Origin of the sequence: Kitasatospora sp. NPDC050543, from assembly GCF_044457565.1 — a bacterium.
In the GTDB taxonomy this organism is placed as follows: Bacteria; Actinomycetota; Actinomycetes; order Streptomycetales; family Streptomycetaceae; genus Kitasatospora.
The window spans coordinates 1-46,721 of record NZ_JBITGZ010000044.1 but is presented as its reverse complement, the minus strand read 5'-3'; the positions used below and the strand labels follow the sequence as shown (position 1 = coordinate 46,721).

Below are 46,721 nucleotides of genomic sequence, written 5' to 3'. Positions count from 1 at the left end.
GGGCCAGATCTTCGTCAAGGGCGAGGTCATCAAGACCGTCCCGGAGTCGAAGATCGTCGAGACGCTGATCGAGGAGGCCCTCAAGCTCGCCGAGCAGATGCAGGCCGACGGCGTCGAGGCCGGCAGCCCCACCGTCGTCGCCGCCGACTGACTCCCGCAGTGTTCCGGTGTGGGGCCGTCCGTCCACGGACGGCCCCGCCGCCGTATCCGGGCGGGGCCACGGAGTAGGGTGCGGCAAGAGTTGTCTCAGTGAGGTGCTGACTCGATGCTCGATCGAGGTGTGATGCTCCCAAGCTCGTTCCAGGCGGCCCGCGCCCTGGCGACCACCCGCGTCCTGGAGGCCGAGGATCTCGCGGACACCCTTGAGGTGCTGCACCGCGATCCCGTCGCCAACGCCTTCGTCGCCACCCGGGTGGAGGCGGTCGGACTGGACCCCTGGCGCCTGGGCGGCGAGATGTGGGGCTGGTACGACGAGAACGGCAGCCTGGAGTCGCTCTGCTACGCCGGCGCCAACCTCGTCCTGGTCAACGCCGGCCCCGAGGCCGTCCGCGCCTTCGCCGAGCGAGCCCGCCGTCAGGGCCGGCGCTGCTCCTCCATCGTCGGCCCGGCCGGGTCCACCGCCGCGCTCTGGGCGCTGCTGGAGCGCAGCTGGGGCCCGGCCCGCGAGGTCCGTGCCCACCAGCCGCTGCTCGCCACCGCCCTGCCGTCCACCGAGGTGGCCCCCGACCCGCTGGTGCGGCGGGTGCGCAGGAACGAGGTCGAGACGCTGATGCCGGCCTGCGTCGCGATGTTCACCGAGGAGGTCGGCGTCTCGCCGCTGGCCGGTGACGGTGGGCTGCTCTACCAGGCCCGGGTGGCCGAACTCATCAGCACCGGCCGCTCGTTCGCCCGGATCACCGAGGCCGGCGAGGTGGTCTTCAAGGCCGAGATCGGTGCCGTCACCCGGGGCGCCTGCCAGATCCAGGGCGTCTGGGTCGCCCCGGAGTACCGCGGGCAGGGGCTGTCGGAGAGCGGCATGGCCGCGGTGCTGGAGGTCGCCCTGCGCGAGGTCGCGCCGGTGGTGTCCCTCTACGTGAACGACTACAACCTGCGCGCCCGCGCCGCCTACCGTCGGGTGGGCTTCCGCGAGGTGGGCGCGTTCATGAGCGTCCTGTTCTGAACTCCCTTGCCCCGGTGCCCGGTTGGGCCCCTGTCGCGGCAGGGCCGGTCGAATCCGGGTGGAGAGGGGCGAAGCAGCCGCTTGGAGCGGCCGCCGGAGTAGTAACGTCCCGGGTCATGGAGCAGCTCACCGAGGTGACGATCGAGGCCATCGACCTTGCGGCCTGGGCGCCGTACGCGCTCGAGGTGCAGGCGGTGGCCTTCGGGCTGACGGCCGAGGAGGTCGCCGTCCGGCTGCAGATCGTCGGGCGCCACGCGCAGCAGCCCGGCGTGCTGGCGCTCGGCGCGATGAGCCGCGGCCGGCTGGTCGGCTTCGGGTACGGGATGCCCAACCGGCGCGAGCACTGGTGGAGCACGGTGATCCAGCCGCATCTGGAGGCGGCCGGGCACGGTGACTGGCTGGACGACGTCTTCGCGATCACCGAACTGCACGTCCTCCCGCAGTTCCAGGGCCGGGGCGTGGGCAGCACCCTGATCAGGACCTTGTGCGAGCGCTCCGGGCAGCCGCGCAGCATCCTGTCCGCCATCGACGCGGAGACTCCGGCGCGCCGGCTCTACCGCGCGCTCGGCTACCGGGATCTGGCGCGTGCGGTGCGCTTCCCCAACACCGACCGCCCGTACGCGGTGATGGGGGCTCGGCTGCCGCTGGCGCAGTGGCGGGCCGGTCAGAGCCAGTCGGCGAACTCCAGGTAGAGCTCCGCGCTCCCGGTGTCCCCGGCCTCCAGGTGGCGCAGGCCGGTGTCCACGCTGCGCAGCAGGGTCCAGCCGCGCAGCCGGTCGTGGTCGACCTCGACGGCCTCGGCGAGCTGCTGGAGCCTGCGGCGGGCGGCGCCGCGGGGCCCGGGGGAGGCGACCAGGGTGTCGATCCGGTCCTGGGCGAGCCGGGCGAGGTCGTAGGCACGCTCGCCGGCCAGCGGTTCGGGGGCGACGGCGAGCCAGGGCGCCCGGTCGGCGGCCAGCACCTTGCCGTGATGGAAGTTGCCGTGCAGCAGGAACTGCTCGGTGGCGGAGGAGAGCAGGACCTCGGCGGCCTCCAGGGCCGCGTCGGCGAGCGGCCGGGCGTCGGCGGCGGCGGGCAGCTCACAGCGGCGGCGCAGGCCCGAGAGGAGCACGGCGGCGTGGTCGGCGAGCGGGGTGAAGCCGTGGCCGTCGGTGAGCGGCACCCACAACCGCCGGAGCAGGCTGGTGGCCTCCAGCATCGCCTTCGCCTCGGCGAGTGAGCGCAGCGGGATCTCCCCGTGCAGGCGCTCCAGCAGCAGGACGCCCTCGGCGGGGTCGGAGTCGAGCAGCAGGACGGCGCCCCGGCCGGCCCAGTGGGCGAGGGCGGCGTGCTCGCGGGAGGGCTCGGGAGCGGGCAGGGTGGCCTTGAGCGCCACGGCGCTGAGGTCGTCGCGGTGGGCGTAGCCGATCAGACTGCGGCGGCCGCCGGGCTCCAGGACGCGCTCCAGGGTGAGGTCCCAGCGGGCCAGGTGCGCGGCCACCCGCTCGGGCAGGCTCGTCAACCAGCTGCGGGCCGCCTCGCCCTCCTCGGCCGTGACGGTGTGCGCCAGGCGTGCCGGGATGCTGATCTGCCCTGGTGCTGGCGACATGCTGGCCTTCCCGTCGAAGCGTGCCCTGGTGCTACCCGTCCATTGTCGGCCATGAACGGGAACCGGCAGGTCAGCGCGGCCGGTCGGGGGAGGGGGCCGGGCAGCGGCCGTGAGGCGTGGTCAGCGGGGTGCGGTGGCCGGGGCGGTGGGGGTGCCCGTGCCGGGGGTTCCCGTGCCGGTGGGGGCGGCGGTGGCCGCCGGGTCGGGCAGGCCGGGGAAGGCGGTCGGGGTGGCACCCCACTGCCTGGCCCGGAGGGCGCACTCGCGCAGCGCGTCGGCGGCGGCCAGCCGCAGCGGGCCGGCGGCCTGCCCGACCAGGGCGGCATAGACGTCGGTGAGCCGGGTCTCCACGTGGGCGGCGAGCTTGCCCGCGGTGGCGGCGTCGGAGACCGCGAACGGCAGCTGGTAGCCGGGGGCCGCCGCGGCGGGGGAGGCGCCCGCGCCGGCCAGCAGGCGCTGCCAGGCGTCGCGCCGGGCCTCGTGGGCGGCGAAGGCACTCCGGGCGTCGGTGCGCTGCTGGTCGTCGGGCAGCCGCGCGCCGATGACGCCGTAGCCGTAGATCGCGGCGTGCTCGGCGGCCAGGGCGCTCTGCAGGGCGGCGGTGCCGTCGGCGGACGGCGCGGACGGCGGGGGCGATGCGGGCGCCGTGGACGCCGACGCGGACGGAGCGGACGGAGCGGACGCGGTGGGCGCGGTGGGCGCGGGGGAGGCGTCGGCGCTCGGCGCGGGCGCCGTCGTGCCGATGACGGGGGTGCGGTCGCCGAGGGCGGCGGCGTGCAGCGCGCCCGAGGCGGAGACGGCGGCCAGCAGCGCGGCGAGCGCGGGCGAGGCGGCCGTGAGGTCGGTGAGCCGGGCCTGGGCGGTCTGCCGCTCGGCCGCCGCCAGCGCGGCCACGCTCGTCGGGAGGGCGGCACTCGCCGTGGCACCGGGGGTGGCCGAGGCGTCGGTGGCCGTCCCGGTGGCGGTGGGGGAGGCCGCCGGGGTGGTCGTCGCGGCGGGCGCCGGCAGGCCCTCGGCGAGCGCGGCCCGGTGCTGGGCGACCTCCGCGCGCAGCGGCTGGAGCCGGCCCGCCTGCCCGGCGCCCGGGCCCGCCAGCACGGCGTCGTACCCGGCGAGCAGGGCGTCGGTGTCCGCGACGGCGCGGGTTCTGAGCGGCTGGTCGGGGTCCGGTCCGTGCTGCTCGCCGGAGTCCTTGTCCTTGTCCGGGTGCGTGTCGGTGCACGCGGCGAGGGCCCCGGCGGTGACGAGCAGCCCTAGGGCCAGGGCGGTCCGTCGGGTGGGGGCCTGCATCGTGTCTCTCCCGGGCTCGGGCGGGGGTCGCGGCGCCCCTGCTGGCGTGAATGATTACAGAATCCACACGGGATGAGGCCACCCCGGGGTTCGGTGGGGTGATGTGAGCTTGCTCGCAGTCGGCGTGTCGCTCCCGGCCGTGTGCCGTCCGGAATCGGTGGTTCGGGGGTTGACCGGATAGGCTTTGGCCCGAGTTGCTGCGACTCGCCCCCGTGCCGCGATCGGCGCCGGGGTCCGCAGCGCGACCTCTGACAACAGCAGACGCGGCCGAGGAGTCACCCGGATGAGCACCACCCAGATCGACCGGCTGCGTGCGCTGCTGGAGCCGCTGGCCGCCAACGCGGGCCTGGACCTGGAGGACGTGAAGGTCGCCCAGGCGGGCAACCGCCGCCAGGTGCAGATCGACGTGGACGCCGACGGCGGCGTGGACCTCGACGCGATCGCGGAGTTCTCCCGCGAGGTCGGCCAGGCGCTGGACGAGTCCGATGTGATGGGCAGCTCCGCGTACGTCCTGGAGGTCGGTTCTCCCGGTGTGGACCGCCCGCTGACCGAGCCCCGCCACTGGCGCCGGGCCGAGGGCCGGCTGGTCAAGGCCCAGCTCGCGGACGGCGGCGAGATCATCGCCCGGGTGCTGGAGGCCGACGAGGACGGCGCGCTGGTCGAGGTGCAGCCCGTCAAGGGCCGCGGCCGGGCCAAGGAGCGCCGTCTGGAGTACACCGAGGTGGCCAAGGCCCGCGTCCAGGTGGAGTTCAGCCGCAAGGACGAGAAGCTTCTCGACGAGGCCCCGGATCTCGCGGACGACGCGGACACCGCGGCCGAGGACGCCTCCGACGAGGGGGACGACACCGCGGAGTGAGGTTCTCCGCACCCATCAGCCCCATCCGGTCCATCCGCACCAACGAACGTGTGAACGTGAAGAAAGACGAGGAGGCGTAGCCGTGGACATCGACATGAGCGCCCTGCGCGCGCTGGTTACCGACAAGAACATCCCCTTCGACCTGCTGGTCGAGTCGATCGAGTCCGCCCTCCTCACCGCGTACCACCGCACCGAGGGATCTCGGCGCCGGGCCCGCGTCGAGCTGGACCGCAAGACCGGGCACGTCACCGTGTGGGCGATGGAGGACCCGGCCGAGCTGGAGGAGGGTGTCGAGCCGAAGGAGTTCGACGACACCCCGAGCGGCTTCGGCCGGATCGCCTCCAGCATCGGCATCCAGGTGATGATGCAGCGCCTGCGCGACGCCGCCGACGACCAGACCTTCGGCGAGTACGCCGGCAAGGAGGGCGACATCGTCACCGGTGTCGTCCAGCAGGGCAACGACCCCAAGAACGTGCTGGTCGACATCGGCAAGCTGGAGGCCATCCTGCCTCCGCAGGAGCAGGTGCCCGGCGAGGACTACCGGCACGGGACCCGGCTGAAGTGCTTCGTGGTGGCCGTCCGCCGCGGCGTGCGCGGCGCGTCGGTGACGCTCTCGCGTACCCACCCCAGCCTGGTGAAGAAGCTCTTCGCGCTGGAGGTCCCGGAGATCGCGGACGGCAGCGTGGAGATCGCCGCCATCGCCCGTGAGGCCGGTCACCGCACCAAGATCGCCGTCTGGTCGCGCCGCCAGGGCCTGAACGCCAAGGGCGCCTGCATCGGCCCGATGGGCAGCCGGGTGCGCAACGTGATGGCCGAGCTGCACGGCGAGAAGATCGACATCGTCGACTGGTCGGAGGACCCGGCGGAGATGGTCGCCGCCGCGCTGTCCCCCGCACGGGTGACGAAGGTCGAGATCGTGGACTACAACCAGCGCTCCGCCCGGGTGATCGTGCCGGACTACCAGCTGTCGCTGGCGATCGGCAAGGAGGGCCAGAACGCCCGCCTGGCCGCCCGCCTGACGGGCTGGCGGATCGACATCCGCCCGGACACCGAGGGCGAGCCGCGCGAATCCGAGGCGCAGTAGCAACGCCCGTACCGTGCCGCCCTGCCGTCCCGCCCGGATCGGTGGGGCGGCGCCATGTCCCTTCGGAGGGGTAGACTTGCCTTCGTCTGGCCGGACGCATGTCCGAGCACGCCCGGAACGCACCTGCGTGGGCTGCCGCAAGCGAGCGGCCAAGCACCAGCTGTTGCGTGTCACGGCGGTGGAGGGCGTCTGCGTCCCCGACCCCCGTGGTGCAATGCCGGGCCGGGGCGCACACCTGCACCCCGATCCGACCTGCCTCGACCTCGCGGTCCGCCGCCGGGCGTTCCCCAGGGCCTTCCGGCTCCAGGGCGTGCTCGGCACCGAGCGGCTCCGCGAGTACATCGAGGAGCGGGCTGGCGGCACCCCGGCGACCTGAGGCTTCCCTCAGGACCGCCTGGAGGGGAACGCCGCCCGTTACGGCCGCCGCCCGCGGCGGAGAACCACCGCAACAAGCACAGCGCGCGTGTATCCGCGCGCCGTGCCACCAGTCAGGTACCTCGCGATGTTGGAAGTAGGTCGAGATTGCGATGAGCACTCGATGAGTACGCGATGAGTACGCGATGGGTACGCCCATGAAGTAGCGACAGTCCGGCGGACGATCACCCCGGACTCATAGACAGGAGTGAAGTGGCTAAGGTCCGGGTTTACGAACTCGCCAAGGAGCTTGGCTTGGAGAGCAAGGCCGTCATGGCCAAGCTCACCGAGCTCGGTGAGTTCGTCCGTTCGGCGTCCTCGACCATCGAGGCGCCGGTCGTACGCAAGTTGACTGACGCGCTGGGAGTGGCCCCCACGGGTGGTTCCGCTGCCAAGCCTGGCCCGCGGAAGCCCGCGGCGCCCCAGCCCGCCGGCGGCCCCGCCGCCGGTGCGGCCGCACCCAAGCCGGGTGCCCCGACCCCGGGTCCGCGCCCTGCCGCGACCCCGGGACCTCGTCCCACCCCGGCCGCCGCGGCTCCCGCCGCCCCGGCCGCCCCCGCCCCGGCGAAGCCGGCCGCCGCTGCTCCGGGCCCGCGCCCGGCGGCGCGTCCCGCCGCCCCGGCGGCCCCGGCCGCTCCCGCGGCCGAGTTCTCCTCGCCGGCTCCCGCCGGTGACGCCCCCGCCGCTGCGCGTCCGGCCGCCCAGGCCCCGCGTCCGGCTGCCGCGGCTCCCGCCGCCGGCAGCGGTGCCCGTCCGGGCCCGCGTCCGGCCGGTCCGCGTCCGGGCAACAACCCGTTCACCTCGGGCAGCGCCACCGGTATGGCCCGCCCCGGCGACCGTCGTCCGGCCGCGCCGGGCGCCGCCCGTCCGGGTGCCGGTGCTCCCGGTGCCGGTGCCCCCCGTCCGGGTGGCGACCGTCCGCGTCCCGCCGGTGCCCCGGGTGCCGACCGTGGCGCCCCGCGTCCCGGTGGCGACCGTCCGCGTCCCGCCGGTGCCCCGGGTGCCGACCGTGGCGCCCCGCGTCCCGGTGGCGACCGTCCCCGTCCCGCCGGCGCCCCCGGCGCCGGTGCGGCCCGCCCCGGTGGCGCCCCGCGTCCCGACGGCATGCCGCGTCCGGCCGGTCCGCGTCCCGGTGGGCCCAGCCCGTCCGGTATGCCGCGTCCGAACCCGGGCATGATGCCCCAGCGTCCGGCCGGTCCCGGCCCGCGTCCGGGCCCCGGTGGCCGTGGCCCGGGTGGCCCCGGTGGCCGTCCGGGTGGTCCCGGCGCCGGTGCCGGTGGCGCTCGCCCCGGCTTCGCCGGCCGTCCGGCCGGTCCGGGCTCGCGTCCGGCCGGTGGCGGCTTCGGCGGCCCGCGCCCGGGTGGCGCTCCCGGCGGTGGCGGCGGCTTCGGCCCGCGTCCCGGCGGCTTCGGCGGCCGTCCCGGCGGCCCGGGTGCCCGTGGCGGCACGCAGGGTGCCTTCGGTCGTGGCCCGGGCGGTCGCCCGGCTCGCGCCCGTAAGTCCAAGCGCGCGCGTCGCCAGGAGTACGAGGCCATGCAGGCCCCGTCCGTCGGCGGTGTGATGCTGCCTCGCGGCAACGGCCAGACCGTTCGCCTGTCGAGCGGCGCCTCGCTGATGGACTTCGCGGAGAAGATCAACGCCAACCCGGCCGCGCTCGTCTCGGTGATGTTCAACCTCGGTGAGATGGTCACCGCGACCCAGTCGGTCTCCGACGCCACGCTTCAGCTGCTGGCGGACGAGATGGGCTTCGTCCTGGAGATCGTCAGCCGTGACGACGAGGACCGCGAGCTGCTGGAGTCGTTCGACATCGACTTCGGTGCGAACGAGGGCGACGAGGACATGCTGGCGGCCCGCCCGCCGGTCGTCACCGTCATGGGTCACGTCGACCACGGTAAGACCCGCCTGCTGGACGCCATCCGCAAGTCCAACGTGGTGGCCGGCGAGGCCGGTGGCATCACCCAGCACATCGGTGCGTACCAGGTCGCGACGACGGTGAACGGCGAAGAGCGTCCGATCACCTTCCTCGACACCCCGGGTCACGAGGCGTTCTCCGCCATGCGTGCCCGTGGTGCCAAGTCGACCGACATCGCGATCCTGGTGGTCGCGGCCAACGACGGTGTCATGCCGCAGACGGTCGAGGCGCTTAACCACGCCAAGGCCGCGGGTGTGCCGATCGTGGTCGCCGTCAACAAGATCGACGTCGAGGGCGCGGACCCGACCAAGGTCCGCGGTCAGCTGACCGAGTTCGGTCTGGTGGCCGAGGAGTACGGCGGCGACACCATGTTCGTCGACATCTCCGCGCGCCAGGGTCTGAACATCGACCAGCTGCTGGAGGCGGTCGTCCTGACCGCTGACGCCTCGCTCGACCTGCGGGCCAACCCGGAGCAGGACGCGCAGGGTATTGCGATCGAGGCCCACCTCGACAAGGGCCGCGGCGCCATGGCGACCGTCCTGGTCCAGCGCGGCACGCTGCGCGTCGGTGACTCGATCGTGGTCGGCGACGCCTACGGCCGCGTCCGCGCCATGCTGGACGAGAACGGCAACAGCCTCGCCGAGGCCGGCCCGTCCCGTCCGGTGCTGCTGCTCGGTCTGACCTCCGTGCCCCGCGCCGGCGACAGCTTCATCGTCGTCGACGAGGACCGCACCGCGCGTCAGATCGCCGAGAAGCGCTCGGCCCGTGACCGCAACGCCGCCTTCGCGCAGCGCCGGGTCCGGGTGTCCCTGGAGGACCTGGACAAGGCCATCGCAGCGGGCGACATCGAGCAGCTCAACCTCATCATCAAGGGTGACGTCTCCGGTTCGGTGGAGGCCCTTGAGGACGCCCTCGTCAAGCTCGACGTGGGCGAGGAGGTCGAGCTCCGGATCCTGCACCGCGGTGTGGGTGCGATCACCGAGTCCGACGTCAACCTGGCGATGGGCTCCGACGCCATCATCATCGGCTTCAACGTGCGCGCCGAAGGCCGTGCCCGTACCGCGGCCGACAAGGAAGGCGTGGACGTCCGGTACTACTCGGTCATCTACCAGGCGATCGAGGAGATCGAGTCGGCCCTCAAGGGCATGCTCAAGCCGGAGTACGAGGAGGTGCGCCTCGGGTCCGCGGAGATCCGCGAGGTGTTCCGTTCCTCCAAGTTCGGCAACATCGCGGGTGTCATCGTCCGCGAGGGCCTGCTGCGCCGCAACGCCAAGGCCCGCCTCATCCGCGACGGCAAGGTCGTGGTGGAGAACCTCACCATCGAGGGTCTGCGCCGCTTCAAGGACGACGCGACCGAGGTCCGCGAGGGCTTCGAGGCCGGTGTGACCCTGGGGTCGTTCAACGACATCAAGGTCGAGGACGTCATCGAGACGTACGAGATGCGCGAGAAGCCGCGCGCGTAAGCGAGTGGCTGCCCGGGGCCGGTCGGCGGGAATTCCCGTCGACCGGCCCCGGTGTCGCTGTGTAGGGTCCTCGTACATCAGCCCGCTCGCGGGCTGCTCTCCGAGGCCTCCAGGTCGGCGTGACCTGTCATACATGTTCGTGGGAACACTCGCTTTCGACCTTCTGCTGGGCGACGTCCACTCGCTCAAGGAGAAGCGCTCGATCGTGCGGCCCATCGTGGCCGAGCTGCAGCGCAAGTACAGCGTGTGCGCGGCGGAAGTAGGGAACCAGGATCTGCACCGCAGGGCCGAGATCGGCGTTGCGGTGGTGTCCGGCGACGCCGGGTTCGTCACCGAGATCCTGGACAGCTGTGAGCGGTTGGTCGCCGGCCGCCCCGAGGTGCAGTTGCTCTCCGCCAGGAGGCGCTACCACGGCGACGATGATTGAGATCCGTGGCGAGGGCGCGAAGTCGCCACTCTCACACAGATCAGGACCGAGAGCGCCCACAAGGCTGGGCGCGGGCCGGTACGTTGGGGCATGGGCCCCCACGGGTGGGTTGTTGACCCGAGTACCGAGCCCACTGCACGAGGAGGCAACGTGACCGACAACGCTAGGGCGCGCAAGCTCGCCGACCGCATCCAGGTGGTGGTCGCCGAGACCCTGCAGCGGCGGGTCAAGGACCCGCGGCTGGGTTTCGTGACCATCACCGACACCCGGGTCACCGGCGACCTGCGCGAGGCCACCGTCTTCTACACGGTCTACGGTGACGACACCGAGCGGCAGGCCGCGGCCGCGGCGCTGGAGAGCGCCAAGGGCATCCTGCGCAGCACGGTCGGCAAGGAGACGGGGGTGCGCTTCACCCCGTCGCTGACCTTCGTCGCCGACGCCCTTCCGGACAACGCCCGGAACATCGACGACCTGCTGGACCGCGCCCGGCAGATCGACGCGGCGGTGCGCACCACCGCGGCGGGCGCGACGTACGCCGGCGAGGCGGACCCGTACAAGGTCCCGGCCTCCGAGCGTGACGACGAGGACGAGTAGTCATGGCGGGTGAGCCGGCGAAGGCCGGTTCGTCGGGGGCATCCTCCACCAGTACGGTGGAGGGTGCCCTCGCGGTGCTTCCGGGCCCGCGCGCCGAGGCGCCGGCCTTCGAGCTGGAGTGGCAGCGCGTCGTGGCGGAGATCGGCCGGGCCGCCTCGATCGACGTGATCTGCCACATCTGTCCGGACGGCGACGCGCTGGGCTCGGCACTGGCGGCCGGCATCGCGCTGCGCTCGCTCGGCCACGAGGTCCGGGTCTCCTTCGGCGACGACCCGCAGATCGTCCCCGAGTCGCTCGCCTTCCTCCCGGGCCAGGAGCTGATCGTCCCGGCGGACCAGGTGCCGGACGTCCCCGAGCTGGTGCTCTGCTTCGACGTGGCCTCGGAGGGGCGGCTCGGGCTGCTCCACGACAAGGCCTTCGCGGCGCCCGCCCTGGTGGTGATCGACCACCACGCCTCCAACCCCGGCTTCGGCACCCACCAGCTGATCGACCCGGGCGCGCCCGCGACCGCCGTCCTGGTGGACGAGCTGCTGCGGCGCCTGGACGTGCCGCTCGACCAGGATCTCGCCACCTGCCTCTACACCGGCGTGGCGACCGACACCGGCTCGTTCAAGTACGCCGCCACGACACCCGCCACCCACGAGCTGGCCGGGCGGCTGCTGGCCACCGGCATCCGGCACGACCTGATCTCCCGGCAGCTGTGGGACACCTCCTCCTTCGGCTACCTCAAGGTGCTCGCCGGCGCGCTGGAGCGGGCCGTCTTCGAGCCGGAGGCGGCCGGGGGCCTCGGGCTGGTGTGGACCTGGGTGCCGTACCAGGACCTGGCGCTGTTCAGCGTCACCGTCGAGGAGATCGAGGGCCTGATCGACATCGTGCGCCGCCCCGCCGAGGCCGAGGTCGCCCTCGTGCTCAAGCAGGACCCGGACGGCACGCTGCGCGGCTCCTCGCGCTCCAAGGGCGCGGTGGACGTCGCCCGCGCCTGCGCCGAGTTCGGCGGCGGCGGGCACATCTTCGCGGCCGGGTTCTCCACCCGGGAGGACGTCGCGGCCACCGTGGCGAGGTTCCGGGCGGCGCTCGGGCCTGTCAGTTGATCATTCTCAGAGAAATGAACCGATGAAGCGCAAGGGAACCGGCCCCGACGGCCTGGTCATCGTCGACAAGCCGGAGGGCATCACCTCGCACGGGGTGGTGGCCAAGATGCGGTGGCTGGCCGGCACACGCAAGGTCGGGCACGCGGGGACGCTGGACCCGATGGCCACCGGCGTCCTGGTGATCGGCGTCGAGCGGGCCACCAGGCTGCTCGGGCACCTGATGCTCACCGCCAAGACGTACGAGGCGACCATCAGGCTCGGCCAGGACACCGTCACCGACGACCGGGAGGGCGAGGTCACCTCCTCGGCCTCGGCGGCCGAGGTGACCAGGGAGGCCATCGACGCCGGGATCGCCCGGCTGACCGGCGAGATCATGCAGGTGCCGTCCAAGGTCAGCGCCATCAAGATCGACGGGAAGCGCTCCTACACCCGGGTGCGCGAGGGCGAGGACTTCGACATCCCGGCCCGTTCCACCACCGTGTACTCCTTCACCGTCCAGGACCGGCGCACCGCCGTCGCCGAGGACGGCACGCCCGTCATCGACCTGGACGTCACCGTGGAGTGCTCCTCCGGTACCTACATCCGGGCGCTGGCCAGGGACCTCGGCGCCGGGCTCGGCGTCGGCGGCCACCTCACCGCGCTGCGCCGCACCAGGGTCGGCCCGTACGGGGTCGAGTCGGCGCGGACGCTGGAGCAGCTGGAGGAGCAGCTGGAGGTGCTGCCGATCGGTGATGCCGCCACGGCCGCCTTCCCGCGCTGGGACATCGACGCCGAGCAGGCCAAGCTGCTCTCCAACGGCATGCGGCTGAAGGCCCCCGGGCTCGGGGTGGACGGGCCGATCGCGGTCTTCGGCCCCGAGGACCGCTTCCTCGCGCTGGTCGAGGAGAAGGACGGCAAGGCCAAGCCGGTCGCCGTGTTCGTCGGCTAGCCCGCCCGCTGCCCGCACTGTGAGCCCCCGTCGATCGGCGGGGGCTCACACCTGTCCGGGGCCACTCTCACCCGCACGAGCGAGCGCGCGAGGTGAAGGACGGTGGTGAGCGGCGCGGGAGGGGTCGTGCGGGCGCAGCGGCGGGCAGGCTCCCGGGCGGCTGGCACGGCGGCCGTGAGCGGCCCCTCCGGGGCCCGCCCGGCCCTGCGGGGAAGGCGGCGCGATGGCGGGTGGCCCGGAGGGCGCGGCGGAACACGGCCGCGCGCTGCTGCGGATCCGCGCACTGGACGGCCGACTGCGCGGGCTCGGCTTCCTGGCCGACCCGCAGGGCACGGTGCTCACCGCACACGAGACGGTGGCCGGGCTCGAACGGCTGGTGTTGCACACACCCGGCGGCCAGACCCGGGTGCTGGGTCCGGACAGCGTGCACCCACTGCCGGAGCAGGGCCTCGCCCTGCTGCGCACCGACGGCGTCGGCGGGCTGCCGGTACCCGCGCTGTCGATCGCCGCGCCCGCCACCGGGCGGCCCGTCCTGCTGCCGCAGCTGCCCGGCGACGACCAGGAGCGGCCGGTCCTGCTGGGCGGCGCCCTGCTCGGCACGGGCACCGGGCTGTACTCCTGGGAGGACGGCTTCCACCTGGTGGAGGGCGTCCTGCTGCTCGATCTGCCGCTGCCCCATGCGTCGCTCACCCCGGGCACGCCGGTGCTGGACGCCGAGAACGGCGCGGTGCTGGGTGTCCTGGCGCCCGGGCTGCGCAGCCCGCAGCGGGCCGGGGCGGTGGCGGTGGCGCCCTGGCTCGCGGCGGCGGGCGGCGGCTCGCCCGTCCTCGCGCAGCTGCTGGGACGCAACGCGGCGGGTGTCCCCGGCCACGGGCGGGCGCTCAACCTCGGGGGCGTACTGCAGCTGGCCTCCGCCCAGCTGGGCGCGGCCGGCGCCGGCCCCGGGCGGATCGCCGACCTGGCGGCCGACCGGGTCGACCGGCCGGACGGCCTGACCGGGGAGGAGCCGCAGGCCCTGGTCACCGCGCTGGTCGGGGCGCCCGGCAGCGGCCGCAGCACCGAGCTGGCCGCGCTGGCCGTCCGGCGGGCGGGTGGGCCCCGGCCGCTGCCGACGCTCTGGCTGCGCGGCGCGGACCTGCGGCCGGCCGACCGCTCGCTGGCGGACGCCGTCGGGCGGGCCCTGGAGCACGCCGCCGGCCTGCTGGCCGGTCAGCTGCCGCCCACCGGGCCCGAACCGCAGGCCGCGCCGGCCGCCCGGCTCTGCGCGGCCGGGCAGCGGCCGCTGCTGGTGGTCCTGGACGGCCCCGAGGAGGCGCCCCTGGCTGCGGGCGGGGCCTGGCTGCCGGCAAGCGTCCAGTGGCTCCAGGAGTGCGGGGCGCGGCTGCTGACGGCCTGCGGCCCCGAGCTCTGGGAGCAGCTGGCCGCCCAGCTCGCCGCCGCGCCGGCGCCCGCGTCGTCGGCCGGCGGTACGGCCCCGGAGCAGCCCGTGGTGCACCGGCTCGGACCGCTGCCGGAGGAGGCCGCCGACCGGGCCCGGCGCCGCTACGGCCTGCCGGTCGGCTGGCTCGCCCCCGCCGACGCCCGCCACCCGCTGGCGCTGCGGCTGGCCGGGGAGCTGTGGGCGGAGGGCGTACGGGGTGGTGCGCCCGGCCGGGCCGAGCTGTTCGAGGCCCGGCTCGACCTGGGCTGCCTGCGGGTCGCCCAGCGGATCGCGCAGGGTGAGCAGCCGCGCCGGCCGGGGGCGCACCGCCGGGGCGGGCAGCGCGGGCCGGGCGCCGACCACGGCCGGGTGCGGCGGCTGGCGGCGGCCGTCGCGGGGCGGCTGCACGAGGCGGCGCGGCGGACGCTGGGGCCGGGCGAGGGCGGGCTGGCCCGGGCCGACTTCGAGGAGCTCTTCCCGGTGGCCGGGGGCTGGGCTGCCGCGGTGCTGGCGGAGCGGCTGTTCGTCCCGGCCGGGGCCGGGTACCGGCCGGCGCACCAGGAGTCGGCCGACTGGTGGCAGGGCCTGCACCTGGACCTGGACGAGGCGCTGCGGCTGCTGCTCGCGGAGGAGCAGGACGCCTGCCCCGCCTGGTGGCCCGGCGCGGGCCCGGAGGCGGCCCGCCGGCCCGCTGCCACGCCGGGCGCTGCCACGGCCGGTGTGGCGCGGCACCGGATCGGTCCGGTGGTGGCCGCGTTGCGCCGGCTGGGCCGGACCTGGGGCGCGCCCGCGCTCGACCCGTGGCTGCACCGGATCTGGCGGGCGCTGGACCTCAGGCCCGCCGGGAGTGAGCCGGCCTGGTGGGCCGGGCGGCTGCTGGCGGCGGGGCTCGCCGCGAGCCCGGATCCGGCGGAGCACCGGGCGCTGCTGGAGCAGCTGGCCGAGCGGATCGCCGAGCGGGCGGGCGTGACCGGCGGGTTCGGCCCGGGCGGCGAGGCGGGCTTCGCCGGGTTCGGGCCCGGGTTCTGGACGGAACTCGGGCTGCCGCCGGCGCTGGAACTGGACCTGCTGCGCCGGCTGGCCCGCGCCGACGGGCCCGGGCAGCCGTTCCTCGGCGCGGTGGCCGGCCGCCTGCGCGTGGACGCGCCCGGCGTCCTGCCGCTGCTCTGCGCCTGGCTCGCCGACTCGCGGAGCCTGCCCGCCCTCCCCGGCCGCAGTGTCGCGGACCTCGCCCACGACCTGCTGTACGCCCATCGCGCGCTCGCCCTGGACGATCTGACGGAGTGCCTGGCCGACGCCGCGCACCCGCGGGCCGACGCGCTGCTCGGCCTGCTGGCCGCCGAGGAGCCCTCGGCCCTGTGCCGGGCGGTCGACCGCTGGAGCCACGACCCCCGCCCCGAGCGCCATGTCGCCGCCGCGGTGCACGCGCAGCACGCGGCTCCGCACGCGCGGGGGCAGGGCCCGGCGCTGCTCAGGTTCACCGCACAGGCGCTGCTCGCCAGGGAGGACGAGCCGGCGCTGCACGGCGCCGCGCTCGCGCTGCTGGTGCTCGACCGGGAGACCCGCGGCCGGTACCTGCCCGACGCACTGGCGGCCTACGGGCGCGCGGACCCCTTCGTCACGGCGGCGGTGCTGGCCCCGGCGCTGGAGAGTGATCCGGAGCCGGTGCTGGCGGCGCTCGGGCAGCGGCCGGCCGGGCCGGGAGCGGAGGTCGCCCAGGTGCTGCGGGTGCTGGCGGGGGCAGTGGCGCCCGCGGCCTGCCGGCGGGGCGTGGTGCTGGTCGGGCGGCTGCTGAGGGAGCGTCCGGAGCTCGCCGCGCTGATCGCCGCCGAGTACCTGGAGCGCCGGCTGGAGCGTGAGCCGCCCGCCGCGGGCACCCGCGCCGAGCTGCGGACGCTGCTGGAGGGCGAGCCGGCCCGCGGCTCGGCCGTCGTGCGACGGGCGTTCGCGCGGGTGCTGGCCACGCCGGGGCAGGCGCTGCGCCGGGAGCTGCTGGAGTCGCTACTGGCGGCCGAGCGCGATCCGCTGGTGCTGACGGCCGTTCTGGAGCGGCTCGCAGACGACGCCGAGCGGCACGAGAGCGGCTGGCTGCGGGCGGTGGTGGCCCGGGTCGGCGCCGTGCTGGCCACGGCGGACGAGGAGCTGCTGCGCTGCGCCGGGCGTTCGGCGGCGTTCGCCGAGCTGCTCGCGTGGTGGCCGCCGGACGCCGGGCTGCCGGCCCCCGGCGGCCCGCTGGTGGCGCGGATGCGGGGTCTGGTGGTGGCCGGGCGCGACCCGCAGGAGGCCGCGGCGCGGGCCCGCCGCCCGGCCCGCGGGCCCGCCCGGGCCGCAGCTGGGATTCCGGTGCCGGAGCAGGGCCGGGCGCATGGCACGCTATAGGGGTTCAGGTTTGAGCCTTTGAGCGTGCTGAGGGTACGCGTCGTACGGAACAAGGAGCGGTCAGGGTGCAGCGCTGGCGTGGCCTGGAGGAGATTCCCGGCGACTGGGGACGCAGCGTCGTCACCATCGGTTCGTTCGACGGGGTGCACCGCGGGCATCAGCTGATCATCAACCGGGCGGTGGCGCGGGCCCGGGAGCTCGGCGCCAAGGCGGTCGTGGTCACCTTCGACCCGCACCCGAGCGAGGTCGTCCGCCCGGGCAGCCACCCGCCGCTGCTCGCCCCGCAGCCGCGGCGCGCGGAGCTGATCGAGGCGCTGGGGGTGGACGCGGTGCTGGTGCTGCCGTTCACGCTGGAGTTCTCCCAGGAGTCGCCCGAGTTCTTCGTGCAGCAGGTCCTGGTGGACGCGCTGCACGCGCGGCTGGTCATCGAGGGCCCCAACTTCCGCTTCGGCCACCGGGCGGCCGGCAACGTCGCGCTGCTGGCCGAGTTGGGCCGGTCCGCGGACTTCGAGGTCGAGGTGCTGGACCTCCAGGTGCGCGGGTCGGCGGGCGACGGCGAGCCGTTCTCCTCCAGCCTGGCCCGTCGGCTGGTCGCGGCCGGTGACCTGACGGGCGCGGCCGAGGTGCTGGGCCGTCCGCACCGGGTGGAGGGCGTGGTGGTGCGCGGCGCACAGCGCGGACGGGAGCTCGGCTACCCGACCGCCAACGTGGAGACCGTCCCGCACAGCGCGATCCCGGCGGACGGGGTGTACGCGGGCTGGTTGACCGCGGGCGGTGAACTGATGCCCGCGGCGATCTCGGTGGGCACCAACCCGACCTTCGACGGCACCACCCGCACGGTGGAGGCGTACGCCATCGACCGGGTGGGCCTGGACCTGTACGGGATGCACGTCGCGGTCGACTTCCTCACGTACCTGCGCGGCATGGAGAAGTTCGACTCGATCGAGGCACTGCTGGAGCGGATGGCGGATGACGTCAAGCAGGCCCGCGAGCTGACCGACGTCGCCGCCGGCTGACGGCGCGGGCGCGGGGAGGCCGGCCCGGCCGGCCTCCCCGGGCACCCGGGCACGAGGACACCACAGCGGAAGGGCCCGCCGACAGCGATGTCGGCGGGCCCTTCCGCTACTTGCTACTGCTGCGGCTGCTGGGGCGGGGCGGGCGGGGGGTAGCCGTAGCCGGCCGGCGGGGGCTGCTGGCCCTCCGGCGGCGCCGGCGGGTAGCCGTAGCCGCCCTGCTGCGGGGGCTGTTGCTGCTGCTGCATCCACTCCTGCGGCAGCGGCTGGGCGCCCGGGGCGGCCTGCTGCTGCGGGTAGCCGTACCCGGCCGGGGGCGGCGGTGCCTGGCCCGGCTGCGGGGCCCAGGGCGCACCCGGGGCGGGCTGGCCCGGCTGCTGCGGCGGGTAGCCGCCTTGGCCGGGCTGCGCGTACGGCTGCTGGGGCTGGCCCGCCCACTCGCCCGGCTGCCCCGGCTGGGGCTGGCCCGGGTACTGCGCGGCGGGGGGCTGCTGCTGCCAGCCGCTCTGCTGGGCGGCACTCTGCTGGGCCCGGATGATGTCCTCGCCGACCAGGGTGGCCAGCTCGAAGTAGGCCTCGCGGACCTTGGGGCGCATCATTTCGAGGTTGACCTCGGCGCCGGCGGCCAGGCTCTCGTCGAAGGGCACCACGACGACGCCGCGGCAGCGGGTCTGGAAGTGCGCGACGATGTCCTCGACCTTGATCATCTTGCTGGTCTCGCGCACCCCGGAGACCACCGTGATGGAGCGCTGCACCAGGTCCGCGTAGCCGTGCGCGGAGAGCCAGTCCAGCGTGGTGGAGGCGCTGCTGGCGCCGTCCACGCTGGGGGTGGAGACGATGATCAGCTGGTCGGCGAGGTCCAGCACACCGCGCATTGCGCTGTACAGCAGGCCGGTGCCCGAGTCGGTCAGGATGATCGGGTACTGCCGGCCGAGGACGTCGATGACCTGGCGGTAGTCCGAGTCGTTGAAGGTGGTCGAGACCGCCGGGTCGACGTCGTTCGCCAGGATCTCCAGGCCCGAGTGCAGGTCCTGCGAGGTGAACTGACGGATGTCCATGTAGCTGCGCAGGTGCGGGATGGCCGTCACCAGGTCGCGGATGGTCGCGCCGGTCTGGCGCTTCACCCGGCGCCCGAGCGTGCCCGCGTCCGGGTTGGCGTCGATCGCGATCACCTTGTCCTGGCGCTCACTGGCCAGGGTGGCCCCGAGCGAGGTGGTGGTCGTGGTCTTGCCGACGCCGCCCTTGAGGCTGATCACGGCGATCCGGTAGCAGCTCATCACCGGGGTACGGATGATCTCCAGCCTGCGGGCGCGCTCGGCGGCCGCCGCCTTGCCGCCGAACTCGAAGCGGGGCTTCTGCCGCTGCTGCTTCGGCTGGCTGCGCAGCAGCCGGTCCGAGGACAGCTCGACGGCGGCCGTGTAGCCGAGCGGCGCGCCGTGCGCGACCTGCTGCGGGGACGCGGCCGGCTGGAAGGCCGCCGGGGCCTGCGGGACGGCCTGCTGCGGGAATCCGCCCTGCTGCTGCGGGGGCTGCTGGTAGGCGGCGGGCTGTGGCCAGCCGCCCTGGCGCGGGTCGACCGGCTGGCCGGGCGCGGGGGCCGGCGCCTGGGCGGGCTGCTGCTGCGGGGCCCACTGGCCGGGCTGCTGCTGGGCCTGCTGCTGGGCCTGCTGGGCCTGCGGCGGGTACGGCTGCTGCTGGAGCGGCGGCTGCGCCTGCTGCGGCGGGACCTGGTACTGCGGCTGCCCCGGCTGGGGCTGGCCCGGGTACGGCACGGCCTGGGCCTGCTGCTGCCCCGGGTACGGCTGTGCGGCGGCGGCCTGCGCAGGGTCGCCCTGGTACGGCGCGGCCTCGGCGGGCGCCCACTGCTGCCCCGGCGCGGGTGCCGGCGCCTGGGCCGGCTGCTGCTGGGCCTGGACGGGGGCGGCCTGGACGGGCGGCGCCTGGGCGGCCTCCGGCATCGGCATGGCCTGCGGCGCGAGCGGCGCCGCGTGCTCCACCGGGGCGACGGGCGCGGGAGCGGGCGCCGGCGCGGGGGCGGACTGAACGGGCGCGGCGGGCGGCGCGGCCACCGGGGCGGCGGCCTGCGGTGGCACCGCGCCGGGCGCCGGCACCGGCTCGGCCGGGGGCGCCGCCGCCGTGGGTGCCACCGGCGCGGCGGCGACCGGAGCCGGGGCCTGCGCGGGTACCTGGACCGGAGCCGGCGCCTGCTGGTAGGCCTGCGGCTGCTGCGCGTGCGCCCCTGCGCCGTCCGGCGAAGGCGCGGCCGCGGTGCCCGTCTCGGTCTGGGTGTACCAGGACGGGGGAGTGTAGTCGGGGGCGTCGGACCAGTCGTCGTCGTCCTCCGCCGCGTTGTCGCCGACGTAGACGCCGTCCCGATCGCTGCTCAACTTGGGCTCCCTCGTATTCGCCGCCGCTGTTCGCGGTGCCGTTGCGCATCAAGACTAGGACGTGATTCGCCGCCCGTTGAAGGCGGAGTCTCATCTTCTCCGGTGCCCACCCCTCTTCGGGGTGAACACCGGGCCGGTCCGACGCGCCAGCGCCGCGTCGGTCAGTCCATCCGGCGGGGGCCGCCAAGGACCTGCTGTTCCGCCTGGCCGGGAACCGTCCTGACGTACTGCCGCCGCACCCGGGTCGCCCAGAGCGTGATGTCCTCCCCGAGCGTGGGCAGCGAGGTCACGTCCTGGTCGCCGAGCGAGAGCACCCGTCCGACGAGTTCGGCCTCCTGCGGGGAGATCCGCTGGATGCCGACCAGGTCGGCCGCGTTGAGCACCCGGGCGGCGTTCGGGCCGAGGTAGGGGAGCAGCGTCAGGGTGGTCTGCCAGGGGGCGGCCGAGAGCCGGCTGCGCGGCGGGCGGGCGCCGAGGTCGCGGACGACCAGGACGGGCGAGGCCACCGAGGCGCCCTGCGGGCCGAGCCGGCCGACCTGGTGGACCGTCACGCAGGGCTGGCCGCCGCCGGCGGCCTGCGCCATCGGGGCCCAGATCTGCGGACGGCCGCTCTCCACCGCGATGCGGGCGCCGGTCGCGGCGGCCCGGAGCGCGATGATCTGGGCCGTCCAGACGCCGCCGACCAGGACGAGGTCGTAGGCGGTGGGCCGGAACAGGCCGAGCACGGCGGGCTGCTGCTGGGGGTCGGCGCCGATGACCACACCGTCGTCGCCGACGGGGAACGCCATCGCGCCGAGGTCCTCGGTGGTCAGTACGTGCTTCTCGCGCTTGGGCCCGCGCAGCCCGAAGCCGGGCAGCAGCCGGGGCCTGGTGCGGGTCTGCTCGGCGCCGGACTGCGGAGCGGGGGCGGGGTAGGTCTGATAGGCCATCAGGAAGTCCCTCCCAGGGGCAGCGTGGCGAGCAGGCCGGGTGCCTGCTCCAGGTCGAGCCGGGACAGGCCCAGGCCGGCGCTCTGTGCGCGGGCCTCCACCAGCCGCCCGACCTGGGCGACCTCGCTCTCGCTCCGGCCGGTCACCCGGACGTGTCCGCTGATCGCCACCGAGCCGCCGGTGCCCCGGCCGGCCGTCAGGCTGAAGGTGCTGGCGAGCGCCGGGGTTCCGGTGACCAGGTTGACCAGGTCGGGCGCGGCGATCCGGCCCGGGGTGCCACCGGGGCGGGTGAGCTGCGGCCACTTGGAGATCCAGTACGTGCTGTGCCAGCGGTCGTCGATCCGCCAGAACTTGGTGCTCTCCTGCGTACGGCGGTTGCTGCCGCCGCCACCGCCGGTGCCCTGACGGCCCGCCACGGCGATCGGGTTGGCGCAGGCGGAGATGGCGAGCGCGGCGATCAGCTCGCGTTCGTCCAGCGCGGTGGCGGTGAAGCCGGCGCCGTTGAGCCGACCGGCCAACTGGTCGGTGACCCGCTGGAGCGCCTTGCGGGCGCCCTCCTCGCCGCCGCCGCGGGCGAGCACGGCGGTCGCGGCGCGCTCCGGGTCGAGCTTCAGCGCGACCCAGGTCAGCCGCAGACCGGGCGTGGCCACGCCGTCCGCGAGCTCCTGGTAGGCGCGGGCGGCGAGCGACTGGTCGGGCAGGTGCGGGGCCGGCGCGGGCTGGGTGTGCTGCACCAACTGCACCGACTCCAGGGCGATGTCGTCCACCTGGAGGGCCGAGCAGATGACGTCCAGCGGCAGCGGCAGGGCGGTGCGCGCCGGGCGCAGCGGCTGGTCCTTTGCCTGGACGAGCAGCACCGAGCTGAGGAAGGTGCCGTCACCCACCATGCCGGTCTCGCGACGCATCGCGCGGCCGCCGATGTCGGTCTCGCTGGCGTGCGTGCAGGTACGCAGCGCGGGCTCCAGCTCCAGCGCGGGCGCCAGGCCCGGGTCGGTGCCGGCCGGCGGGACATTGGCCTGGGCGTTGCGGCGGCGGGCCTTGAGGGCCGCGCGCACCCGCAGGGCCTCGGGGATGGTCCGCCCGCGCAGCGGGATCAGGGCGATCGCGACGAGCACCACGGCGGGCACCGCGAAGGCGCCGGCGACCGGCTTGCTGATGGTCCAGCCGACCGCGACCAGCGCCACGGCGACCTCGATCAGCACCAGTTGCTGGAGCTTCAGCCGGCCGCCGAGCAGGCCGGGCCGGGGGTGGACCCGGACGGGTACGGGCGCGCTGGGCGCGCCGGCGCCGGTGGCGCGGCCCGGTTCGGGCTGCCCTCCGGCGCGTCCGCCCCGGCGGCTGCCGCGGGTCGGGCCCGTGCCGTGCGATGTACTGCGTCGCCCTGGAGCGGTCTGGCTTGGCATCCCCCGAGTGGCCCTCTCTGATCAGATATCGCGGCCCGGTTGGCCGGTCCGCGAACCGTACCCGTACCGTACTCACCGTCTGCTGCCGCATCGTAGATGGTTCGCCGTGGTCCTCGCCCGGCGGGTGGCAGACTGCGGACGGTCCGGGCCTTCCGGGGGCGCACCATGACTGCCGGTCACACCGCGGCCGGGCGGTTCACACAGCACATGTCGGTCATACAGGGGAGACGACGAGAGCATGGCATCACGCCGGGACGAGCTGAACGCCTACACCTTCGCGCGCAAGCGCACGGTAGGCGCCTTCCTGCTGCCCAGTGGCGGCGGCAGCGACGAGGACGCGCCGCGGCCGTTCAAGGCGGTGATGCCGAGCATCGTGGTGGGGGCCCTGATCTGCGGCGGATTCGGCCTCTGGGGCGTCATGAGCCCCAGTGCGCCGGTGGGCTGGGACAGCGGCAAGAACATCATCCAGGGCAAGAAGTCCACCACCCGGTACGTGGTGCTGACGGACCCGGACGGCAAGACCAAGCGGCTGCACCAGGTGCTGAACATGTCCTCGGCCCGGCTGGTACTGCCGGTGGACGCCAAGGTCGTCGTGGTGTCGGACGACGTGCTGGACGCGTACAAGAACCACGGCCCGATCATCGGCATCCCGTACGCGCCGGACAAGTTGCCGGCCCCCGCCAAGGCCAGCCAGCCGATGAAGTGGTCGGTCTGTGACCGCCCGGGTGCGGACACCAAGGGGGACACGGTCAGCGAGGCGGTGTTCGTCGCGGCGGGCGCCGAGGCCAAGAACCTCGCGGCCAAGGACCGGATGCTGGACATCGGCCAGACGCTCTTCGTGCAGGAGAGCGACGGACAGCAGATCACGAGTCAGCAGGGCGGCACCGGCCAGCCCGGCCAGAGCACGCAGCCGCCGAAGGGCAACCAGAGCACGGTGAACCTCTACCTGGTGGACGCGCGTGGGGTGAAGTACCCGGTCGGTGACACCCAGGACTCGATCGACACCAAGACCGACCTGGCCAACGCGCTGTTCGGGACGGGGGCCAAGCCGCAGAAGGTGAGCAAGGAGTGGCTGAAGACGCTGCCGACCAGTAGCAAGCCGATCTCCTTCCCAAACCTGGGCAAGGGCTTCGACCCGAAGGCCACCGCGCCGAACTCCAGCGTCCAGCTCGCGAACCCGGAGGACCGCAGGGTGGGCCGGGTGCTCAAGTCGGACGACAAGTACTTCGTCGTCGGGGCCGACGAACTGATCGCGATCACGCCGTTCCAGGCCGAGCTGATCCGCCGCAACCCCGCCATCGGTCCTCTGTACAAGGGCAACCCGACGCTCACCGATCTGAGCCCGGCCGAGCAGTCCAAGTACGGCCGGGGGACGGTCGAGGAGAACAAGCTGAACCTGCCGACCGACTGGCCGAAGGAGCAGCCCAGCAAGCAGGTCAACGACCTGGGTGCGCCCAAGGGTCCGCGCAACGTGGTCTGCAGCACCTTCGACGGCATGGACGCGGACGGCAAGACCGTCAAGCGCAGCATCTGGGCTTGGTCCGAGTACCCGGCGCAGTTCGGTGTCGGCTCCGGCACCGCGCACGTGACGGCAGGTTATGGCCTGTTCTACCGCGCGATGGACGCGGCGGTGGGCGGCTCCGGCAGCGACTTCCTGATCACCGAGACCGGGCTGCGCTACTCCGTACCGTCCAACGACGACGGCGGGAAGGGCAAGGACGGCAAGACCCAGCCCTCCCAGCAGCCCACCCAGGCAGCCCCGTCGGCGGCCCCGCAGGGCGGGCAGGGCGGGCAGCCGGAGATCGGCGGAGCGCAGGCGAGGCTCGGCTACAAGGACATCCGGCCCACCCTGGTACCGCGCGAGTGGTCCGACCTGGTGACGCCCGGTTCGGTGCTCAACACCAAGAGCGCAGCTCAGGAGCGCACGTCCTGATCGTCGGTCAGGTAACAGATGTAGCGCCGGTGTCATCATCCGGTAACTACCGGGCTCCCGGTGTTGGGTGACGTGCGCTCGCCTACTACAGTGCTGGAAGACATCACGAACCGTGGTGTCCACGGGGGGCCGTGCATGAGGTCGCCCGGACAACATTGTCTGTCTCATGGGGGACGGTAGATCATGGCTGGTCAGTTCACGACGACCGCTGAAGAGATGGTGGCTTTCGCCAAGCACATGGAGGAGGTCAGCAACCAGGTGCAGGGCGAGCTCAAGAAGCTCGACTCCCTGGTCAGCTCGATCGCTTCCGGCTGGAAGGGCCAGGCCGCTACGGCCTACCAGAACCTTCAGAACCGGTTCAACGAGGATGCTCGCGGGCTGAACGAGGCGCTTCAGGCCATCCAGCACGCGATCGAGGCCACCACCAAGGCCTACTCCGCAACCGAGGCTGCGCAGCAGTCCGCGATCAGCGGGATCGCCGGCGCGCTCTGAGCGCCCGTCCGAAGCGCATCCGCTACTCGCACGCAGGCCCCCTGAGGGGCCGCCTCGATTCCTTGACTAGGAGACAGCATGTCCGAAATTCTCGTTAGCTTCGCCACCGTCTCGGGCGCCGGCTCCGAGGTGCGCCAGGTCGCGGCCACCATCCAGGCCCAGCTCGACGAGCTGAAGGCCGGCGTCACCAAGATCGCCGCCAGCTGGCAGGGTGTCGCCCAGGAGGGCTACCAGGCCCACCAGGCCAAGTGGGACTCCAAGGCCGCCGACCTCCAGCAGGTCCTCGGCCAGATCGCGCACTCGCTCGAAGAGGCCGCGAGCAGCTACCAGAGCACCGAGAACAAGAACAAGGCCATCTGGGGCTGATTCGGTGCCCACCCCGTAGGGGGTAGGCCCAACTCCGCTGTACGGGGCGGGCGTCCGACAGGGCGCCCGCCTCTGGCGCGCACGGGAGCCGCGCCCTCCGGCCCGGCCGGAACAGCTCCCGCTGGGACACGGGTGGAAAGCATGAGGGGTGGCAGGGTGTCTGTGGCTTGGTACCGGAGGACGAGCGCCGCGCTGGCCGCGCTCACGGTGGTCGGCACGCTCGCCGTGACACCCGCCCACGCCGAGTCCGACCCGCCCTCGCCCATCGTGCGCTGGTCCCCGCTGAGCATCGCGGCCTCCGGCGAGTGCACCCGGCCCGGTCCGAACGTCCCGGGCACGCCTTGGGCCCTGCAGCGCGTCGTGCTCGACCAGGTCTGGCAGTCCCAGGGCGGGAAGGCCACCGGCGAGGGCGTGCTCGTCGCGGTGATCGACACCGGCGTGGACAAGTCCAACCCGCAGCTGGGCGACAAGGTCGAGGACGGCAAGTCGCTGCTCAAGGACAAGGAGGGGAAGCCGGTCGGCGGCACCGGCTTCGACGACAACGTCGGCCACGGGACGAAGGTCGCCGGCATCATCGCGGCCTCGGCGAGCGATGCGACGGGCTTCGTGGGTCTCGCCCCGAAGGCCCGCATCCTGGCGATCCGCCAGAACGACGCCGAGGGCAACGGCGACGTCACGAGCCTGATCGAGGCCATCGACCTCGCGATCTCGCGCAAGGCACAGGTCATCAACATCTCCCAGGACGTCAGGGGCGGTGGCGAGACCGGCAACTTCAAGGGCTTCGAGCTGTTGCAGGCGGCCCTCGAGCGGGCCGAGGCGGCCGGCGTCGTCGTGGTGGCCTCCACCGGCAACGACGGCAAGGAGGGCAACACCTACCCGGCCGCCTTCGACACCGTGCTGTCCGTCGGCGCCTCCGACCGCAACAACGAGCGGGCGCTGTTCTCGCAGTACGGCGAGTTCGTCAAGGTCGCGGCCCCGGGCGTGGACATGCTCTCCACCGTGCCCGGCGGCGGCCAGTGCGTGGACAACGGCACCAGCTTCGCCGCCCCCTACGCGGCGGGTGTCGCGGCGCTGGTCATCAGCGCCTACCCGGGTCTCAAGCCGGCGCAGGTCCGGGCCAGGATCGAGCAGACCGCCCAGCGCGTGAAGCTCGACCACGACGCCTACATCGGCTGGGGAGTGGTCGACCCGCTGAAGGCCGTGACCGGTCCGGCCCCCACGGCGGCGAGCGCCGTCCCCGACGCGCCCGTCAAGCTGGCCTCGGCGCCCATCCTGCCGCAGCCGCTCGGCCTCGGTGAGACCCAGGCGGACCGCGACCGGCGCACCGCGACGTACGTCCTGGCCTCCGGCGCCCTGCTGGTGGCGCTCCTCGCGGGCGGCGCCGTCGTGATCCGGGACAGCCGCAGGCGTTCGGAGATCTGACCGATCCGGCTGTAACGTCCTGCCCCGCCCGACGCATCGAATAGATGTCAGGGAGGACAAACGGGGGGCGTGGGGATGGGGCGGGTCAGTGCGGCACGAGAATCCAGGGACGGGGAGTTCCTGGAGCTGGTCTCCGCTCGCGCGGGCCAGCTCTACCGCTCCGCCTGCCTGCTGACCAGCGGTGACACCCACCTCGCCGAGGACCTCGTCCAGGACACGCTCGCCAGGATGTACGTGATCTGGCGCCGCAGTGCCTGGACGCCCGGCAAGGCCCGGATCGAGAACCCCGGGGCGTACACGCACACCGTCCTGGTCCGCACCTTCCTCGCCCGTCGCCGGCTGCGCTCCAGCGGCGAATACCCCACCGGGGACGTCCCCGAGCGCGAGACGCGCGAGGCCGACGCGACGCTGCGCCTCACGCTGCTGGAGGCGCTCGGCCGGATGGCGGCCGGTGACCGGGCGGTGCTGGTGCTGCGCTACTGGGAGGACCGCAGCGTGGAGGAGACGGCCGAGGTACTGCGCCTGAGCCCGGGCACGGTCCGGACCCGCTCCAGCCGGGCGCTGGCCCGGCTGCGCAAGCTACTGGGCGACTCGCTCGGCGAGCTGGCCGCCCGCTGAACCCGGGGACCCGGCCGCCCCGACTCCTGCCCTGGCACACCGCCGACCCTGGCACCCGCAGCACCTCGCGCTCCGCACAACCGGGACCTCGCACAACCCGGCGCTCCGCAGAACCCGGCACCCCGCCGAGCCGCGCCGAAGCGAACCGCGCCGGATCGACCGGCGTCGAGGCGAAGCGCACTCCACCGACCCCGCGACCACGGACAGGGTGATCACGCATGCCCGCAGACGACAAGTTCGAAGACGACCTTCTCTACGCCATCTCCCGCACCGCCGAGGGCTTCCGGACCGAGCAGGCCCCGCTGCTGGCCGGCGGCGTCGCTCGCGGCCGCCGCCGCTGGCGTCGGCGCTCCGCCGCGGCCGTCGCCGCGGGCGCGAGCGCCCTGGCGCTGGCCGGTGCCGGCGCGTTCTACCTGAGCGGCGGCAGCAGCGGCCAGGGGCACGGCGGGGACGCCGGCACCGTCACGGTGGCCGCGGGGTCCGGCTCCAACGGCCTGCCGGCCACCGGCGGCGGGGCCACCGTCGCCGCGGCGGCGTCGGGCCCCGCGGGCGCCGTCAGCGCCGAGGAGATGGTGGCCGCCCTCAAGGCGCTGCTCCCGAAGGGCGAGGCGACCGTGGACTTCAGCCGCGGCAGTGCCGGCGGCGCGGACCGGCCGAGCGGGGTGCCCGGCGTCGGCCTGGTCTTCGACGACGGCCACGGCAAGTCCTACCTCTCGCTGGCCGTCTCCAAGCACACCGAGGAGGAGCTCGCGCGCGGCGGGCACGACTGCCCCGACGCCAAGCTGACGGGCGCCGACAGCTGCACCACCAGCACCCTGGCGGACGGGTCCGAGCTGATCCTGCTCCAGGGGTACGAGTACCCCGACCGCCGCGCGGACACCAAGGCGTGGAGCGCCACCCTGGTGGGCAAGGACGGCCGGCTGGTCGAGCTGACCGAGTGGAACGCGGCCGAGGAGAAGGGCGCGCCGGTCAGCCGTCCGACGCCCCCGCTGACGCCCGCCCAGCTCGGTGCCGTGGTCAGCGACAAGGCCTGGGACAAGGTGGTGGCCGCGCTGCCGGCCCCGCAGTCGCGGCCCGCCACTCCCGCCGGCCCCGGCAAGGAGTACTCCAAGGAGGACATCCTCGGAGCTGTCGCCAAGCTGCTGCCCGCCGGGCTGACGGAGACGGAGACCGGCGGCCAGGACGGTTACGCCAACTTCGTCCTGAACGACGGCAAGGGCAAGAGCATGGTGGAGATCAACGTCCAGGACTGGAGCAGGGATCTCGACTCGTTCAAGAAGGGCGACGGCAAGGCTCAGACCATCGAGCAGATCTACCAGGGCGGTAAGAACAGGACCGCCGACGGCACCATGTACGCCATCAGCACCGACAAGGACAAGAACGGCGCCGACCGGTGGACGGTGGACGCCCTGCGGCCCGACGGGCTGCGCGTGGTGATGGCCGCCTACAACGGCCCCAGCCCGGTCAGGCCCGCGACCCGGGCCAAGCCGGTGCTGACGGTCGAGCAGATCCAGGCCATCGTGACCGACCCGGTGTGGAAGTTGAAGCGGTAGCCCGGCGCGAACACGGCGGTGCCCGGGCTTCGAGGGGAAGCCCGGGCACCGCCGTGTCCGCCGGCCCGGCCCGGAGGTCAGGCCTGCTCGTCCTCCGGCAGGGTGATCACCCAGCGGGTCTCCCGGCGGGGACGCAGGTAGAGGAACCAGTAGAGGGTGGCCACGGCGGTGATGCCGCCGGTCCACAGCAGCGGCTCGCTGCCGAGCTGGGTCATGATGTACGCCAGCACCAGGATCAGCACGCCGGGGACGGCCGGCCAGAGCGGCATCCGCCAGGCGGCGGCGTGCTTGCGGGCACCCTTGCGGGAGAACAGCGCGGCGATCGCGACCAGCAGGTACATCCCGGTCACGGCGACGCCGGTGATCTCGGTCAGCAGGTCGGCCTTGACGAAGCAGAGCGCGGCGCCCGGCAGGCCCACGGCGAGGGTGGCGACCCAGGGGGAGCCGAAGCGGCCGAGGGTGGAGAAGGCCTTGTTGACCGGCTCGGGCCAGGCCTTGTCGCGGGCCGAGGCGAACAGCACCCGGGAGTTCTGGATGACCATCACGATGCCGGCGTTGATGATGGCGAGCGCCACGCAGAGGCTGACGAAGGTGCCGACCGCGGAGTTGCTCCAGGCGGTGACCATGGCGGAGATGTCACCGCCGGTCAGGGTAGCCAGGTCGGGGGCGCCGACGGTGATCGCGGCGACCGGGACGAGGATGACGGCGGCCGAGATGGCGAGCGTCCACAGCACGGTGCGGGAGACGTTGCGGCGCGGGTTCTCCAGCTCCTCGGAGAGGTAGACGGCGGTGCTGAAGCCCTGGGTGATGAAGAGGGCGATGCTCAGCGCGCCGACGATGGCGCCGATGCCGACCGTGGTGGCGGCGCCGTTCTCACCGGCGACCACGCCGTGGATCAGGCTGGGCGCGTCGGCGTTGGCGTGGCTGAAGCCGAGCACCGAGACCACGCCCGCGGCGACGACCTCCAGGACCAGGAAGATGCCGGTGATCCAGGCGTTGGCGCGCAGGTCGAGCAGGCCGGCCAGGGTGGCCGCCAGCATCACCGCGGCGCCCGCGACGGGTGCGTCCACGTGCATGATCGGCGCCAGGTAGTCGGCGGTGCCCAGGGCGATGACCGAGGGGACGATCATCACCACGATCAGCGACAGGACGAAGACCAGCCAGCCCGCCAGCCGCCCGGCGAGGGTGCCGACCATGGCGTACTCGCCGCCCGCGCTGGGGACGAGGGTGCCCAGCTCCGAGTAGCAGAACGCCACGGCGATACAGAGGACCGCGCCGATGGCGATGGCCAGGGCGGTGGCGCTGCCGAGGCTGGCGAACAGGTCGGGCACGATCACGAAGAGCGTGGAGGCCGGGGTCACACAGGAGAGCGTGAGCAGGGTGCCGCCCACGACACCGATCGAGCGCTTGAGCTTCTGCGGGTGTCCGCCGGTGGTGTCGTACGCCGCGTCGGGGGCTGCGGCGAGTGGCGGGCTAAGCGTGTCGGTCATCTGGCTTCCGATCGGCTCTGTTCGGGTCCTGGGGGAGGGAGCGCTATCGCCTCCGCTGGCTGTCTGCTCGTGCTCTTTGGTCCTGTCGCTCCCGAGCCGCAATGGAACCTTGTGCGTATTGATTGCGTCAACGGCCGATCTGCTTCGGAATCCGTTGCATCAACGCGCATAGACATGCGATCTCATGACCCTCGGCGAGAATTGTCATGTATGTCCGGTTGTTGTGGCGAGCCAAATCGCGCTTGAATCCAAGGTGAACAACGTCTTTCTAGCGATGAATCCAAGGCTGTTTGCGGCTGTCATCAGGCTTCGCCCAGGGGCGCCAGCGGGCACGGCGGCCGGCCGGAGCGGCTGCGGGAACCGTTGCGTCGCCTCGGAAGAAACTCGGTAACGTTTCGGCCCGTGGACGGCGAGAGGGCCGGACCCCAGCGGAGTCCGGCCCTCTCTGTCACTGCGCGTCACATGGACGGCAGCCAGCCCGTCTGGACCATCTGCCCGCTCGCGATCCGGCGCGAGACGAACACACCGCGGCCCGGCGGCAGCGGCTGCGGCTTGACCGTGCCGAGCAGCGCACCCTCGTCCTTGTTGCCGGACAGGATGATGCCCTGGCCGCCCAGCTCGCGCATCCGCTGCATGACCGGCTCGAACAGCGAGCGGCCGGCGCCACCCGCGCTGCGCGCGATGATCACGCGCAGGCCGATGTCACGGGCGAACGGCAGGAACTCGGCCAGCGGCGCCAGCGGGTTGCCCGAGGGCGTCGCCACCAGCTCGTAGTCGTCGACGATGACGAACATGTCCTTGCCGCTGTACCAGCTGCGGTTGCGCAGCTGCTCGGCGGTGACGTCCGGCCCCGGCAGTCGGCGGGAGCAGGCACCGCGGAGCATCTCCACGATGCTCGTCATGGCGGGCGCCGCCGCCGCGTACTCGACCAGGTACTCCTGCGGCACCGTGCCCAGCAGGGCGCGGCGGAAGTCGCCGACCACGATGCCGGCCTGGTCCGGGGTGTACCGCTCGGTGATCTGCTTGATCAGCATCCGCAGCAGCGCCGACTTACCGGACTCGCTCTCACCGAAGACGATGAACAGCGGGTCCGTCTCGAAGTTGATGAAGGCCGGGGCCAGCTCCAGCTCGTCGACACCGAAGGCGACACCGCGCTCCGGCTGCTCGAAGCCCTTGGGCAGCGTGAAGCCGTCCAGGACGGTGGGCAGCATCCGGACCTGCGGGGCGCGCGGGCCCGTCCAGGCGGCGTTGACCGCCTCGACCAGCCCGGCCACGCCGTCCACCAGGTCGTGCGCGGTGGAGGCGCCGTCCAGCCGCGGCAGGCCGGACAGGAAGTGCAGCTTGCCCGCGGTCAGACCGCGGCCCGGCTGCCCGGCGGGGACGTTCTGGGCGACCTTGCGGTCGACCTCGGACTCCATCGCGTCACCGAGCCGCAGCTCGGTGCGGTTCTGCAGCAGGTCCTTCAGCGCCGGGCGGACCTCCGCGTAGCGGGACGCGCTGATCACCAGGTGGACGCCGTAGCCGAGGCCTCGCTGCGCGATGTCCCCGATGACGGGCTCCAGCAGCTCGAACTCCTGCTTGAAGGTGAGCCAGCCGTCGATGACCAGGAAGACGTCACCGAACAGCTCGTCCGGCAGCTGCCCGTTGGCCCGGCGGGTGCGGTAGGTGCCGATCGAGTCGATCCCGGTCGCCCGGAACAGCTCCTCCCGGCGGTTCAGGACGCCGTGCACCTCGCTGACCATGCGCCGGACCTTCTCGGCATCCAGGCGTCCGGCGACACCGCCGACGTGCGGCAGGTCCTGGATGCTCTGGAAGCCGCCGCCGCCGAAGTCGAGCAGGTAGAACTGCGTCTCGACGGGCGTGTGGGTGACGGCGAAGCCGGCGACCATGGTGCGGATCAGGGTGGACTTGCCGGACTGCGGGCCACCGACGATCAGACCGTGGCCGGAGGCGCCCGAGTAGTCCTGGTAGAGCACGTCACGGCGCTGGTCACGCGGCTTGTCGACGATGCCGACCGGCACCACCAGGCGGCCCAGCGCACCGAACTCGGGCGAGGTCAGACCACGCTCGGGGGTCGCCTGCAACGGCGGGACGAGCTGGTCGACGCTCGGCGATTCGTCCAGCGGCGGCAGCCACACCTGGTGGGCGGCCGGCCCCTGGCCCTGCATGCGCTGCACGAAGACGTCCAGCACGGTGTCGACCAGGGCGTCGTCCAGCTCCTCGACCTCCGGCTCGACCTCGACCGGTACGGCCTGCTCGACGATCGGCACCTCGGCGGCGGTGAACAGCACCGGCTGCGCGGTGACCACCCGCCCGCTGGAGCGCTGCTGCCCCGGCGCGCGGTAGGGGCCGGAGACGTACGCGGCCTTGAAGCGGTCCATCACGTCGGTACCGAACTTGAGGTAGCCGACACCCGGGACGGGCGGCAGGTGGTACGCGTCCGGTACGCCGATCGCGGCGCGCGACTCGGCGGCCGAGAAGGTCCGCAGACCGATGCGGTAGGAGAGATAGGTGTCCAGACCGCGGAGCTTGCCCTCCTCCAGTCGCTGCGAGGCGAGCAGCAGGTGCACACCCAGCGAACGGCCGATCCGGCCGATCTGGATGAACATCTCGATGAAGTCGGGCTTGGCCGTGAGCAGCTCGGAGAACTCGTCGATGATCAGGACGAGCGAGGGCAGCGGGTCCAGTGCGGCACCGGCGGCGCGGGCCCGCTCGTACTCATTGAGGTTCGCGTAGTTGCCCGCCGAGCGCAGCAGCTCCTGCCGGCGGTTCATCTCGCCCTCGATCGCGTCGCGCATGCGGTCGACGAGGGTGAGTTCGCCCTCCAGGTTGGTGATGACGGCGGAGGTGTGCGGCATGTCGGCCATGCCGGCGAAGGTCGCACCACCCTTGAAGTCGGCGAGGACGAAGTTGAGGATCTCCGAGGAGTGGGTCATCGCCAGCGCCAGCACCAGGGTGCGCAGCAGCTCGGACTTGCCGGAGCCGGTCGCGCCGACGCACAGGCCGTGCGGGCCCATGCCCTCCAGCGCGGCCTCCTTGATGTCCAGGTGGACGAGCTCGCCGTTGGCGCCGACACCGATCGGCACCCGCAGCTTCTCGTGGCTGGGGCGGGGGCGCCAGGTGCGCGAGACGTCGAAGACGCCCGGGTCGCCGGAGCCCATCAGGTCGGTGAAGTCCAGGTTGGACAGCAGCGGCTCGTCGTCGCCGCCGGCCGAGATCCGGTACGGCGCGAGCTGGCGGGCCAGCGCCTCGGACTGCCAGGAGGAGAGCACGTCCGGCTTGCCGGAGTAGGAGGCGCCCGAGGCGGACTCCAGCAGCAGCTCGTCCGGGGTCACCGTGACGACCAGGTGGCCGGTCTTCTCGTCGAGGTCGCCGGGGACGACCTCGATGACGGTCACGCCCTGTACGCCCTCGGCGGTCGCGATCAGCGAGTCCTGCGGGACGGCCGCGCCGTCCATGATGACGATGATGTGCGGCTGGTCGGGGGCCGGAGCGGCGTCCCGGGTGAAACGCTGGCGGCCGGCCAGTTCGTCCTCCAGCAGCAGCTCCAGGTCACCGAGGCCGTTGGCGATCAGGCGGCGCGAGCCGGCCCCGTCGTTGTCCTTGCGGTGCTGGGTGTGCGGCAGCCACTTCGTCCACTCCCACTCGTCGATCGCACCGGGTGCGGCCGCGACCGTCACCAGCAGGTCGTCCGGCGAGTGCAGGGTGGTCAGTTGGGCGATCATCGCGCGCACGTTGCCGTACACGGTGTCCGGGTCGCCGCAGACCGTGATGTGGTAGAAGGCCCGCAGCGAGACCGCCAGCGGCAGGTCCTGCAGGGTGCCGTGGGCCTTGAGGAAGGTGTGCATCGCGGCGGCCGCGAGCGGTTCCAGCTCGTCCATCGGCGCGGTCTGCGGCGCCACCAGCGGGGTCGCCAGCTGGACCGGACCACGGCCGAGCCGGATCTGGCCGAAGTCGGCGTCGCTGGGCCTGCGCTCCCACAGCCGCCTGCCCTCGGCCACGATCGACCAGAGCTGGTCGGGCTCGGGGTTGAGGAACAGCTGGGCGCCGCGCTGGCGCTCCGCGGTACGCCGGACCTGACGGCGCATCTGCTGGAGGTACTTCAGGTAGTCCCGCCGCTCGTCGGCGGTGCCCGCGCTGCCGCCCTTGCGGGCACGCACGATCTGCGCGAGCGCCATGCCGGCGGTCGAGGCGACCATCAGCACGCCCATGATCTTCATCGGACCCTGCGAGCCCGGCGCGAAGAAGAACGCCGCCGAACCGCCCATGCCGAGCAGCGGCAGCAGGTTCATCAGCATGTCCTCGCGGCCCAGCCTGGGCAGCTCGGGCGGTGGCACCAGCTCCACCGGCTGGTCCGGCACGGCGGGCGGATATGCCCGCGCCGGACGCTTGACCGTCACCACGCTCATGCTGCCCCCACCTCGCAGTGGTTGCCTGGTGCCTCGTGCAACGCGCACCTTCTCACTGCTGTCCCCCAGCTTTCGGCAGGGGATGCCCCCTTGCTCCGCCCGCTCACCACGGCATCAACCCTCACGCGAACTGGATACGTACGGGTGAGGGCGCCCCGTGTGATGACGCCGCCCCCGCTCCGCCGACCGCAGGCGTCACTCAGGGGCGCCTTGCTCCCCCCGTACGCCTTGCGCAGGGGCCGATCCTACTGGTCGCCCGCGCGGCCACCTGCGGGGGGAGGCGGCTGCCGCCCCCGGGCTCCAGCAGCGCGGCCGTGAACGGGGCCTGACGCCGGGGCGGATCACCGCCGCGCCCGCCGGGCCCGCCGCCCGCGCACCGGCCCCGGCCGCCGGGCGACCCGGTGGGGGAGGGGCCTGCCCGGACCTTGCCGGGGGCGGAGGGGTAGGGTAACGCCGCGCCAACTGTCGGCCGGATCGTGTCAGTTCCGCTCCGGACGGGACCGCGCGGCAGTACAGGCTGACCAGTACCGATACAGGCACAGTCAACAAGGCACAGTCACAACAAGGGGGAGCGCCGGGTGAGCGCCAACGCAACGACCGGATTCTGCCGGGTCACCGTCGTGGCACCGGACAGCCGGATCGACGTCGCACTGCCGGAGGACGTGCCGCTCGCGGACGTCTACCCCGAAGTGCTCAGGCTGTCCGGCCAGACCCAGCCCGACGGCGCCCCGACCGGCTTCCACCTGGTCCGGCGGGACGGCACCGTGCTGGACAGCGGGCTGCCGCTCGCCGCCCAGCAGGTACGCGACGGCGACCTGCTGAGCCTGCGTCCGTTCGCCGAGTCGCTGCCGCCGGCGGTGTACGACGACGTCGCCGACGCCATCGCCAGCGCGGTGGAGACCGACCGCCGCTTCTGGAGCCCCGAGCTGATGCGGGCCTTCGGCCTGATCGGGGCCGGCGTGCTGCTCACCCTGCTCGGCTTCGCGCTCTGGTTCTCCGACCTGCGCCACGACATGCACGGCCTGGCCGGCGTCATCTCCGGCGTCACCGCCGTCGTGCTGACCGCCTTCGCCGGCGTGCGCGCCCGGGTCTACCAGGACCACGACGCCGCGCTCGCGCTCGGCCTCGGCGCCCTGCCGCACGCGCTGATCGGCGGCAGCGGCGTCATCGCCGTCGCCCACAAGTGGGAGGGCCCGGGCCGGCTGCAGTTCCTGGTCGGCTGCGTGGCCGTACTGGTGATCTCGGTCCTGCTGGTCGGCCTGCTGCCGGAGAAGGACTCCGTCTTCGTCGCCGCCGCCTTCCTCGCCGCCGCCGGCACCCTGGCCACCTTCGCCGCCGTCCTGCTGCCCGAGACCCCGGCCAACCACATCGCGGCCGTCACCGGCGTCGCCGCCGTCGCCGCCGTCGGCTTCCTGCCCGCGCTCTCCGCCCGCTTCGCCCGGCTGCCCGTCGGCTTCAGCGCCCCCGGCCAGACCCGCACCCGCAGCCGCGACCACGACGAGGAGACCCACCGCGCCGAGGCCGTCCAGTACGAGCGGATCGCCCAGCAGGCCCGTCGCGGCCACGAGGTGCTGGTCGGCCTCGTCGGCGGCTGCGCCGCGGTGATCATCGGCGCCTGCGCCGTCCTGGGCTTCACCGACGAGGTGTTCCCCGAGCTGCTGGCGCTGACCATCGGCGTCTCGACCATGCTGCGCGCCCGGCTGTTCCGCTACACCGCGCAGGTCTTCAGCCTCACCATCGCCGGGCTGATCGGCCTGTCGCTGCTGATCCTGGGCCTGTCGCTGCACACCCCGCTGTTCATCATCAAGGCGGCCGGCAGCACCACCGACGTCGACCTGCGCACCATCTGGCTCTCCGCCTCGATCGCGGCCGGCGCGGCCGTGCTCACCGCCATCGCGCTGGTCGTCCCCAAGCTCGGGGTCTCCCCGTTCTGGGGTCGTATCCTCGACCTGGTCGACAGCTTGACCCTGATGGCGCTGGTGCCCCTGACGCTGGCCGTGCTGAACGTCTACAACCTGGTCCGCGGCTCCACCGGCGTCTGACCGGACCACCGGCACAAGGCCGGAACACCGCGCGCGAACGTGCCCGCCGCCAGGCCCCTCGGGAGGCCCGGCGGCGGGCACTGGTACGCTTGGCCCTTGAGTGCGGAGTCTGCGCAGGCCCGAGGCCGGGCGCACAGCGGCCGCGCTCGACGTACGACACCGAGTTCTCACAGAGTCCTGTGCCGTAGACCAGGCTCACTCGGACACCTTGAAGGAGTTGCAGTGGCTCTCGACGCCGCCGTCAAGAAGCAGATCTTCGCCGAGTTCGGCCAGAAGGAGGGCGACACCGGCTCCCCCGAGGTCCAGGTCGCCATGCTCTCGCGCCGCATCTCGGACCTGACCGAGCACCTCAAGATGCACAAGCACGACCACCACTCCCGTCGTGGCCTGCTGATCCTCGTCGGTCAGCGTCGTCGCCTGCTGCAGTACCTGGCCAAGAAGGACATCGAGCGCTTCCGTACGCTCGTCGACCGCCTGGGCATCCGTCGCGGTGCCGCCGGCGGCGCCCGCTAAGACCGCCGCTCGGGGCGGCTCCCCACACCGGGGAGCCGCCCCTCGCGCGTATGCCGCCCGCCGTGGGCGGCACATAACAACTCGCGTTCACCTCCCGGGGTGGCCGAGGATTGCACCGTAGGGTTATGGGCATGCCGGGTGATGGCGCAAACGGAGCGCCGCCCGGGCACTCGCCCGAACCCCTCGCGGGACGAAGGCTTCAAACGGAAGCCGCCCGCATCCAGGAGAGCGTCCAGCCGCGGACCGCCGACCAGGCCTGGCAGCCGAGAGGCGCCGGTCCTCGGTAGTGGCCGCCGGAAGCCCCGCAGACGAGCGGGGTGCCCCGGAGGCTTCGATCGAAGACCGGCCCGGACTGTTCCAGGGCCACTGGCAGGCAAGCGCAGGGACGCTCTCCCGGAGACGTACGAAAGAGGAGATCTTCCAGGTGGAAGAGAACGTGTTCTACGCCGAGGCCGTTATCGACAACGGTTCCTTCGGCACCCGTACCATCCGCTTCGAGACCGGCCGTCTGGCCCGTCAGGCCGCCGGCTCCGCCGTGGCCTACCTCGACGACGACACCATGGTGCTGTCGGCCACCAGCGCGTCCAAGCAGCCGAAGGAGCACTTCGACTTCTTCCCGCTGACCGTGGACGTCGAGGAGCGGATGTACGCCGCCGGCCGCATCCCCGGTTCGTTCTTCCGTCGCGAGGGCCGGCCCTCCGAGGACGCGATCCTCACCTGCCGCCTGATCGACCGCCCGCTGCGCCCGTCCTTCGTCAAGGGCCTGCGCAACGAGATCCAGGTCGTCTGCACGATCATGGCGCTCAACCCCGACCACCTGTACGACGTGGTGGCCATCAACGCCGCCTCCGCGTCCACCCAGCTGGCCGGCCTGCCGTTCTCCGGCCCGATCGGCGGCGTCCGCGTCGCGCTGATCAAGGGCCAGTGGGTCGCGTTCCCGACCCACAGCGAGCTGGAGGACGCCGTCTTCGACATGGTCGTCGCCGGCCGCACGCTGCCCGACGGTGACGTCGCGATCATGATGGTCGAGGCCGAGGCCACCGACAAGACCATCAAGCTGGTCGAGGGCGGCGCCGAGGCGCCGACCGAGGACGTCGTCGCCGCCGGTCTCGAGGCCGCGAAGCCGTTCATCAAGGTGCTCTGCGCCGCGCAGTCCAAGCTGGCCGCCCAGGCCGCCAAGCCCACCGGCGAGTTCCCGGTCTTCCTGGACTACCAGGACGACGTGCTCGCGGCCCTGACCAACGCGGTCAAGGACGAGCTGGCCCAGGCGCTGACCATCGCGGGCAAGCAGGAGCGCAACAACGAGCTGGACCGCGTCAAGGCCATCGCCGCCGAGAAGCTCCTGCCGGAGTTCGAGGGCCGCGAGAAGGAGATCAGCGCCGCCTACAACGCGCTGACCAAGAAGATCGTGCGCGAGCGCGTCATCAAGGACAAGGTCCGCATCGACGGCCGTGGCGTGACGGACATCCGTACGCTGGCCGCCGAGGTCGAGGCCATCCCGCGCGTGCACGGCTCGGCCCTGTTCGAGCGTGGCGAGACCCAGATCCTGGGCGTCACCACCCTCAACATGCTCCGCATGGAGCAGCAGCTCGACACGCTCTCCCCGGAGACGCGTCGCCGCTACATGCACAACTACAACTTCCCGCCGTACTCGGTCGGCGAGACCGGCCGGGTGGGCTCGCCCAAGCGCCGCGAGATCGGCCACGGCGCGCTGGCGGAGCGGGCGATCATCCCCGTGCTGCCGACCCGCGAGGAGTTCCCCTACGCGATCCGCCAGGTCTCCGAGGCGCTGAGCTCCAACGGCTCCACCTCGATGGGCTCGGTCTGCGCCTCGACCATGTCGCTGCTGAACGCCGGTGTGCCGCTCAAGGCCGCCGTCGCCGGTATCGCCATGGGCCTGATCTCGCAGGAGATCGACGGTGAGACCCACTACGTCGCGCTGACCGACATCCTGGGTGCCGAGGACGCGTACGGCGACATGGACTTCAAGGTCGCCGGTACCCGCAACTTCATCACCGCCCTCCAGCTGGACACCAAGCTGAACGGCATCCCGGCCTCCGTCCTGGCCGCCGCGCTCAAGCAGGCCAAGGACGCCCGTCTGCACATCCTCGATGTGATGAACGAGGCCATCGACGCGCCCGACGAGATGTCGCCGAACGCGCCGCGCATCATCACCATCAAGATCCCGGTGGACAAGATCGGTGAGGTCATCGGCCCCAAGGGCAAGATGATCAACCAGATCCAGGAGGACACCGGCGCGGACATCACCATCGAGGACGACGGCACCATCTACATCGGTGCGGTCGACGGCCCCTCGGCGGAGGCTGCCCGTACGACGATCAACCAGATCGCCAACCCGACCATGCCGGAGGTCGGCGAGCGCTACCTGGGCACCGTGGTGAAGACCACGACGTTCGGCGCGTTCGTTTCGCTCATGCCGGGCAAGGACGGCCTGCTCCACATCTCGCAGATCCGCAAGCTCGCCGGTGGCAAGCGCGTGGAGAACGTCGAGGACGTGGTGGCCGTCGGCGCCAAGGTCCAGGTCGAGATCGCCGAGATCGACCCGCGTGGCAAGCTCTCGCTGATCCCGGTCATCGAGGGCGAAGAGGGCGGCGAGGCCGCGTCCGAGTGACGCGCAGCTAGCTACTCCTGCGGCCCGCACGCCCCTCGGAGCGTGCGGGCCGCACCCTGTTGTTTCCGTGCTTTCTTGGAGGACTGCAATGGCTTCGGCCAAGGCGGAGGTTCAGGCCCCCGCGGCGAAGCAGCGCCCCGGCTCCACCCGGACTCTGCTCAAGGGCGTCGACGGCGCCGGAACGGTGCGCCGCACCGTCCTCCCCGGCGGCCTGCGGGTCGTCACCGAGACCCTGCCCACGGTCCGCTCCGCGACCTTCGGCATCTGGGTCGGCGTCGGCTCCCGTGACGAGACCCCGGTCCTCAACGGCGCCACGCACTACCTGGAGCACCTGCTCTTCAAGGGCACCGAGCGGCGCAGCGCGCTGGAGATCTCCTCCGCCCTGGACGCGGTCGGCGGCGAGATGAACGCCTTCACCGCCAAGGAGAACACCTGCTACTACGCGCGGGTGCTCGACACCGACCTGCCGCTGGCCATCGACGTGGTCTGTGACATGCTCACCGGCTCGCTGATCCGCCCCGAGGACGTGGAGGCCGAGCGCGGCGTCATCCTCGAGGAGATGGCGATGGCCGAGGACGACCCGGGCGACGTGGTGCACGACCTCTTCGCCAAGGTGATCTTCGGCAGCGGGCCGCTCGGCCGGCCGATCCTGGGCACCCAGGAGACCGTGCGCGGCCTGACCCGGGACCAGATCGCCGGGTTCTTCCAGCGCCGCTACAAGCCCGAGCACCTGGTGGTCGCGGCCGCCGGCAACCTGGACCACCGCAAGGTCGTCAAGCAGGTCGAGCGCGCCTTCGCCGGGCTCCTCGCCAAGTCGGACGCGGCCCCCGCCGAGGCCCGCCGCGGCGTCAAGGCGCTGCGCACCGCCGGCAAGGTCGAGGTGCTCAACCGCTCCACCGAGCAGGCCCACCTGGTGCTCGGCGTCCCCGGCGTGCCCCGGCACGACGAGCGCCGCTGGGCGCTGGGCGTCCTCAACGCGGCCCTGGGCGGCGGTATGAGCTCGCGGCTGTTCCAGGAGGTACGGGAGAAGCGCGGCCTGGCCTACTCGGTGTACTCCTACTCCTCCTCCTACGCCGACACCGGCCTGTTCGGCATCTACGCCGGCTGCCAGCCCAAGCGGGTCGAGGAGGTGCTGAAGATCTGCCGTGAGGAACTCGCCAAGGTCGTCGCCGAGGGCATCACCGAGGAGGAGCTGCGCCGCGCGATCGGGCAGATCTCCGGTTCGACCGTGCTCGGCATGGAGGACACCGGCTCGCTGATGAACCGCATCGGCAAGGCGGAACTCAGCTACGGCCACCACCTGTCGGTGGATGACATGCTGGCCAGGATCGCCGCCGTGACCCTGGACGACGTCCACGAGGTGGCGCGTGATGTGCTGGGTGCGTACCGGCCCTCGCTCGCACTGATCGGCCCGATCACCGAGAAGCGGGCCGGCAAGCTGGCGGACCTGCTCGCCTGACCGGCCCCACCGACCCGCCGGCCCCGCCCGCCCGCCCGCCCCCGCCCGTTCGTTCGACCCGCCCGTGTTGAGAGGACTCCAGAGATGACGCTGCGCGTTGCCGTGATCGGTGCCACCGGCCGGATCGGCTCCGAGGCCGTGAAGGCCGTGGAGGCGGCCCCGGACCTGGAGCTGGTCGCCACGCTGAACAGCAAGTCCGCGCTGGAGGAGCTCACGGAGTCCGGCGCCCAGGTCGCGGTCGAGTTGACCCACCCGGACGCGGTGATGGGCAACCTCGACCACTGCCTGCACCACGGCATCCACGTGGTCACGGGCACGACCGGCTGGACGGACGAGCGGCTGGCCACGCTGCGGGGCTGGCTCGCCGAGGCGCCGTCCGTCGGGGTCCTGATCGCGCCGAACTTCTCGATCGGCGCGGTGCTGTCGATGCGGTTCGCCCAGCAGGCGGCGAAGTACTTCGAGACCGTCGAGGTCGTCGAGCTGCACCACGACCGGAAGGCGGACGCCCCCAGCGGCACCGCCACCCGCACCGCGCAGCTGATCGCCGCCGCCCGGGACGCCGCCGGTCTGCCCCGGCAGTCCGACCCGACCACGCACGGCCTCGCCGGCGCCCGCGGCGCGGACGTGGACGGCGTGCCGGTGCACTCGGTGCGCCTGCGCGGCCTGCTGGCGCACCAGGAGGTGCTGCTCGGCGACGCCGGGGAGACGCTGACCATCCGGCACGACTCGCTGCACCACAGCTCCTTCATGCCCGGCATCCTGCTGGGCGTGCGCAAGGTCGTCGACACCCCCGGCCTGACCCTCGGCCTCGAACACTTCCTGGACCTGTGAGCACCGTATGACCTCCCGTACCGGCTTCTTCGTTCTCTCCGCCGTCCTGCTGCTGGTGGCGGTGGTCTGCGTGGGGGAGGGCGTCCAGCTGATCGCCACCGGCAAGCCCCTCGGCATCGGCCTGGGGGCCTGCGCGTTCGTCATCCCGGCGATCGGCGTCTGGTTCCTGCGGCAGACCGTCCGCTTCGGGCACGCCAGCGAGCGGCTCGCCCGCGAGCTGGAGGCCGAGGGCGGCCTGCCGGTGGACGAGCTCAGGCGCACCGCCGGCGGCCGGATCGACCGTGCCTCGGCGGACGAGGTCTTCACCCGGCGCCAGGCCGAGGCACAGGCGGCTCCCGAGGACTGGCGGGTCTGGTTCCGGCTCGCCGTGGCGTACGCGGACGCCGGCGACACCCCGCGGGCCCGCAAGACCATGCAGCACGCGATCAGGCTGCACCCCGTGGCGGGCTAGCAGGCCGCACCTCGCGGCGGGCTAGGCTGTCCGCCGTCACAAATGCCGTCATTCCGTACCTCTGGAGGATCCTCGCGTGAGCGACGAAGTGGGCAGCGCCCCGCAGTTCCGCAGTGACGTCTCGGTGGAGCTGGTCCGCAGCGCCGCCGCCGACTCGGACGTCATCTGGGCGGCCCGCGTCTCGACGGCGGGCGAGCAGTCCCTCGAGGCGCTCCAGCAGGACCCGGAGAAGTCCAAGGGCCTGATCAACTTCCTGATGCGGGACCGGCACGGCACGCCGTTCGAGCACAACTCGATGACCTTCTTCATCAGTGCGCCGATCTTCGTCTTCCGGGAGTTCCACCGCCACCGCAGCGGCTGGTCCTACAACGAGGAGTCGGGCCGCTACCGCGAGCTGGCGCCGGTCTTCTACGTCCCGGGCGCGGAGCGCAAGCTGGTCCAGCAGGGCCGGCCGGGGCGCTACGAGTTCGTCGAGGGCACGCCCGAGCAGCACAAGGTCGTCAGTGCGGCGATGGAGTCCTCCTACCGGGCGTCCTACCAGGCGTACCTGGAGATGCTGGAGGCCGGTGTCGCCCGCGAGGTGGCCCGCGCCGTCCTCCCGGTGGGCCTCTTCTCGTCGATGTACGCGACCTGCAACGCCCGCTCGCTGATGCACTTCCTGTCCCTGCGTACCAAGGACGAGCGGGCGAGCGTCCCGTCGTTCCCGCAGCGCGAGATCGAGATGGTCGCCGAGCAGATGGAGGCGAAGTGGGCCGAGCTCATGCCGCTCACCCATGCGGCCTTCAACGCCCATGGCCGAGTCGCCCCCTGACCTGGGCCGATAGGCATATGGACGGTTTTGCCGAGCATGTCTGGATTGCGGCTCATCTAGCCGCTACCTAGGCTCATGCCACGGATTCCGGTGCTGCTTGAACCCCCGAGCATGCAGCACCGGAATCCCATGCTTTACCCCCGTTCGCACACCACCCGACTGTCACACGGGTGTCACACCTGTCCGAACCCTGGACCGGCATGGGTACCCCTCAGCCGCCTACGAGTAGTTTTGGACGCATGGCTCCGACCTCCACCCCTCAGACGCCCTTCGGCCGGGTCCTGACCGCGATGGTGACCCCGTTCACCGCTGACGGCGGGCTCGACCTCGACGGCGCCCAGCGCCTGGCCGCCCACCTCGTCGACGCCGGCAACGACGGCCTCGTCGTCAACGGCACCACCGGCGAGTCGCCGACCACCAGCGACGCCGAGAAGGCCCAGCTGGTCCGCGCCGTGGTCGAGGCGGTGGGGGACAGGGCACACGTGGTGGCCGGTGTCGGCACCAACGACACCCACCACAGCGTCGAGCTCGCCCGCCAGGCGGAGGCCGCCGGAGCGCACGGCCTGCTGGTCGTCACCCCGTACTACAGCAAGCCCCCGCAGGAGGGCCTGTACCGCCACAATGTGCGGATCGCGGACTCCACCGCGCTGCCCGTGATGCTGTACGACATCCCAGGCCGCAGCGGTGTCGCCCTGAGCACCGAGACCCTGGTCCGGCTCGGCGAGCACCCCAGGATCGTCGCCAACAAGGACGCCAAGGGCGACGTGGGGGCCGCCTCCTGGGCCATCGCACGCTCGGGTCTCGCCTGGTACTCCGGTGACGACATCCTGAACCTGCCGCTGCTCTCGGTCGGCGCGGTCGGCATCGTCAGCGTGGTCGCGCACGTGGTCGCGCCCGAGCTGCGCAGCATGGTCGACGCCTTCGTGTCGGGCGACGTGGCGAAGGCCACTGCCATCCACCAGAGCCTGCTCCCGGTGTTCAGCGGTATGTTCCGCACGCAGGGTGTCATTCTGAGCAAGGCCGCACTCGATCTCAAGGGCCTGCCCGCCGGGCCGCTGCGCCTGCCGCTGGTCTCGGCCACCCCCGACGAGATCGCGCAACTGAAGGAAGATCTCGCCGCCGGCGGGGTACACCTGTAAACAGACGAAGACGTGCGCGCCCCGGCTCGCCGAGGCTCCTCCACACCGGAGTCCTTGCCGCTGAACCGGACGAAGGCGCGAAAGCACCACTACCTAGTAGGAAAACGACACTGAGTACGCACGCCATATGTCTCCAGGGGGAGGACCCCGGGCATATGGCGTGCGCCGTAAGGAGAGTCTTTTGAGCCACCCGCATCCCGAACTCGGAGCGCCGCCGGCCCTGAAGGAGGGCGCCCTCCGTATCACTCCGCTCGGCGGCCTCGGCGAGATCGGCCGCAACATGACGGTCTTCGAGTACGGCGACCGCCTGCTCATCGTCGACTGCGGCGTCCTCTTCCCCGAGGCCGAGCAGCCCGGCGTGGACCTGATCCTGCCGGACTTCAGCTACATCCGGGACCGCCTCGACAAGATCGACGGCATCATCCTGACCCACGGGCACGAGGACCACATCGGCGCCGTACCGTTCCTCCTTCGGGAGAATCCGGACATCCCGCTGATCGGCTCGAAGCTCACCCTCGCCCTCATCGAGGCCAAGCTCGCCGAGCACCGCATCCGGCCGTACGTGCTGGAGGTGAAGGAGGGCCAGCGCGAGCGGATCGGCCCCTTCGACTGCGAGTTCATCGCCGTCAACCACTCCATCCCGGACGCGCTGGCCGTCGCCGTCCGGACACCGGCCGGCATGGTCGTCGCCACCGGTGACTTCAAGATGGACCAGCTGCCGCTGGACGGCCGCCTGACCGACCTGCCGGCCTTCGCCAAGCTGGCGGAGGAGGGCATGGACCTGCTGCTGGTGGACTCCACCAACGCCGAGGTCCCCGGCTTCATCCCGCACGAGCGGGACATCTCGGCCGCGCTGCGCAACGTCTTCGCGAACGCGGACCGCCGGATCATCGTGGCCTCCTTCGCGAGCCACGTGCACCGCATCCAGCAGGTGCTGGACGCCGCGCACGAGTACAAGCGCAAGGTCGCGTTCGTCGGCCGCTCGATGGTCCGCAACATGGGCATCGCCCGCGACCTGGGTTACCTCAAGGTGCCCGGCAACCTGATCGTCGACGTGAAGACGCTGGACGACCTCCCGGACAAGGAGGTCGTCCTGGTCTGCACCGGCTCGCAGGGCGAGCCGATGGCGGCGCTGTCCCGGATGGCCAACCGCGACCACCAGATCCGGATCGTCCAGGGCGACACCGTGATCATGGCCTCGTCGCTCATCCCGGGCAACGAGACCGCGATCTACCGCGTCATCAACGGCCTGACCCGCTGGGGTGCCAACGTCGTCCACAAGGGCAACGCCAAGGTGCACGTCTCCGGCCACGCCTCGGCCGGCGAGCTCCTTTACTTCTTCAACATCTGCAAGCCGCGCAACCTGATGCCGGTCCACGGCGAGTGGCGCCACCTGCGCGCCTGTGCCGACCTGGGCATCAAGACCGGCGTCCCGAAGGAGCGCACGGTCATCGCCGAGGACGGCGTGGTCGTCGACCTGGAGAACGGCGTGGCGAAGATCGTCGGCAAGGTGCAGGCCGGCTACGTGTACGTCGACGGCTCCTCGGTCGGCGACATCACCGAGGCCTCGCTGAAGGACCGCCGGATCCTCGGCGAGGAGGGCTTCATCTCCGTCTTCGTCGTGGTGGACTCCAGCAGCGGCAAGATGGTCAGCGGCCCCACCATCCAGGCCCGCGGCTCGGGCATCGATGACACGGCGTTCGCGCCGGTCGTCGCCAAGCTCCAGGAGGCGCTGTCGCGCTCGGCCGGTGACGGCGTCCTGGAGGTCCGCCAGGTGCAGCAGCTCGTGCGCCGGGTCATCGGCAAGTGGGTGGCGGACAACTACCGCCGCCGGCCGATGATCATCCCGGTCGTCGTCGAGGTCTGACCCGTCGAGGTTCGACCCGTCGAGGTTCGAGCCACCGCGGCCCCGGTTTGACCTGGGGCAGCCCGGAGCGTAACGTTCTCCGGGTTGCCCCAGTGCCTGGCAGCTTCTCCTGGTGAAGAATTCGATTGCGGATTCGAGGGAAAAGCAGCCCGAAGAACTCTGATAGAGTTCGGGAGTGCCGAAAGGCCCGAGCAAAACAGAGAATCGAAACTCCGGGAAATCGGAGCGGAAAACATCTGGTAAGCTTGAAACACGAAAGAACGAAGCGCCCGGAGAGTTCACGAGAGTGGCTCGAAGGAAGTGTCCGTTCCTTGAGAACTCAACAGCGTGCCAAAAGTCAACGCCAGATATGTTGA

The 46,721-nt window shown here is 72.7% G+C and carries 34 protein-coding genes and 1 pseudogene; 28 read left to right on the top strand and 7 right to left on the bottom strand.

Annotated elements, in window-relative coordinates:
• The 3 genes and pseudogenes from ACIBH3_RS32490 to ACIBH3_RS32480 form a co-directional block, all read left to right on the top strand.
• Positions 1-151 (top strand): annotated as a pseudogene (locus ACIBH3_RS32490) (4-hydroxy-3-methylbut-2-en-1-yl diphosphate synthase); the annotation flags it as partial.
• Positions 152-283: 132 nt separating this feature from the next.
• Positions 284-1,159, top strand: a complete 876-nt coding sequence (locus ACIBH3_RS32485) for a GNAT family N-acetyltransferase (RefSeq protein ID WP_396315702.1) — start codon at positions 284-286, stop codon at positions 1,157-1,159.
• 116 nt (positions 1,160-1,275) lie between these two features.
• Entirely contained in the window at positions 1,276-1,851 is a 576-nt protein-coding gene (locus ACIBH3_RS32480; protein ID WP_396315701.1) for a GNAT family N-acetyltransferase, read from the top strand.
• Here the strand turns inward: ACIBH3_RS32480 and ACIBH3_RS32475 are convergent.
• Both ACIBH3_RS32475 and ACIBH3_RS32470 read right to left on the bottom strand, forming a co-directional pair.
• On the bottom strand, positions 1,824-2,747 hold the full coding sequence (locus tag ACIBH3_RS32475) for an aminoglycoside phosphotransferase family protein (protein WP_396315700.1): 924 nt from the start codon (positions 2,745-2,747) through the stop codon (positions 1,824-1,826). The genes ACIBH3_RS32480 and ACIBH3_RS32475 overlap by 28 nt on opposite strands.
• 120 nt (positions 2,748-2,867) lie before the next feature.
• Positions 2,868-4,037, bottom strand: a complete 1,170-nt coding sequence (locus tag ACIBH3_RS32470; protein ID WP_396315699.1) for a ferritin-like domain-containing protein — start codon at positions 4,035-4,037, stop codon at positions 2,868-2,870.
• A gap of 283 nt (positions 4,038-4,320) precedes the next feature.
• Here ACIBH3_RS32470 and rimP point away from each other — a divergent pair, with 283 nt between their 5' ends.
• From rimP to ACIBH3_RS32420, 10 genes are all read left to right on the top strand, one after another.
• Positions 4,321-4,893, top strand: a complete 573-nt coding sequence (gene rimP, locus ACIBH3_RS32465) for a ribosome maturation factor RimP (RefSeq protein WP_396315698.1) — start codon at positions 4,321-4,323, stop codon at positions 4,891-4,893.
• An 82-nt stretch (positions 4,894-4,975) separates the two neighbouring features.
• Complete coding sequence (nusA, locus tag ACIBH3_RS32460) at positions 4,976-5,977, top strand: transcription termination factor NusA (RefSeq protein ID WP_396315697.1); 1,002 nt, start codon at positions 4,976-4,978, stop codon at positions 5,975-5,977.
• Between the two features lie 76 nt (positions 5,978-6,053).
• A complete protein-coding gene (locus tag ACIBH3_RS32455) occupies positions 6,054-6,353 on the top strand; it encodes a YlxR family protein (RefSeq protein ID WP_396315696.1) in 300 nt (99 codons plus the stop codon).
• Between the two features lie 251 nt (positions 6,354-6,604).
• Positions 6,605-9,766, top strand: a complete 3,162-nt coding sequence (gene infB / locus ACIBH3_RS32450) for a translation initiation factor IF-2 (RefSeq protein ID WP_396315695.1) — start codon at positions 6,605-6,607, stop codon at positions 9,764-9,766.
• 133 nt (positions 9,767-9,899) lie between these two features.
• Complete coding sequence (locus ACIBH3_RS32445; protein WP_396315694.1) at positions 9,900-10,193, top strand: DUF503 domain-containing protein; 294 nt, start codon at positions 9,900-9,902, stop codon at positions 10,191-10,193.
• A gap of 150 nt (positions 10,194-10,343) precedes the next feature.
• Complete coding sequence (gene rbfA, locus ACIBH3_RS32440; RefSeq protein WP_396315693.1) at positions 10,344-10,787, top strand: 30S ribosome-binding factor RbfA; 444 nt, start codon at positions 10,344-10,346, stop codon at positions 10,785-10,787.
• A 2-nt stretch (positions 10,788-10,789) separates the two neighbouring features.
• Positions 10,790-11,878: a bifunctional oligoribonuclease/PAP phosphatase NrnA gene (locus tag ACIBH3_RS32435; RefSeq protein WP_396315692.1), complete on the top strand. Its 1,089-nt coding sequence runs from the start codon at positions 10,790-10,792 to the stop codon at positions 11,876-11,878.
• A gap of 22 nt (positions 11,879-11,900) precedes the next feature.
• Positions 11,901-12,806: a tRNA pseudouridine(55) synthase TruB gene (gene truB / locus ACIBH3_RS32430; protein ID WP_396315691.1), complete on the top strand. Its 906-nt coding sequence runs from the start codon at positions 11,901-11,903 to the stop codon at positions 12,804-12,806.
• A gap of 223 nt (positions 12,807-13,029) precedes the next feature.
• On the top strand, positions 13,030-16,605 hold the full coding sequence (locus ACIBH3_RS32425) for a serine protease (RefSeq protein WP_396315690.1): 3,576 nt from the start codon (positions 13,030-13,032) through the stop codon (positions 16,603-16,605).
• 65 nt (positions 16,606-16,670) lie between these two features.
• Positions 16,671-17,621: a bifunctional riboflavin kinase/FAD synthetase gene (locus ACIBH3_RS32420; RefSeq protein ID WP_396315689.1), complete on the top strand. Its 951-nt coding sequence runs from the start codon at positions 16,671-16,673 to the stop codon at positions 17,619-17,621.
• A 113-nt stretch (positions 17,622-17,734) separates the two neighbouring features.
• Here the strand turns inward: ACIBH3_RS32420 and ACIBH3_RS32415 are convergent, their stop codons facing one another.
• From ACIBH3_RS32415 to eccE, 3 genes are all read right to left on the bottom strand, one after another.
• Positions 17,735-20,005 (bottom strand): AAA family ATPase, encoded by a 2,271-nt coding sequence (locus ACIBH3_RS32415; protein ID WP_396315688.1) that lies wholly within the window; start codon positions 20,003-20,005, stop codon positions 17,735-17,737.
• Between the two features lie 161 nt (positions 20,006-20,166).
• The gene (locus ACIBH3_RS32410; RefSeq protein ID WP_396315687.1) at positions 20,167-20,934 is read right to left on the bottom strand and encodes a hypothetical protein; all 768 of its coding nucleotides are present in this window, start codon (positions 20,932-20,934) and stop codon (positions 20,167-20,169) included.
• Entirely contained in the window at positions 20,934-22,337 is a 1,404-nt protein-coding gene (gene eccE, locus ACIBH3_RS32405; RefSeq protein ID WP_396315686.1) for a type VII secretion protein EccE, read from the bottom strand. The genes ACIBH3_RS32410 and eccE overlap by 1 nt, the downstream gene beginning before the upstream one ends.
• Positions 22,338-22,575: 238 nt before the next feature.
• Between eccE and ACIBH3_RS32400 the strand changes: the two genes are divergently transcribed.
• The 6 genes from ACIBH3_RS32400 (at position 22,576) to ACIBH3_RS32375 (ending at position 28,721) form a co-directional block, all read left to right on the top strand.
• Positions 22,576-24,270 (top strand): type VII secretion protein EccB, encoded by a 1,695-nt coding sequence (locus ACIBH3_RS32400; protein ID WP_396315685.1) that lies wholly within the window; start codon positions 22,576-22,578, stop codon positions 24,268-24,270.
• A 183-nt stretch (positions 24,271-24,453) separates the two neighbouring features.
• A complete protein-coding gene (locus ACIBH3_RS32395) occupies positions 24,454-24,762 on the top strand; it encodes a WXG100 family type VII secretion target (RefSeq protein WP_396315684.1) in 309 nt (102 codons plus the stop codon).
• Positions 24,763-24,840: 78 nt separating this feature from the next.
• Positions 24,841-25,128: a WXG100 family type VII secretion target gene (locus ACIBH3_RS32390; protein WP_396315683.1), complete on the top strand. Its 288-nt coding sequence runs from the start codon at positions 24,841-24,843 to the stop codon at positions 25,126-25,128.
• Between the two features lie 156 nt (positions 25,129-25,284).
• The gene (gene mycP / locus ACIBH3_RS32385) at positions 25,285-26,550 is read left to right on the top strand and encodes a type VII secretion-associated serine protease mycosin (protein WP_396315682.1); all 1,266 of its coding nucleotides are present in this window, start codon (positions 25,285-25,287) and stop codon (positions 26,548-26,550) included.
• A 75-nt stretch (positions 26,551-26,625) separates the two neighbouring features.
• A complete protein-coding gene (locus tag ACIBH3_RS32380; protein ID WP_396315681.1) occupies positions 26,626-27,168 on the top strand; it encodes a SigE family RNA polymerase sigma factor in 543 nt (180 codons plus the stop codon).
• Between the two features lie 218 nt (positions 27,169-27,386).
• Positions 27,387-28,721, top strand: a complete 1,335-nt coding sequence (locus ACIBH3_RS32375; protein WP_396315680.1) for a hypothetical protein — start codon at positions 27,387-27,389, stop codon at positions 28,719-28,721.
• Positions 28,722-28,798: 77 nt separating this feature from the next.
• Here ACIBH3_RS32375 and ACIBH3_RS32370 read toward each other — a convergent pair whose 3' ends face one another.
• Both ACIBH3_RS32370 and eccCa read right to left on the bottom strand, forming a co-directional pair.
• A complete protein-coding gene (locus tag ACIBH3_RS32370) occupies positions 28,799-30,211 on the bottom strand; it encodes an APC family permease (protein ID WP_396315679.1) in 1,413 nt (470 codons plus the stop codon).
• Positions 30,212-30,669: 458 nt separating this feature from the next.
• Positions 30,670-34,620 (bottom strand): type VII secretion protein EccCa, encoded by a 3,951-nt coding sequence (gene eccCa, locus ACIBH3_RS32365; protein ID WP_396315678.1) that lies wholly within the window; start codon positions 34,618-34,620, stop codon positions 30,670-30,672.
• A gap of 578 nt (positions 34,621-35,198) precedes the next feature.
• Between eccCa and eccD the strand changes: the two genes are divergently transcribed.
• The 9 genes from eccD (at position 35,199) to ACIBH3_RS32320 (ending at position 46,365) form a co-directional block, all read left to right on the top strand.
• The gene (gene eccD, locus ACIBH3_RS32360; protein ID WP_396315677.1) at positions 35,199-36,662 is read left to right on the top strand and encodes a type VII secretion integral membrane protein EccD; all 1,464 of its coding nucleotides are present in this window, start codon (positions 35,199-35,201) and stop codon (positions 36,660-36,662) included.
• Positions 36,663-36,884: 222 nt separating this feature from the next.
• Positions 36,885-37,175, top strand: coding sequence for a 30S ribosomal protein S15 (gene rpsO, locus ACIBH3_RS32355; RefSeq protein WP_396315676.1), 291 nt, complete (start codon positions 36,885-36,887; stop codon positions 37,173-37,175).
• A 424-nt stretch (positions 37,176-37,599) separates the two neighbouring features.
• Complete coding sequence (locus ACIBH3_RS32350) at positions 37,600-39,807, top strand: polyribonucleotide nucleotidyltransferase (protein ID WP_396315675.1); 2,208 nt, start codon at positions 37,600-37,602, stop codon at positions 39,805-39,807.
• 88 nt (positions 39,808-39,895) lie between these two features.
• Positions 39,896-41,266 (top strand): M16 family metallopeptidase, encoded by a 1,371-nt coding sequence (locus tag ACIBH3_RS32345; protein WP_396315674.1) that lies wholly within the window; start codon positions 39,896-39,898, stop codon positions 41,264-41,266.
• 84 nt (positions 41,267-41,350) lie between these two features.
• The gene (gene dapB / locus ACIBH3_RS32340; RefSeq protein WP_396315673.1) at positions 41,351-42,097 is read left to right on the top strand and encodes a 4-hydroxy-tetrahydrodipicolinate reductase; all 747 of its coding nucleotides are present in this window, start codon (positions 41,351-41,353) and stop codon (positions 42,095-42,097) included.
• 7 nt (positions 42,098-42,104) lie between these two features.
• Positions 42,105-42,548 (top strand): hypothetical protein, encoded by a 444-nt coding sequence (locus ACIBH3_RS32335; protein ID WP_396315672.1) that lies wholly within the window; start codon positions 42,105-42,107, stop codon positions 42,546-42,548.
• 76 nt (positions 42,549-42,624) lie between these two features.
• Positions 42,625-43,359: an FAD-dependent thymidylate synthase gene (gene thyX / locus ACIBH3_RS32330; protein ID WP_396315671.1), complete on the top strand. Its 735-nt coding sequence runs from the start codon at positions 42,625-42,627 to the stop codon at positions 43,357-43,359.
• Positions 43,360-43,598: 239 nt separating this feature from the next.
• Complete coding sequence (gene dapA / locus ACIBH3_RS32325; RefSeq protein ID WP_396315670.1) at positions 43,599-44,498, top strand: 4-hydroxy-tetrahydrodipicolinate synthase; 900 nt, start codon at positions 43,599-43,601, stop codon at positions 44,496-44,498.
• Between the two features lie 181 nt (positions 44,499-44,679).
• Positions 44,680-46,365 carry a ribonuclease J gene (locus ACIBH3_RS32320; RefSeq protein WP_396315669.1) on the top strand — a complete coding sequence of 562 codons (1,686 nt, stop codon included), beginning with the start codon at positions 44,680-44,682 and terminating at the stop codon, positions 46,363-46,365.
• The last annotated feature ends 356 nt before the right edge of the window (positions 46,366-46,721 follow it).

Excerpts from the sequence above, each read along its gene's own strand:
- ACIBH3_RS32485 (WP_396315702.1), top strand. The coding sequence starts at position 284 with ATGCTCCCAAGCTCGTTCCAGGCGGCCCGCGCCCTGGCGACCACCCGC.
- ACIBH3_RS32480 (WP_396315701.1), top strand. The coding sequence starts at position 1,276 with ATGGAGCAGCTCACCGAGGTGACGATCGAGGCCATCGACCTTGCGGCC.
- ACIBH3_RS32475 (WP_396315700.1), bottom strand. The coding sequence starts at position 2,747 with ATGTCGCCAGCACCAGGGCAGATCAGCATCCCGGCACGCCTGGCGCAC.
- ACIBH3_RS32470 (WP_396315699.1), bottom strand. The coding sequence starts at position 4,037 with ATGCAGGCCCCCACCCGACGGACCGCCCTGGCCCTAGGGCTGCTCGTC.
- rimP (WP_396315698.1), top strand. The coding sequence starts at position 4,321 with ATGAGCACCACCCAGATCGACCGGCTGCGTGCGCTGCTGGAGCCGCTG.
- ACIBH3_RS32445 (WP_396315694.1), top strand. The coding sequence starts at position 9,900 with ATGTTCGTGGGAACACTCGCTTTCGACCTTCTGCTGGGCGACGTCCAC.
- ACIBH3_RS32435 (WP_396315692.1), top strand. The coding sequence starts at position 10,790 with ATGGCGGGTGAGCCGGCGAAGGCCGGTTCGTCGGGGGCATCCTCCACC.
- truB (WP_396315691.1), top strand. The coding sequence starts at position 11,901 with ATGAAGCGCAAGGGAACCGGCCCCGACGGCCTGGTCATCGTCGACAAG.
- ACIBH3_RS32425 (WP_396315690.1), top strand. The coding sequence starts at position 13,030 with ATGGCGGGTGGCCCGGAGGGCGCGGCGGAACACGGCCGCGCGCTGCTG.
- ACIBH3_RS32410 (WP_396315687.1), bottom strand. The coding sequence starts at position 20,934 with ATGGCCTATCAGACCTACCCCGCCCCCGCTCCGCAGTCCGGCGCCGAG.
- eccE (WP_396315686.1), bottom strand. The coding sequence starts at position 22,337 with ATGCCAAGCCAGACCGCTCCAGGGCGACGCAGTACATCGCACGGCACG.
- ACIBH3_RS32400 (WP_396315685.1), top strand. The coding sequence starts at position 22,576 with ATGGCATCACGCCGGGACGAGCTGAACGCCTACACCTTCGCGCGCAAG.
- ACIBH3_RS32395 (WP_396315684.1), top strand. The coding sequence starts at position 24,454 with ATGGCTGGTCAGTTCACGACGACCGCTGAAGAGATGGTGGCTTTCGCC.
- ACIBH3_RS32390 (WP_396315683.1), top strand. The coding sequence starts at position 24,841 with ATGTCCGAAATTCTCGTTAGCTTCGCCACCGTCTCGGGCGCCGGCTCC.
- ACIBH3_RS32380 (WP_396315681.1), top strand. The coding sequence starts at position 26,626 with ATGGGGCGGGTCAGTGCGGCACGAGAATCCAGGGACGGGGAGTTCCTG.
- ACIBH3_RS32375 (WP_396315680.1), top strand. The coding sequence starts at position 27,387 with ATGCCCGCAGACGACAAGTTCGAAGACGACCTTCTCTACGCCATCTCC.
- ACIBH3_RS32370 (WP_396315679.1), bottom strand. The coding sequence starts at position 30,211 with ATGACCGACACGCTTAGCCCGCCACTCGCCGCAGCCCCCGACGCGGCG.
- eccCa (WP_396315678.1), bottom strand. The coding sequence starts at position 34,620 with ATGAGCGTGGTGACGGTCAAGCGTCCGGCGCGGGCATATCCGCCCGCC.
- ACIBH3_RS32345 (WP_396315674.1), top strand. The coding sequence starts at position 39,896 with ATGGCTTCGGCCAAGGCGGAGGTTCAGGCCCCCGCGGCGAAGCAGCGC.
- dapB (WP_396315673.1), top strand. The coding sequence starts at position 41,351 with ATGACGCTGCGCGTTGCCGTGATCGGTGCCACCGGCCGGATCGGCTCC.
- ACIBH3_RS32335 (WP_396315672.1), top strand. The coding sequence starts at position 42,105 with ATGACCTCCCGTACCGGCTTCTTCGTTCTCTCCGCCGTCCTGCTGCTG.
- dapA (WP_396315670.1), top strand. The coding sequence starts at position 43,599 with ATGGCTCCGACCTCCACCCCTCAGACGCCCTTCGGCCGGGTCCTGACC.